This window comes from Granulicatella sp. zg-84 (assembly GCF_010892375.1).
In the GTDB taxonomy this organism is placed as follows: domain Bacteria; phylum Bacillota; class Bacilli; order Lactobacillales; family Aerococcaceae; genus WM01.
Genome location: NZ_WNJX01000017.1, coordinates 1 through 45157, shown reverse-complemented (window position 1 = coordinate 45157; position 45157 = coordinate 1). Strand labels below are relative to the sequence as shown.

The 45157-nt window shown below is 33.7% G+C and carries 46 protein-coding genes; 38 read left to right on the top strand and 8 right to left on the bottom strand.

Annotated features, from left to right (window positions below):
- Positions 1 to 152: 152 nt before the first annotated feature.
- A complete protein-coding gene (locus GMA06_RS05325) occupies positions 153 to 821 on the bottom strand; it encodes an amino acid ABC transporter permease (RefSeq protein WP_163561936.1) in 669 nt (222 codons plus the stop codon).
- 48 nt (positions 822 to 869) lie between these two features.
- Complete coding sequence (locus GMA06_RS05320; protein ID WP_163545451.1) at positions 870 to 1751, bottom strand: transporter substrate-binding domain-containing protein; 882 nt, start codon at positions 1749 to 1751, stop codon at positions 870 to 872.
- Positions 1752 to 1979: 228 nt separating this feature from the next.
- Here GMA06_RS05320 and gorA point away from each other — a divergent pair, with 228 nt between their 5' ends.
- The 18 genes from gorA to GMA06_RS05230 all read left to right on the top strand — a co-directional run bounded on the left by gorA (position 1980) and on the right by GMA06_RS05230 (position 18607).
- Positions 1980 to 3326 carry a glutathione-disulfide reductase gene (gorA, locus tag GMA06_RS05315; RefSeq protein ID WP_163561935.1) on the top strand — a complete coding sequence of 449 codons (1347 nt, stop codon included), beginning with the start codon at positions 1980 to 1982 and terminating at the stop codon, positions 3324 to 3326.
- A gap of 284 nt (positions 3327 to 3610) precedes the next feature.
- Positions 3611 to 3784: a 30S ribosomal protein S21 gene (rpsU, locus tag GMA06_RS05310; RefSeq protein ID WP_135125629.1), complete on the top strand. Its 174-nt coding sequence runs from the start codon at positions 3611 to 3613 to the stop codon at positions 3782 to 3784.
- Between the two features lie 65 nt (positions 3785 to 3849).
- Complete coding sequence (locus GMA06_RS05305; protein ID WP_163561934.1) at positions 3850 to 4293, top strand: GatB/YqeY domain-containing protein; 444 nt, start codon at positions 3850 to 3852, stop codon at positions 4291 to 4293.
- Positions 4294 to 4431: 138 nt separating this feature from the next.
- Positions 4432 to 5364 (top strand): PhoH family protein, encoded by a 933-nt coding sequence (locus GMA06_RS05300; RefSeq protein ID WP_163561940.1) that lies wholly within the window; start codon positions 4432 to 4434, stop codon positions 5362 to 5364.
- Positions 5365 to 5385: 21 nt separating this feature from the next.
- Entirely contained in the window at positions 5386 to 7521 is a 2136-nt protein-coding gene (locus tag GMA06_RS05295; RefSeq protein WP_163545454.1) for an HDIG domain-containing metalloprotein, read from the top strand.
- 13 nt (positions 7522 to 7534) lie between these two features.
- Positions 7535 to 8023, top strand: coding sequence for an rRNA maturation RNase YbeY (ybeY, locus tag GMA06_RS05290; protein ID WP_163561933.1), 489 nt, complete (start codon positions 7535 to 7537; stop codon positions 8021 to 8023).
- Entirely contained in the window at positions 8010 to 8390 is a 381-nt protein-coding gene (locus tag GMA06_RS05285) for a diacylglycerol kinase family protein (protein ID WP_163561932.1), read from the top strand. Before ybeY ends, GMA06_RS05285 begins: the two co-directional genes overlap by 14 nt.
- Before the next feature lie 8 nt (positions 8391 to 8398).
- Positions 8399 to 9307 (top strand): GTPase Era, encoded by a 909-nt coding sequence (era, locus tag GMA06_RS05280; protein ID WP_163561931.1) that lies wholly within the window; start codon positions 8399 to 8401, stop codon positions 9305 to 9307.
- Positions 9308 to 9333: 26 nt separating this feature from the next.
- Positions 9334 to 9747 (top strand): cell division protein ZapA, encoded by a 414-nt coding sequence (locus GMA06_RS05275; RefSeq protein ID WP_163545458.1) that lies wholly within the window; start codon positions 9334 to 9336, stop codon positions 9745 to 9747.
- A gap of 8 nt (positions 9748 to 9755) precedes the next feature.
- Positions 9756 to 10298, top strand: coding sequence for a CvpA family protein (locus GMA06_RS05270; protein ID WP_163545459.1), 543 nt, complete (start codon positions 9756 to 9758; stop codon positions 10296 to 10298).
- Positions 10299 to 10393: 95 nt separating this feature from the next.
- On the top strand, positions 10394 to 12757 hold the full coding sequence (locus tag GMA06_RS05265) for an endonuclease MutS2 (RefSeq protein WP_163561930.1): 2364 nt from the start codon (positions 10394 to 10396) through the stop codon (positions 12755 to 12757).
- Positions 12758 to 12775: 18 nt separating this feature from the next.
- Positions 12776 to 13525, top strand: coding sequence for a cell wall-active antibiotics response protein LiaF (gene liaF, locus GMA06_RS05260; RefSeq protein WP_163561929.1), 750 nt, complete (start codon positions 12776 to 12778; stop codon positions 13523 to 13525).
- The gene (locus tag GMA06_RS05255; protein ID WP_163561928.1) at positions 13522 to 14556 is read left to right on the top strand and encodes a sensor histidine kinase; all 1035 of its coding nucleotides are present in this window, start codon (positions 13522 to 13524) and stop codon (positions 14554 to 14556) included. The genes liaF and GMA06_RS05255 overlap by 4 nt, the downstream gene beginning before the upstream one ends.
- A 56-nt stretch (positions 14557 to 14612) precedes the next feature.
- A complete protein-coding gene (locus tag GMA06_RS05250; RefSeq protein ID WP_163561927.1) occupies positions 14613 to 15239 on the top strand; it encodes a response regulator transcription factor in 627 nt (208 codons plus the stop codon).
- 2 nt (positions 15240 to 15241) lie between these two features.
- Positions 15242 to 15541: an iron-sulfur cluster biosynthesis protein gene (locus GMA06_RS05245; protein ID WP_163561926.1), complete on the top strand. Its 300-nt coding sequence runs from the start codon at positions 15242 to 15244 to the stop codon at positions 15539 to 15541.
- An 11-nt stretch (positions 15542 to 15552) separates the two neighbouring features.
- A complete protein-coding gene (locus GMA06_RS05240) occupies positions 15553 to 16485 on the top strand; it encodes a magnesium transporter CorA family protein (RefSeq protein ID WP_163545465.1) in 933 nt (310 codons plus the stop codon).
- Between the two features lie 16 nt (positions 16486 to 16501).
- Positions 16502 to 17734, top strand: coding sequence for a peptidase T (gene pepT, locus GMA06_RS05235; RefSeq protein ID WP_163545466.1), 1233 nt, complete (start codon positions 16502 to 16504; stop codon positions 17732 to 17734).
- Between the two features lie 126 nt (positions 17735 to 17860).
- Complete coding sequence (locus GMA06_RS05230) at positions 17861 to 18607, top strand: amino acid ABC transporter ATP-binding protein (RefSeq protein WP_163561939.1); 747 nt, start codon at positions 17861 to 17863, stop codon at positions 18605 to 18607.
- 159 nt (positions 18608 to 18766) lie between these two features.
- Here GMA06_RS05230 and GMA06_RS05225 read toward each other — a convergent pair whose 3' ends face one another.
- A complete protein-coding gene (locus GMA06_RS05225; protein ID WP_163545467.1) occupies positions 18767 to 19261 on the bottom strand; it encodes an aromatic acid exporter family protein in 495 nt (164 codons plus the stop codon).
- Between the two features lie 186 nt (positions 19262 to 19447).
- Here GMA06_RS05225 and GMA06_RS05220 point away from each other — a divergent pair, with 186 nt between their 5' ends.
- From GMA06_RS05220 to GMA06_RS05195, 7 genes are all read left to right on the top strand, one after another.
- Positions 19448 to 20614, top strand: coding sequence for an ABC transporter substrate-binding protein (locus GMA06_RS05220; RefSeq protein WP_205422853.1), 1167 nt, complete (start codon positions 19448 to 19450; stop codon positions 20612 to 20614).
- A 64-nt stretch (positions 20615 to 20678) separates the two neighbouring features.
- Complete coding sequence (locus GMA06_RS08420; protein WP_205426244.1) at positions 20679 to 21107, top strand: GNAT family N-acetyltransferase; 429 nt, start codon at positions 20679 to 20681, stop codon at positions 21105 to 21107.
- Positions 21108 to 21119: 12 nt separating this feature from the next.
- Positions 21120 to 21986, top strand: a complete 867-nt coding sequence (locus tag GMA06_RS05215) for a branched-chain amino acid ABC transporter permease (RefSeq protein WP_163545469.1) — start codon at positions 21120 to 21122, stop codon at positions 21984 to 21986.
- A gap of 10 nt (positions 21987 to 21996) precedes the next feature.
- Entirely contained in the window at positions 21997 to 22953 is a 957-nt protein-coding gene (locus tag GMA06_RS05210) for a branched-chain amino acid ABC transporter permease (protein ID WP_163545470.1), read from the top strand.
- On the top strand, positions 22950 to 23723 hold the full coding sequence (locus GMA06_RS05205; protein ID WP_163561925.1) for an ABC transporter ATP-binding protein: 774 nt from the start codon (positions 22950 to 22952) through the stop codon (positions 23721 to 23723). The genes GMA06_RS05210 and GMA06_RS05205 overlap by 4 nt, the downstream gene beginning before the upstream one ends.
- A 1-nt stretch (position 23724) precedes the next feature.
- Positions 23725 to 24429: an ABC transporter ATP-binding protein gene (locus GMA06_RS05200; protein ID WP_163561924.1), complete on the top strand. Its 705-nt coding sequence runs from the start codon at positions 23725 to 23727 to the stop codon at positions 24427 to 24429.
- A gap of 5 nt (positions 24430 to 24434) precedes the next feature.
- Positions 24435 to 25082 (top strand): CBS and ACT domain-containing protein, encoded by a 648-nt coding sequence (locus GMA06_RS05195; protein WP_163545473.1) that lies wholly within the window; start codon positions 24435 to 24437, stop codon positions 25080 to 25082.
- 57 nt (positions 25083 to 25139) lie between these two features.
- Here GMA06_RS05195 and GMA06_RS05190 read toward each other — a convergent pair whose 3' ends face one another.
- Positions 25140 to 25907: an epoxyqueuosine reductase QueH gene (locus tag GMA06_RS05190; RefSeq protein ID WP_163545474.1), complete on the bottom strand. Its 768-nt coding sequence runs from the start codon at positions 25905 to 25907 to the stop codon at positions 25140 to 25142.
- Positions 25908 to 26019: 112 nt separating this feature from the next.
- Positions 26020 to 27477 carry an NCS2 family permease gene (locus GMA06_RS05185; protein ID WP_163545475.1) on the bottom strand — a complete coding sequence of 486 codons (1458 nt, stop codon included), beginning with the start codon at positions 27475 to 27477 and terminating at the stop codon, positions 26020 to 26022.
- A 233-nt stretch (positions 27478 to 27710) separates the two neighbouring features.
- On the opposite strand from GMA06_RS05185, the gene GMA06_RS05180 reads away from it, so the two are divergent.
- The 5 genes from GMA06_RS05180 to GMA06_RS05160 all read left to right on the top strand — a co-directional run bounded on the left by GMA06_RS05180 (position 27711) and on the right by GMA06_RS05160 (position 31815).
- Positions 27711 to 28472, top strand: coding sequence for a TatD family hydrolase (locus GMA06_RS05180; protein ID WP_163561923.1), 762 nt, complete (start codon positions 27711 to 27713; stop codon positions 28470 to 28472).
- Complete coding sequence (rnmV, locus tag GMA06_RS05175; protein ID WP_163561922.1) at positions 28469 to 29035, top strand: ribonuclease M5; 567 nt, start codon at positions 28469 to 28471, stop codon at positions 29033 to 29035. The genes GMA06_RS05180 and rnmV overlap by 4 nt, the downstream gene beginning before the upstream one ends.
- Positions 29028 to 29912, top strand: coding sequence for a 16S rRNA (adenine(1518)-N(6)/adenine(1519)-N(6))-dimethyltransferase RsmA (gene rsmA, locus GMA06_RS05170; RefSeq protein ID WP_163561921.1), 885 nt, complete (start codon positions 29028 to 29030; stop codon positions 29910 to 29912). The genes rnmV and rsmA overlap by 8 nt, the downstream gene beginning before the upstream one ends.
- A gap of 75 nt (positions 29913 to 29987) precedes the next feature.
- Positions 29988 to 30674 carry a response regulator transcription factor gene (locus tag GMA06_RS05165; protein WP_163545479.1) on the top strand — a complete coding sequence of 229 codons (687 nt, stop codon included), beginning with the start codon at positions 29988 to 29990 and terminating at the stop codon, positions 30672 to 30674.
- Positions 30619 to 31815: a HAMP domain-containing sensor histidine kinase gene (locus GMA06_RS05160; protein ID WP_163561920.1), complete on the top strand. Its 1197-nt coding sequence runs from the start codon at positions 30619 to 30621 to the stop codon at positions 31813 to 31815. The genes GMA06_RS05165 and GMA06_RS05160 overlap by 56 nt, the downstream gene beginning before the upstream one ends.
- 399 nt (positions 31816 to 32214) lie before the next feature.
- On the opposite strand, the gene GMA06_RS05155 is transcribed toward GMA06_RS05160, so the two are convergent.
- Both GMA06_RS05155 and yihA read right to left on the bottom strand, forming a co-directional pair.
- A complete protein-coding gene (locus tag GMA06_RS05155; protein WP_163561919.1) occupies positions 32215 to 33471 on the bottom strand; it encodes a trypsin-like peptidase domain-containing protein in 1257 nt (418 codons plus the stop codon).
- A gap of 80 nt (positions 33472 to 33551) precedes the next feature.
- Entirely contained in the window at positions 33552 to 34151 is a 600-nt protein-coding gene (gene yihA, locus GMA06_RS05150; protein ID WP_163561918.1) for a ribosome biogenesis GTP-binding protein YihA/YsxC, read from the bottom strand.
- A 75-nt stretch (positions 34152 to 34226) separates the two neighbouring features.
- Between yihA and GMA06_RS05145 the strand changes: the two genes are divergently transcribed.
- From GMA06_RS05145 to GMA06_RS05135, 3 genes are all read left to right on the top strand, one after another.
- On the top strand, positions 34227 to 35576 hold the full coding sequence (locus GMA06_RS05145; RefSeq protein WP_163561917.1) for an MATE family efflux transporter: 1350 nt from the start codon (positions 34227 to 34229) through the stop codon (positions 35574 to 35576).
- A gap of 50 nt (positions 35577 to 35626) precedes the next feature.
- On the top strand, positions 35627 to 37690 hold the full coding sequence (locus GMA06_RS05140; RefSeq protein WP_163561916.1) for a DNA topoisomerase 3: 2064 nt from the start codon (positions 35627 to 35629) through the stop codon (positions 37688 to 37690).
- Between the two features lie 202 nt (positions 37691 to 37892).
- On the top strand, positions 37893 to 38159 hold the full coding sequence (locus GMA06_RS05135) for a hypothetical protein (RefSeq protein ID WP_163561915.1): 267 nt from the start codon (positions 37893 to 37895) through the stop codon (positions 38157 to 38159).
- A 53-nt stretch (positions 38160 to 38212) separates the two neighbouring features.
- Here the strand turns inward: GMA06_RS05135 and zwf are convergent, their stop codons facing one another.
- Entirely contained in the window at positions 38213 to 39646 is a 1434-nt protein-coding gene (gene zwf, locus GMA06_RS05130; protein WP_205426241.1) for a glucose-6-phosphate dehydrogenase, read from the bottom strand.
- A gap of 165 nt (positions 39647 to 39811) precedes the next feature.
- On the opposite strand from zwf, the gene GMA06_RS05125 reads away from it, so the two are divergent.
- The 5 genes from GMA06_RS05125 to rpmF all read left to right on the top strand — a co-directional run bounded on the left by GMA06_RS05125 (position 39812) and on the right by rpmF (position 44992).
- Positions 39812 to 42184, top strand: coding sequence for an ATP-dependent RecD-like DNA helicase (locus GMA06_RS05125; protein WP_205426239.1), 2373 nt, complete (start codon positions 39812 to 39814; stop codon positions 42182 to 42184).
- Positions 42185 to 42196: 12 nt separating this feature from the next.
- Positions 42197 to 43630, top strand: coding sequence for a cardiolipin synthase (gene cls / locus GMA06_RS05120; protein ID WP_163561914.1), 1434 nt, complete (start codon positions 42197 to 42199; stop codon positions 43628 to 43630).
- A 9-nt stretch (positions 43631 to 43639) separates the two neighbouring features.
- Positions 43640 to 44038: a ribonuclease HI family protein gene (locus GMA06_RS05115; protein ID WP_163561913.1), complete on the top strand. Its 399-nt coding sequence runs from the start codon at positions 43640 to 43642 to the stop codon at positions 44036 to 44038.
- Between the two features lie 155 nt (positions 44039 to 44193).
- Entirely contained in the window at positions 44194 to 44763 is a 570-nt protein-coding gene (locus GMA06_RS05110) for a YceD family protein (RefSeq protein ID WP_163561912.1), read from the top strand.
- Positions 44764 to 44815: 52 nt separating this feature from the next.
- Entirely contained in the window at positions 44816 to 44992 is a 177-nt protein-coding gene (gene rpmF / locus GMA06_RS05105) for a 50S ribosomal protein L32 (protein WP_163545492.1), read from the top strand.
- The last annotated feature ends 165 nt before the right edge of the window (positions 44993 to 45157 follow it).

Sequence of the window (45157 nt, the reverse complement as noted above, 5' to 3'; positions counted from 1 at the left end):
TATTTTAATCATACAACACCATTCTCAGTGGCAGAAAAAGAATGTGAAAAAGGTAGTGAATGGTTAATGCCATTCACTACCAACATACTCACTATTTCTCTCCACCAACACAATTTGACGAAGAGCCTTTAAAGCATCGTTTCAACTCGTTTTTAGTAAATGGAAAATCTTTTTTCTAAATAATTTTGTCCTATGGCGTAACTAGTACAAATTACCCAATAAACTAGTGCTACAACGATATATGCTGTCATATAGTCGGAATTAGCTCCTCCAACAATTTTTGCTTTATTAAAAATATCGGGTACAGTAATCATCGCTGTTAATGACGTACCTTTTACCATATCTAATAAAACATTACTCAAAGACGGCACGCAAATACGTATTGCTTGTGGGACAATGACTTTTTTAAAGATTTGCCATGTATTTAATCCTAATGAATAAGAAGCATCCCATTGTCCTTTATCAATCGACAATAGTGCCGCACGGATAATTTCAGATGTGTAGGCACTCGACATCATTGTAAAAGCAATGATAGAAGCTGTAATGGCATCAAATTGGATTTTCATGAATGGCAAGCCAAAGTAAATGAGAAAAAGTAATACCATCAATGGTGTGCCTCGCATCAATGAAATATGTATGTTTGCGATCCAACGTAAAGGTGTAAAGGTGGACATTTTCATTAAGGCGATTATAAAACCAAAAATATTTGCTAGTAAAAAACTAATAAGCGATAGAGATAAAGTGTAGGGTAGCCCTTCTAAAATGATAGGGAGAGCTTTTTGTGCGAGTTCTACATTAAAAAATGCTTGCCAGTTTATCAATGAAATTCCTCCTGAATAAGTATCCCCACTTAAAAAGTGGGGATATGTTTATTTTGAAACGTCTACTACGGGAAGTGATTTTACATCTTCTGCTTGATGTGTTAAATCTTGACCTGCATAATATTTTTCGGAAATAGCTTTTAAAGAACCGTCTTTTTTCATGGCTTCAATTACTTCGTCTAGTTTTGTTTTTAAAGAAGTATCTTCTTTTGACATAACGATACCTTGCTCTGTTGGATTATATTTTGCATCGCCCATTTTAACTTTAATATCTGGGAATTTTTGTTTTACCCAAGCTACAGCGATTACTTGTGTGTAATAGTCATTTGGAATAAAGTCGGTACGTCCGGTAGACACATCACGTAAGTAAACATCATTTGTTACATTGTCGTAAATAACAGGTTCTGCTCCTAGTTTTTCGGCGATTTTCATATATTGTGTTCCTGCACCACCACCGGCTTTTTTTCCAGTCCAGTCTGTTAAATCAGCTTTTCCGATATTTGATGAGCCGTCTTCTCTAACAATCATGCCACCAACAGAATATTTATAAGGGATTGAAAAATGATATTTTTTTAAACGTTCAGGCGTTGTGTCAAAATTATTGACAGCAATATCCACTTTTTGACTATCAACAGATGTGAAAGCTTCGGCAACACCGATTTCAACAAATTCAATATTGATGTTTAAACGTTTTCCAATTTCTTTTAGCATGTCAATTTCATAACCGACAAGTTCTTTATTGTCATTATAGTAAGAGGTTGGAAAGAGTGTTCCGGGTGTAGCCACTTTTAATACACCGGCTTTTTGGACGCGTTCCCAAACACTTTCTTTGTTAGTTGTTTCTGTTGCTTTTTCATTTGTTTTTTGAGAGCAAGCAGTTAATGTAAAGATAAATAGAAAGCTAAATAATAGCATCAATTTTTTCTTCATAGTTATATCTCCTTTTGATTTGTTGGGGAAATAGTATCATCTTATATAACAGAAGTCAATATAAAAGAAACAGATAAACGTTAATAAATCAACGTTTTCGTGTGTTATAAAACAAAAGAGATTTGTGTTGTATAACAATTTGTCTTATGTTTTTGAGCAAAGTAGTAGGCAATTTATTGTTTTTATGGATAATTAAGGAAGAAGAATAAACAAAGGAGATACATGTTTATGCATAAAGTAGATTATATTGTTATTGGTGGAGGTAGTGGAGGTATCGCTTCTGCAAACCGTGCTGCTATGTATGGTGCAAAAGTTGTTGTGATAGAGCAAAGTCATTTAGGTGGAACATGTGTGAATCTTGGATGTGTACCTAAAAAAATTATGTGGTACGGTGCTCAAGTAGCGGACACATTAAATTTGTATGCTAAAGGATATGGCTTTACAGTTGATAACACATTTCGTTTTGAAACTTTATTAAAAAACAGAGATGCCTACATTGAAAGATCCAGAGCATCTTATACACGCACTTTTGACAAAAATGGGGTCCAAGTTATTGATGGATTAGCAAGTTTTATTGACAATCACACATTAGAAGTGAATGGCGAGTTTTATACAGCACCACATATTTTGATTGCAACGGGAGGTAAACCAAGTGTGCCTGATGTAGAAGGTGTGGAGTTAGGAGAAACATCGGATGATTTCTTTGGTTGGACGACATTGCCTAAGTCGGTTGCTGTTGTGGGTGCGGGGTATATTGCGGTCGAACTAGCAGGTGTGTTAAATAGTTTAGGGGTTAAAGTTGATTTATTAGTTCGAGGAGATAAACCATTACGTTATTTTGATGATATGTTATCGGATACTTTAGTATCTGAAATGGAAAAAAGTGGTGTCGTACTTCATAAACATGCCATTACAAAATCTCTACATAGACGTCTTGACGGTTTATTAACACTAACAACAAGAACAGGGCAAGCGATTGATGTAGAACGTGTGATTTGGGCAACTGGAAGAACGCCAAATACGCATAAATTAGGACTTGAAAATACAGATATTGTTGTAGATGAGTTAGGGTTTATTAAAACAGATGATTATCAAAACACAACTGTTTCTGGTGTGTATTCGGTAGGAGATGTGACAGGTAGACCGGCTTTAACGCCAGTTGCGATTGCTGCAGGTAGACGTTTATCAGAACGATTGTTTAATGGTAAAACAAATGAAAAATTAGATTACCATTTAATTCCAACTGTTATTTTTTCACATCCTGCCATTGGATCGGTTGGTTTAACAGAAAAGCAAGCTATTGATGAATTTGGAAAAGAAGAAATTAAAGTATATACGGCAGAATTTGCTTCTATGTACACGGCTGTGACCGACCATAGACAAGTTGTAAAAATGAAACTTATCACACAAGGTGAACATGAAAAAGTAGTAGGGTTACATGGTATTGGATATGGTGTCGATGAAATGATACAAGGGTTTGCCGTAGCGATGAAAATGGGAGCAACCAAAAAAGATTTTGATAATACCATTGCTATTCATCCTACAGGTTCTGAAGAATTTGTTACAATGAGATAATATGCGTATTAGAATACGAATATGTCGGTTATAGAGCATATAGAAATGAGTATGTAAATATTGATAAATTCTGATAAGATACTCGATGTTTTTGTGGTGGAAATATATTCATAAAAGCAGTCTATTATGGCTTATTGAACAAAAAAATTAGAATTTCTATAAAATAAAACTTGACGTTTTTTAGGAATGTTTAGTATAATATATGGGAACAATTTCTTTACATATTAGATAACTTTATATTTAAAGAATCGTTACACACAGTGTTCGGAGGGAGGGAAGCTATTATGTCAAAAACAGTTGTTCGTAAAAACGAAACGCTTGATGATGCTCTTCGTCGCTTTAAACGTAATGTGTCAAAAACTGGTACTCTACAAGAAGTTCGCAAACGTGAATTCTATGAAAAACCAAGTGTAAGACGTAAGAAAAAATCTGAAGCAGCACGTAAACGTAAGTTCTAATAATAGTGAAAACAGGCTGAGCATCGCTCAGCCTGTTTTGTAAATAAAAGAAAGGGAGTGTGTATATGACACTAATGGAACAATTAAATACAGATATGAAAGAAGCAATGAAAGCCAAAGATAAAGAACGTTTATCTGTCATTCGCATGTTGAAAGCATCTGTACAAAAAGAACAGATTGAAGTAGGTAGAGATTTAACAGATGATGAGGCTTTAACGATATTATCTCGTGAATTAAAACAAAGAAAAGATTCTATTCGTGAATTTGAAAAAGCGGGTCGAACAGACTTGGCAGAAAAAACACAATTTGAAGTTGGCGTTGTGGAACAATATATGCCAGAACAGTTATCAGAAGATGAAGTAAAAGAAGTGTTAAAGGCAATCATTCAAGAAGTTGGTGCAACATCTGCAAGTGATTTTGGAAAAGTCATGGGAAAAGCAATGGCAACATTAAAAGGTCAAGCTGATGGGAATATTGTCAACAAATTAGTGAAAGAGTTATTGCAATAATGATAAAACAGCGGTAAACATCTTGTTTACGGCTGTTTTTATTCATATTTTAAATGATTTATGTTAAAATAAAGAGAAGTATTCTTGAAAGAAGGTATCTTATTGGAACATATTCGTGAAACACTGACAGTGTCAGATATGAATGAGCAAATAGCCTTATTTGGTGTTGAACATAAGTTTGTGGAAATGATTGAAAAGCATTGTGGTGTGGATATTTCTACTAGAGGCGAAGCTATTCATGTTTCAGGAGAACAACAATCTGTTGAACAAGTAATTTCATTACTTGAAAAATTATTATGGCTGATTAGAAAAGGAATGCATTTATCTGAAGCAGATGTTGTGACAGGATTAAAATTATTAGATAGACAAAGATTAGACGCATTTGAACAGTTGTATAGCGATGAAGTCGGAAAAACAACAAAGGGAGATATTATTCGTGCTAAAAATTTTGGGCAAAGACAATATGTTCGTTCGATTAAAAAATACGATATTGTTTTTGGGATTGGACCAGCAGGAACTGGTAAAACATTTTTAGCAGTTGTTTTGGCAATTAACGCTTTAAAAAATGGAGATGTGAAAAAAATTATTTTAACAAGACCTGCCGTAGAAGCTGGAGAAAATCTGGGATTTCTACCTGGAGATTTGAAAGAGAAAGTTGATCCTTATTTAAGACCTGTGTATGATGCGTTATATCAAGTGTTAGGTATGGAGCAAACCACACGTTTAATGGATAGAGGTGTAATTGAAATAGCGCCTTTGGCTTATATGAGAGGACGAACACTAGAAGATTCATTTGTTATTTTAGATGAAGCGCAAAATACAACGATTGCGCAAATGAAGATGTTCTTAACTCGTTTAGGTTTTGGATCAAAAATGATTGTAAATGGAGATATTAGCCAAATAGATTTGGGCAAAGGTGTTAAAAGTGGATTGATTGATGCACAAGAAAAATTAGCGAGTGTGAAAGATATACGCTTTGTGACATTTGATCAACATGATGTGGTGCGTCATCCTTTAGTAGCAAGTATTATTCAAGCGTATGGCACTCAAAATCAAAAGAAAGAAGAGTAGTGTATGAGGAGGGATAATTCGGTGTTCAAAAAATTTATTCGACAATTTGATGAAAAATTAGGTAGTTTTTATGTGCCCTTTGTGTTATTAGTGACGACAGCTATTTTGCTTTTGATGAGTTATCCAATCGTTAAACCTACAGAAACAGCCATTACATTAAATTCGGTTGCGACACAAACTATTCGGGCAAACAAAACCATTGAAGATATAGAAGCAACTGATAAAGCAAAAGCAGCCGTTGCGAAAAATGTGCAAGATATTTATGAAAATGATGAAACGATTGCTGTTAAAAAATTAGGAGAAGTGACTAAGTTTTTTGAAATTATTACAAATTTCAGAAAAGAATTAGCACAATCAGCAGATGCAACCATTCCGATTGCACAAAAAACAGCAGATATTATTTCGCGATTTTTTACAAGTTTAAATGATGAAAACAAAATCATTCATAATTACGCATACGGTTTTTCAGAGGCACTAATCAAAAAATTATTAGTAGCTTCAGAAACAGATTATAAAACGTATGAAACATTGACAAAAAAAGTCGTTGAACAGATTTTAAAAGAAGATATTTATCCGACGGATATTGCCAAATCACAATCTCAAGCAAATGCGCAAATATTGACATTAACGTATTTTGACGATGTACGTGAAACAGTGACAGAATTAGTAAGACCAGCGATTGTCGCAACAATGGTTGTGAATAAGGAAGCAACAATTTTAGAAGGTGAACGTGCTAAAGCAGGGGTTTTACCTGTTATGATTACACAAGGTGAAGTAATTGTACGTGAAGGCGAAGCCATTGGAGCAACAGCTTATCGAAAACTAACACTATTGGGCATGACAAATAATACTTATAACAATCAATTATTGATTGGTTGTTCGATTGTATTAGTGATGCAGTTTTCTTTAGTGTGGTACTTCATTTGTAAACAAGCAAAAACAAATACGAAAAGACATCTATATGTGAATATGTACGCGACACTTATGGTAATGCTAACTGGACTTGTGCTAGTAGCCAATTTAGTGCAAAAATCTGGATTAGAATATTTTTCACTTATTGTTCCAATTGGTGTGATTCCATTGTTTTTAATTCCTAAGGCAAAACGTCGTTTGGCAATTTTGTGTGTAAGCTTCCTAGTGACACTGTGTTTCTTCTTAGGAGATGGAGGCAATACCATTCAAACACAGCTTGTTTGGAAATTTTATGCACTCATTGCAATGTTTTCAACGGTTGTCGTTTCTGGCAAACGTAAAAAACCATTATTACAACACTTTATTGTGTTACTTATTTTGAATGTTGGTTTTATTATTGCATTAGCATTCTTCCATGATATTGCGATTACATCAAATACATTCATTCAAATGATGCTATACAGTATTTTAAATGCGATTTTAACAATTGGTATTTTGCGTATTGGGCAGCCGTATTTTGATATTTTATTTGAAGATAAAGCTGTGTTACGCATGTTGGAATTATCCAATCCGAATCAGCCGATGTTAAAAGAATTGATTGCTAAAGCACCGGGAACATATCATCATAGTATTATGGTGGCGAACTTAAGTGCCAATGCTGTTGAGTTGATTGGTGGAGATTCCTTATTTACAAGGGTGGCATGTTATTATCATGATGTTGGTAAATTGAAAAAGCCAATGTTTTTCGTGGAAAACTTGCCAAGTGGTATGGAAAATCCGCATAAATTATTAACACCTCAAGAAAGCCGTGATATTATTTTTGAACATGTTACAGCCGGTGTAGAGATGTTGAAAGAAGCTGGTATGCCACAAAGTATCATTGATATTTGTGCACAACATCATGGTACAACAATCATGAAATATTTTTATGTGACTGCTAAAGAAGATGATGATACTGTTGATGAAAAAGATTTTCGTTATCCAGGGCCAAGACCGACAACAAAAGAAGCTGCGGTGATTAGTATTGCTGATACAGTTGAAGCAGCGGCAAGATCAATGAAAAATCCTAGCTTTGAAGCAATTCGTGATTTGGTCAAAGGAACGATACAATCAAGAATAACAGATGGACAATTTGATGATTGCCCAATTACAATGAAAGAATTAAAAATTGTAGAAGATTCACTTATTACTGGGTTATCAAGCAGCTATCATACAAGAGTTGAATACCCAAAATTAAAAAAATAGAGAGGATAATATAATGAACATTGATTTGATTGATGAAACCAATCAGGTTTCTTCGGAGCATGCAGATTTAGTTGAGGAGATTATCGTTTTTACAAGTGAGTATTTATCTTTACCTGAACAAGTAGAATGCTCAGTGACATTTGTGGATAATAAACGTATTCAAGAAATAAATAAAGAGTATAGAGGTAAAGACATGCCTACGGATGTCATTAGCTTTGCGTTAGATGATGAGGTAGATGGAGAAGTAGCCATTGATTTAGAAAAAATTGATAGTATGTTTCCACATCACATTGGAGATATTATTATTTCCATTGATAGAGCTAGAGAACAAGCGCAAGAATTAGGACATTCCTTTGAAAGAGAATTAGGCTTTTTGGCATTACACGGCTTTTTACACTTGAATGGTTATGATCACATGACACCAGAAGAAGAAGTTGAAATGTTCAGTTTACAAAAGGAAATTTTGAAAACGTACGGATTAGGTCGTGATGGGCGTGCATAAGCAAACGACAAAAAATAAACATTTTTTACAGTCATTATATCATGCTTTACACGGTGTTAAAACGGCGTTTAAAGAAGAAAAAAATATGCAAAAGCACGTCATTACAGCGTGCTTTGTTATTACTTTAGGATTTTTATTACAATGTAATATATCAGAGTGGTTATGGTTAATACATTGTATTGTACTCGTATTGATTTTAGAACTTTTAAATACAGTAGCTGAAACATTAGTAGATGTTTTAACAGAAGGTAAGTATTATGAATGGGCAAAAAAAGTAAAAGATGTTGCGGCAGGAGCAGTGCTTATTGCATCTGTTTATGCGGCAATTGTAGGTATTATGATTTTTTTACCTAAATTATTAACATAGGAGAGTATATGAAAGAAAAGCAGTTTAAATCAGGATTTGTGGCGATTGTTGGTAGACCAAATGTCGGGAAATCGACACTATTAAATCGTATTATTGGTCAAAAAATTGCCATTATGAGTGATAAAGCACAAACAACACGAAATAAAATTCAAGGTGTTTATACAGATAAAGAAAGTCAAATTATTTTTATGGATACGCCGGGTATTCATAAACCTAAACATGCTTTAGGTGAATTTATGATTGATGCTGCATATAGTGCTTTAAAAGAAGTTGAAGTTGTTCTTTTTTTAGTTAATGCAAGTGAACCCATTGGACGAGGTGATAAATATATTATTGAGCGTCTAAAACAAGTAAAAGCACCTGTTTATTTGTTAATCAATAAAATTGATTTAGTACATCCAGACGCTTTACTTGATATTATTGATACCTATAAATCGGAAATGGATTTTGCACAAATTATTCCAATTTCTGCATTGCAAGGTAATAACGTGCCTGAAATGATAGAGATTTTGAAAAATCACTTGCCAGAGGGACCGCAATATTATCCAGCTGATCAAGTAACGGATCACCCAGAATATTTTGTAGTTGCTGAATTTATTCGAGAAAAAGTGTTACAATTAACAAAAGAAGAAATACCACATTCTGTTGCTGTTGTGGTAGATCAAATGCAACGGAATGAACAAGGTAAAATTCATGTTTATGCAACTATCATTGTAGAACGCTCTAGTCAAAAAGGAATTATTATTGGAAAAGGCGGACGATTATTAAAAGAAATTGGAACACGAGCAAGACGAGATATTGAAGCTTTACTAAATGATAAAATTTACTTAGAATTATGGGTAAAAGTACAAAAAGACTGGCGTGACAAACAAAGTTATTTGAATGATTACGGTTATAAACAAAAAGATTATAAATAACAGACGTTATGGAAGGTGGCGAAAAAATGGACACAGGCAAAAGACGTTATAAAGCTGTGATAAATGGTGAAACATACATTATTGTTGGAAATAAATCTGATGAGCATTTAAAAGTAGCCACACAGCTTGTAGATGAACAGCTAACCTTATTAAAACAAAAATCCCCTAAATTATCTAAAGTGGATTGTGCTGTTTTATTAGCACTGAATACTGTATCGAAGCAATTATCTCAAGAACAAGAGATTATTCGTTTACAACGAAAAATTGCTCAATTAGAATCAAAAATTAAAACATTAGAAGATCCAGAACAGCTGCTTATCAGAGGGGTACACACATTCGACCAAGATGTGAATGTATCTGTTGAAAAAAAAGAGCATATGTTAGTGGAACAGTCACTTTTTTCTGATGATGACTATGTTCCAGCAATTAGAAAGAAATGAGGAATGATATGGTAAATATTGTAATTTTACTAGTATTGGCAATTGGTGTTTATTCAGGAGCAAGACGGGGACTTATTTTACAAGCTGTTCATATGGCAGGATATGTTGTCACATTGCTCATTGCAAGTACATTTTATAGTAGTTTGTCGAAAACATTAGAAATGATTGTACCATACCCTTCAGATACTACAGCAAGTGCATTTTCATTATATAATTTATTGAAAAATGTTCAATTTGACAAAACATTTTATAATGCACTAGCTTATGTTGTTATTTTATTTATAGGGTGGGTTATTACACGTATTGTTGCTGCTACTTTAAATAAATTAAGTCGAATTATTGTGATTAAACAGTTGAATACTTTAGGCGGTGCCATTCTAGGTTTTGTATGTAACTGGATAGGTTTATATTTTCTGTTTACTTTATTATCTGTTGTGCCGATTCAAAGCATTCAAGATGTCTTTAGCGGAACATCATTTGCGACATTTATTGTACAACACACACCAATCATTTCAGATATTATTATGAAAACGTGGTTAGCGTATGTATAAGGAGGTTTTTATAACCTCCTTTTTGAGTAAATATAGGATTTATGATAAAATACTCTTGATATTTTTTTATTGTAAAAGTAGGTGAGATAGATAAAATGGATACAAAAACATTAAAAAAGCTAGAATTTGATAAAGTATTACAACAATTAGCTAGTTTTACATCAAGTGAATTAGGGAAACAAAAAGTATTTGCTCTACACCCCTTTTCAAATAGAGAGCAAGTTATGAAACATTTAGAAGATACTGATGATGCTGTGTTATTATTGCGCTTAAAAGGAGGTATTCCTTCTCCAATCTTAAAAGATATTACGCCACATGTGAAACGATTGGAAATAGGTGCTACATTAAATGCCAAAGAAATAGCAGACATTGGACGTGTTTTAACAACAGCAAAAGAAGTCGAACGATTTTTTGTTCAAGTAGAAGAAGCAGACATCGTTTTAAAAAGAGTACATCATTTAGCAAAAGAATTAGTAGTCTTACCTCATGTTGTTTCTCGTATTAAAGAAGCTGTTTCAGATGACGGAGAAGTATTGGATACTGCAAGCCCAGAACTAAGACGTATTCGTACATCACAAAAACGAGCAGAACAACAAGTGAAGGAAGCTCTTGAAAATATTTTAAGACAAAAACAAAGCCAATTAACAGATGCTGTTATTACTATACGTAACGACCGGTATGTTTTACCCGTAAAACAAGAATTTAAACATACATTTGGTGGGTCGATTCAAGATCAAAGTGCATCGGGGCAAACAGTATTTATTGAGCCAACACAAGTACAAGATTTAAATAATAAAAGACATGCTCTACAAGTAGAAGAAAGACAAGAAATTGAAAGAATTTTATGGGAAATTGTTTCTTTATTAGTCCCACATATTTCGGATATTTATATCAATCATCAAATTTTAGCAGAATTAGATTTTATTAACGCAAAAGCCTTATATGCGAAACAACTTCGTGCTATGAATGTAGATGTTAGTGATGAAAATGAAGTTGCATTGTATGGGGCAAGACATCCATTAATTGATGCAAAATTGGTGGTTAAAAATGATGTTTTACTTGGTGGAGAGTATCAATGTATTGTGATTACTGGACCAAATACGGGCGGTAAAACAATTTTGTTAAAAACGGTGGGTTTATTACAAGTAATGGCACAATCTGGATTACACATCCCAGTGGATGAAGGTAGTCAAATTGCTGTTTTTGAAAATGTTTTTGCCGATATTGGTGATGAGCAGTCTATCGAACAAAGCTTGAGTACATTTTCATCTCATATGACAAATATTATTTCTATTTTACAAGGAATTACTCATAAAAGTTTGGTACTATTTGATGAATTAGGTGCGGGGACAGACCCTCAAGAAGGGGCAAGTTTAGCCATTGCTATATTGGATCATATTGGTACAGTTGGTTCTTATGTTATTGCAACAACACATTATCCAGAGTTGAAAATGTATGGATACAATCGTTCGGGGACCATCAATGCTAGTATGGAATTTGATACGGAAACATTAGCACCAACATATAAATTTCTATTAGGTATTCCGGGACGTAGTAATGCATTTGATATTTCAAAACGTCTAGGGCTAAATGAACATATTATACAAGAAGCACGAGGGTTGATTGATGAAGAAACACAATCCTTAAATGAAATGATTAGTGCTTTAGAAACGATGCGACAAGATATTGCTAAAGAAAAAGAGCAAGTTGAAAAAGACTTGAAACAAGCAAAAGCAATGCTAGCAGAAGTAGAAGAACAAAAACGTCAATTCGAAGAAGAAAAAGATACTTTAGAAGAACGTGCGAAAAAAGAAGCAAATGCGATTGTTGAATCAGCATCTCAAGAAGCAGAAAGTATCATTTCAGATATTCGTCGTATGCAACTCGAACAAGGGAAAGCGGTTATTAAAGAACATGAATTTATTGCTAAGAAAACGGCTTTATCACAACTGAAGCATGAAGAGAGTTTGAAGAAAAATAAAGTTTTACAAAAAGCAAAACGACAAAAAAACTTGAAAGTTGGCGATTCCGTAGAAGTAATGTCTTATGGACAAAGAGGTATCTTGAACCAAAAAGTCAATGAAACAGAATGGGTCGTTCAAATGGGTATGCTTAAAATGAAAGTACCTGTTCATGATATTCGCTTGATTGATTCAGAAAATCCAAAACAGAAAAAATATATTCCAACCTTGAAAGGTGGGCGTGCAACTAAAGTAACGAGTCAACTTGATTTGAGAGGACAACGTTATGACAATGCGCTTGTTGAATTAGACAGATATTTAGACGCAGCAATATTATCTGGATATCCACAAGTGACAATTATTCATGGTAGAGGAACAGGAGCCATTCGAGAAGGCGTGACAAAACATTTGAAACAGCATAGAGGCGTTTTAAGTTTTGAATTTGCGCCGATTAACCAAGGTGGAAATGGTGCGACGATTGTGAAATTTAAAAATTGATGGAGTGTGAAACATAATATGAAGCACAAAACAGCAAAACAATCTTTAATCATAGCAGGTATTCTATTATTTGTAGTTATCGTTTTGAGTGTGATGCTCCTATTTACGATTGTAAAAACAGTCGATATTCTGACAGTGACATTGATTTTAATTACAACAGGTTTAGGTATTGCTTTTTTTAAATACATTATTGGCAAATTGACACTAGGTGTTTCATTAGCATTGTTTTTTGTGTTTTTTTTATTGAATCCGATATTTTTTGCTATTTTAATACTCATTGTGGCTATTTCCTTTTTTGTGTGGAAAGGCATTGTTGATATTATTGTGACAAGATTTCATCAATTCGATAGAAAAATGGTATTGCACGTAAAAGATAAAGACATTCAAAAATATGGACGTGTCCAAAAACGAAATTGGTGGACAAACGAAAATCGTTTAACACAAACGTATGAATGGGATGATATACATTTGGTGACATGGTTTGGAGATACGATGATTGATTTGGGTAACACCTATTTATTAGAAAATAATGCAAATATTATTGTCATTCATAAAGGAGCGGGTGATGTTTGTATTGTTGTTCCTGTTGAGATAGGGGTTGTTTTGAATCATAGTACCTTAAAAGGAAATGTATTGTTTGAGAATGAAGAGTATTATTTAACAAATGAGCAATTAACGGTGTATTCTGAAAATTATACCTCTGCTTTAAGAACAGTTAAAATTGTGACAACTGTTTATTTAGGAAATCTTGAGGTGATTCGTGTATGATGAAACAGTTCCGATGGTTAAATATTTTCCTCATTATTTTAAGTATTATGACATTAACATGTGCATTAACCATTTTTGCTTTAAAACAATATGTTCGTTTTTTAGAGCTATTGACATATCGTGTGTATAAAGTACCTTTTTATATTTATTTAGGTGGTATTTTACTTTTTTTGAGTATGATTTTAGCAAGTTTTTTATACTATGGATTAAAATATAGTCAAAGAGGATTGGTTCAAAAATTACATTGGCTAGTGGTAGGTAACTATCACCACGCTATTTTTTCAGAAAGTCATCAAAAAAGAGGGATGATTGCGACGTATTCGAATGTGTTAGATGAACAAATAAATACATTGGCACATAAAATGCAAATGTTATCTGAAAATATGAAAATTTGGACAGATACACATACACCTATTAGTGAAGAAGAACGTTCAACAATATTAGAAGAAGAAAGACATCGTATTGCAAGAGAATTACACGATTCAGTAAGTCAGCAACTATTTGCAGCGATGATGATGCTATCTGCTGTTAACCAATTAACAAAGGATCAATCAGATGCTTTGAAAAATCAATTAAATATGATTGAATATACCATAAATGAGGCACAAAAAGAAATGCGTGCACTTTTATTACATCTACGGCCAGTGAAATTAGGAGATAAGTCACTTTCACAAGGGGTTATGTATTTATTAGAAGAATTAGATTCAAAAATGAATATTACTATTGTCTCAGATATTCAATCTGTTCACGTGTCTACTTTAGTCGAGGATCACCTGTTTCGTATTGTTCAAGAATTATTATCGAATGTATTAAGACATGCCAAAGCAACAACTTTGGAAGTGTATTTATACGAAAACAAACAGCATATACATTTGCGTGTTGTTGATAATGGTGTGGGGTTTGATACGAATACATTGAAAATGAGTAGCTATGGTTTATCGAATATTAAAGAGCGTATTGCAGGCTTGGGTGGAACGGTTAAAATTGTAAGTGTGAAAAATCAAGGGACGGTTATTGATATAAAAATATAATTGATAAAATAGAGTAATCAGTGTATGATAAATTTTATAAGATGAGGGGTGTTTCGATGATTAGCGTATTATTAGTAGACGATCATGAAATGGTTCGATTAGGTGTGTCGGCATATTTGTCTATACAGGAGGATATTTCTGTTATTGGTCAAGCAAGTAATGGAAAAGAGGGCGTAGAAAAAGCATTGGCACTAAAACCGGACGTGATTTTAATGGATTTGGTGATGGAAGAAATGGATGGCATTGAAGCTACTCAGTGTATTTTATCACAGTGGCCAGAAGCTAAAATTATTATCGTCACAAGTTTTTTGGATGATGAAAAAGTATTTCCAGCTTTAAAATCAGGAGCTAGAGGCTATTTATTGAAAACATCAATGGCACAAGATATTTCTGATGCGATTTACAAAGTATATGCCGGTGAACAAGTTTTAGGAAAACAAATTATTGAGAAAATTCAACAACAAGCACCGCATGAAAAAGAATTACATGAAGATTTAACATTAAGAGAAAACGAAGTGTTATTGTTGATTGCTCAAGGTTATTCAAATCAAGAGATTGCAGAGAAATTATTTATTACATTAAAAACGGTAAAAACACATGTGTCTAATGTTTTATCAAAATTGGAAGTAGAAGATAGAACACAAGCAACCATTTATGCGTTTAAGAAAGGATTGGTAAAATAGTGATGAATATTATTGTAAAACCAAAAGCTCAACAGTGGTATGAACGTGAAATGGGCATTTCAAAAGGGAGAGGCGTTCGTTTTTTTGGACAAGTATATGGATGTAGTCCAATACATGAAAGTTTTTCTTTGGCACTTGAAGTGAATGAACCAAGTAGGCCTTATGCTGTCACTATTTTAAATGATATTCCATATTTTATTGAATCTGGAGATGAATGGTTCTTTGATGGCTATGATTTTATTGTCGATTATGATGATAGATTAGATGAACCAAAATATATTTATGAAAAACGAGCTATGTAGGAGTGAATCATGTGATTACTAGAACATTATTGGAGACAAAAGCAGAAACAGTTGAATGGATTAACATAAAAAGTTTATCTATTGAAGATAAGCAAATTTTAAACGAGCAGGACGATTTATCGAATGAGTTTTTAGAGTATGCAACCGATATTGATGAAAGTGCTCGTGTGGAGGAAGACGATGAAAACCATGCTCGACTGTTAAGTTTTGACGTGCCATTTTTTGATTCTGATTCTAAAAGCTATACAACAAGACCACTTATTTTTATTATGAAAGACAATAAAGTGTATACGTTCATGAATGAAGATAAAGATTATTCACAAATCAATCATTTGTTAAAACGTTCGTTTGAGTTAGTGGAATACGACAGTTTATACCATATGATTTTTTCGGTTGTGTATAATTTTTCACTTCTATACCATGAAAAATTACGTATTTTACATAAAGAATGGGACAATATTGAAAAATCATTTAGAAAAAATGCAAGTAATAGTGAAATCTACCGCTTGCTAAATGTCGAAAAAGGACTTGTGTATTTATCAACCTCTTTAAAAGCAAATAAAATTGCTTTAAACACATTGCGTCGTCGATGGGGCTATGGTCCTGTTCAATTTTCAGATAGAGAATCTGAAAAATTAGAGGATGTTCTCGTTGAGATTATGCAGGCGATTGAAGTGTCTGAAATTAATATTATTTTAGTAGAAAAAGAAAAACAATCTTATTCAACCATTATCGACAATAATATGAATACAACAATGAAAGCATTGACGATTTGGACGGTTTTACTAACCGTACCAGAAATTGTTTTTGGGTTTTATGGTATGAATACAAAAACATTACCTCTAGCAGATTCATCACTTAGTTGGCTCATCACGATTTTAATTTCTATTGGGTTCTGTTTTGTTTTATGGCATGTGTTTAAAAAAATGAAAATGTTAAAATAAATAAGAGGTGATTGAAATGTATCCTAATTTACTAGAGCGTTTTATTCGCTATTGTCGTATAAACACACGTTCTGATGCGAAAAGTACGAGTGTCCCAACAACACAAGTGCAAGTTGATTTTTTAATGCTATTAAAAAAAGATTTAGAAGATATGGGTTTAGACGATATTTTTTATAATGAAAAAAATGGTTTTTTAACAGCTACTTATAAAGGGAATGTTCCTCATGCTAAAACGATTGGGTTTATTGCCCATGTGGATACAGCGGATTTTAATTCAGAAAATGTACAACCACGTATTCATGAACATTATACAGGTTCAGATATTGTATTAGATGAAGAAGGTCAATATATTTTATCTGTGGAAGAATTTCCAAACTTAAAAAATTATATTGGTGAAACATTGATTACGACAAGTGGGGATACACTTCTTGGTGCAGATGATAAAGCAGGTATCGTTGAAATTTTATCAGCAATCGAATTTTTACAAAAAAATCCACATATTCAACATGGGGATGTGCGCATTGCTTTTGGTCCTGATGAAGAAATTGGTAGAGGGGCCGACTTATTTGATGTGGAGCAATTCCATGCGGACTTTGCTTACACAATGGATAGTGGCACAGTTGGGCGTATGGAATATGAAACGTTTAATGCGGCACAAGCAACTATTCGCATTAAAGGAACTAGTGTACATCCTGGAACAGCAAAAGATAGAATGGTAAATGCTATGAAAGTAGCAATGGAGATTGATGGAAAATTACCACAAAAAGAAGTGCCTGAGAAAACAAGTGGCTATGAGGGATTTTATTTACTGCACAATATGACAGGGACGATTGACGAAGCAGAAATGGTGTATATCATTCGAGATCATGATAAAGAATTGTTTGAGCAACGTAAACAAAACATCATTGATATTGTGAAAGAAGTCAATGCGTCTTATGACCAAGAACGTGTGTTCATAGAAGTTTTTGATCAATATTACAACATGAAAGACATTATTGAAAAAGATATGTCGATTGTTGAGTTAGCAAAACAAGCAATGTTAGACTTAGGCATTGAACCGATTATTGAACCATTTAGAGGTGGAACAGACGGTTCAAAAATTTCTTATTTAGGATTACCAACACCAAATCTATTTGTTGGTGGTGAAAATTTCCATGGACGTTATGAATTTATTACATTAGAAAGTATGGAAAAAGCGACGTCACTCATTGTAAAAATATTAAACTTAAACACGCAAATCACTGAGTAGCGATTTGCGTGTTATATTTTATAACATGTAAAGAGATGTTCTTTTTGAGTTATCCGATAAATCAAGTATAATAGAAACAGTGATACTAGATTTCTAGTAAAAACTTACCGGAGGATGTTAAAAATGATGACAAAAAGAAGTGATTTAGTAAAAGTTTCTGTTCAAAATTTAAAAAAGAATTATGGGAAATTAGAAGTATTAAAAGATGTAAATATGACGGTTACTGAAGGGGAAGTTGTATGTATCATTGGTCCATCTGGTTCTGGAAAAAGTACATTTTTACGTTGTTTAAATAAATTAGAAGATATTACAGATGGACATGTTATTGTGAATAATCAAGATTTAGTTGACCCTAAAGTAAATATCAATAAAGTTCGTGAAAATATTGGTATGGTGTTCCAACATTTTAATTTATTTCCACATTTAACTGTTATGGAAAATATTACTATGGCACCAGTTGAGTTGAAAAAAGAGGATAAAGAAACGGCAGAAAAAGAAGCTATTAAATTACTAGATATGGTTGGACTAGCAGACAAAGCAAATGTATATCCAAAATCATTATCGGGCGGACAAAAACAACGTGTTGCCATTGCTCGAGCTTTAGCGATGAAACCAGAAATTTTATTGTTTGATGAACCGACATCGGCACTTGATCCAGAAATGGTTGGAGATGTTCTAGAAGCGATGAAACAATTAGCCAAAGATGGTATGACGATGATTATTGTGACACATGAAATGGGATTTGCACGTGAAGTGTCGGATAGAGTAATATTTATGGATGGTGGCTATATTGTTGAAGAGGGAACGCCAGAAGAAGTATTTGGTAATCCTCAACATAATCGTACAAAAGATTTTTTAAATAAAGTATTGTAAAGAGTGAAAAATCTCTATAATAAATTGTGTTGGTAGATTTTTCTACCAACACAATTTTTATATAAACGTAAAAGAGAAAAGGCGTATAAAGCCAATGTTTTAAATAATAAAAATTTGTCACTAATATTGGAAAATGTTAGTGACAAATTTGTTTATATATCATTTTGTATGAGAGGTATATACTTTTTTTGAAGGAAGTAGCCAGTCAATCACAACAGCGACGGTTGCCCCCATTGTGACGTCTAATAATCGAAACATCGCATAACCAATACTTTCTGTATAAGGTGTGTTAAAACAAATGATTAAGAATGTAGACATGGCTGTAATAATACCTTCGGGGTGTTTTGCTAGATTACAAATAACAATGACTAAAATAGCTCCTGAAAAAGCAACAAAAGCATCAACGAATACAGAACGTATAAATATTTGTTGGATAACAATAGAAAGCATCGAAACGATAACGCCCACAAAAGTACCAAATAGACGATGTTTGCTAAAATGTAGGCTAGATGTTGGGTCTGTACGTAAACAATATACTGCTGCAAGACAAGCAAGAACAGGGTTATCTCTTTTGACAAGCCAACAAATAATGACACAAAGTGCTACTGAAATAGCCGTTTTAAGTGTTCTTAATCCGATTTTAAAATGATGCATAGTCTGAAAAACTCCCTTATAATCAAACAAATTTATGTTTACTATATATGATTTAAATGTATAAATCAACCAGATGAAAAGAATATGAGAAAAACTTGTTCTTTTTTAACAAAAAGTATTGACAGAATTGTCAGAATATTCTATAATCTCTACCTATAATAACTATTTTTATTAAAGGAGAAATTTATGAATAAGAAATTATTAAGCATGTTAACTGTTGCAACATTAGCATTAGGTGCGTGTTCGACAGCTTCAAATAAAGCAACAACAAATACAGCAAATACAGAAACAGTTAAATTAGGTGCCAACTTTGAATTATCTGGAGCAGTAGCAGCTTATGGGACACCAATGTTAGATGCAATGAACTTAGCTGTTGAAGAAACAAATGCAAGTGGTGGTGTTTTAGGTAAAAAAATTGAAGTCGTTAAATTAGACAATAAATCAGATTCAACAGAATCTGCAAGTGTCGCAACAAAATTAGCGACGGAAGAACAAGTTGTAGGAATTGTAGGACCTGCAACAACTGGAGATGCGAATGCACAAACGCCAGTTATTACAAAAGCAAAAACACCAGTTGTATTACCGGCAGCAACAGGAGATAATGTAACAGTAGATCACTCAGGAAAAGTATTAGATTACGTTTATCGTGTTGCTTATAGTGATTCATTCCAAGGAAAAGCATTGGCACAATTTGCAAATGACACATTAAACTCTAAAAAAGTTGTCTTATTAAAAGACTCATCTTCTGACTATGCAAAAGGTTTGTCAGAATCATTCCAATCTGCATACACAGGAGAAGTAGTTGCAACAGAAAGTTTTGCCTCAAAAGAAACAGACTTTAACGCTGTTTTAACAAAAATAAAAGATACAGGATTAGATACTTTAGTTATTGCTGGATATTATGAAGAAGCTGGTTTAATTATTAAACAAGCTCGTGAAATGGGTATTACAGCGACAATCTTAGGTGGAGATGGATTTGCAAGTAGTAAATTAACAGAATTAGCAGGAAAAGAAAATGTTAATAAAGTATACTATACAAACCATTTCACAACATTATCAACAGACGAAAAAGTTCAAAAATTCTTAAAAGCATATAAAGAAAAATATGGTAAAGAAGCAGATGCGTTTGCAGCGTTAGCGTATGATGCAGCAGGTGTTTTATTAAAAGCTATTGAAAAAGCAGGCTCAACAGATCGTGCCAAAGTAACAGAAGCATTAGGTCAAACAAAAGACTATGAAGGTGTTACTGGTAAATTTAGTATTGATGATAAACATAATACAGTAAAATCAACGTATGTCATTGAATTAGAAAACGGTCAAGAGAAAGGTTATACAGTTGTAGAACCTAAATAATGTAAAGGTGTATAGGATAGTATCGCTAGGTACTATCCTATGCTTGATTATTGGAGGAGATAGTATGTTTTATTGGACACAAGATATAAATAGCCTGATATACCAACATGGCTTAACGATTCGACAAGATGTGTTTATTAAAGAACAACAAGTACCCGAAGAATTAGAGATTGATGAATATGAATCACTTTGTCACTACGTTGTTTTGTATAAAGATGATCAACCAGTTGCAACGGCACGTTTACTTCCAAAAACGGATGTATTGGCAAAAGTTCAACGTGTTGCGGTTGTTAAAACGGCAAGAGGTGCACATCTAGGAGAAAAGCTAATGCTTGAAGTAGAACGCTATGCAAAAATATTAGGTTTTCGTACATTAACACTTGGTGCACAAGTACATGCCATTCCATTTTATGAAAAATTAGGTTATGTCATTGATAGTGATGAATATGATGATGCAGGTATTATGCATAAAGATATGAAGAAAATACTATAAGAGGAGGATTTTATGGAACAATTAGTAAATGCTATTTCGTTAGGTAGTATTTATGCGCTCGTTGCATTAGGATATACCATGGTATATGGTATCATTCGTTTAATCAATTTTGCACATGGCGATATTTTAATGTTAGGAGCGTATATTGGTTTTGCATTAATTTCTATTTTGAAACTTGATTTTTTCAGTGCTCTAATTTTATCCATGTTAGCATGTGCAATTATTGGTGCTGTTATTGAAAGGATTGCGTATAAACCATTACGTAAATCAGCTAAAATTGCAGCATTAATTACAGCCATAGGAGTATCTTACTTTATTGAGAATATCATGATTGTACAAGTTGGAGCAGAAACAAAAGTGTTTCCAGATGTATTAGGAAAACAATCATTTCAATTATTTGGTGTAGATATTACATTGAAACAAGTACTTATTTTTCTAATTACGATTTCCTTAATGGTTGTATTGACATTGGTTATTCAACGTACAAAAATGGGGAAGGCGATGCGTGCAGTTAGTACAGACGAAGAAGCAGCACAGTTGATGGGAATAAATGTAGATAATGTGATTACATTTACATTCTTATTAGGGTCAGCATTAGCTGGAGCAGCAGGTGTGTTGGTAGGTGTCTACTATGGAGCAATGACACCTTTAATGGGTGTTACGCCAGGATTAAAAGCATTTATTGCTGCTGTTTTAGGTGGTATTGGTAGTGTGCCAGGAGCGATGTTAGGTGGCTATTTAATTGGTCTTTTGGAAACTATTGTGAATGCTTTAGGCTTCTCATTATATAAAGATGCTTTTGTATATGCTATTTTAGTTGTGATTTTAATTGTTAGACCGGCAGGTTTACTTGGTAAAAATGTAAAAGAGAAAGTGTAGGTGAATGCGCATGAAGAAACATTTAAAATTACATATTATTTGGATTGCTTTGATTGTGCTAGTTGCCCTTTTAATTGATTTTCTCATTGCACAAGGTATTATTACACAAGTATATGAACGAACATTGGTAACGATTTTTATCAATATTATTTTAGCTGTAGGATTAAATTTAGTGATTGGTATCGCAGGACAGTTTTCTTTAGGGCATGCAGGATTTATGGCGATTGGTGCTTATGCAGGTGCTATTTTAATGATGCAAGTAGACGGTATTTTAGGATTGCTTTTAGGTATGCTCGTTGGGGCTATACTTGCAGGTGGTGTTGCTGTGATAATCGGTATTCCAACACTTCGTTTAACAGGAGATTATTTAGCTATTGCTACACTTGGTGCATCAGAAATTATACGTATTATTATTTTAACATCAGATAATATTACGAATGGTGCTATTGGTATCAGCGGTATTCCAGATACAGCAACATGGTCTATTGTTTATGTGTTTGTCATTATAACAACTGTTCTTGTTTTAAATTATATTCGTAGTAGTGCAGGGCGTGCGACATTGGCTATTCGTGAAAATGAAATTGCTGCTGAAGCTATGGGCGTTCACTCACTTAAATATAAAGTTACAGCTTTTGTTATAGGTGCTATGACAGCAAGTGTTGCTGGTACTTTATATGCAAGTTATTTAGGTGTTGTTGCACCAAAAGATTTTACATTCCAAAAATCAATTGATGTGTTAATTATTGTTGTATTTGGTGGTATCGGTAGTGTTACAGGGTCTATTATTGCGGCTATTTCATTAGGTATATTAAATACGCTATTACAACCAGTAGGAGAATGGCGTACGATTATTTATGCGATTGCCCTTATTTTAGTGATGATTTTTAGACCGAGTGGTCTACTAGGACGTAGAGAATTGATGATTTCTCCGTTTTTAAATCGTCAGAAAGGAGCTAGTCAAAAATGAGTTTGTTAGAAGTAAAACAATTAACAAAAAATTTTGGTGGTTTATCTGCTGTATCATTAGTTGATATGACATTTGAGCAAAATGAATTGATTGGCTTAATCGGTCCAAATGGAGCAGGTAAAACAACTTTATTCAATTTATTAACGGGTGTATATGTACCAACAGAAGGAACAATCACGTTAAAAACAGATAAAGGTGTTGTACTATTAAATGGTAAAAAACCTTATGAAATCAGTGATTTGGGATTGACAAGAACATTCCAAAACATTCGCTTGTTTAGTGATTTGACTGTATTAGAAAATGTTGAAATAGCCATGCATAGTAAAAAAGGTGTAGGGTTATTTGATAGCTTTTTTAGAACACCTAAATTTTATAAAAATGAAACCGATATGCAAGAAAAAGCACTGTCTTTATTGAGTATTTTTCATTTAGATGAAAAAAGCAACGTCGTTGCTAAAAATTTATCTTATGGGGAGCAACGTCGATTAGAGATTGTACGTGCTTTAGCAACAAACCCGAGAATTTTGTTTTTAGATGAACCTGCTGCGGGAATGAATCCTCAAGAAACGGCAGAGTTGACAGAGTTGATTTATCAAATTCAAAGAGATTTTAATATTACGGTTGTTTTAATTGAACACGATATGTCTTTAGTAATGTCGATTTGTCAGCGTATTTATGTTTTAGAATATGGGCGTTTAATTGCGCATGGAACGCCAGAGGAAATCAAACAAAATCCTGATGTTATTCGTGCGTATTTAGGAGGTGAATAGTATGTTAAAAGTAGAAAATTTAAGCGTCCATTACGGAATGATTCAAGCGATAAATAATGTGTCTTTTGAAGTGAATGAAGGCGAGATTGTCAGTTTAATCGGAGCAAATGGTGCAGGAAAATCGACCACTTTACGTACTATTTCAGGGTTAGAACGTGCTTCTAGTGGACAAATTACATATTTAAGTGAACCAATTCATACGATTTCTGCTAAAAAAATTGTTGAAAAGGGTATTGCTCATGTGCCAGAGGGACGTCATGTCTTTAAAGGAATGAGTGTTCAAGAGAATTTGGATTTAGGTGCCTTTTTAAGAAAAGATAAAGACGGTATTCAAAAAGATTTAAAAATGGTTTTTGAGCGTTTTCCAATTTTAGAGCAACGTAAAAATCAAGATGCATCAACTTTATCAGGTGGTGAACAACAAATGCTAGCCATGGGACGTGCGTTAATGACTCGTCCAAAATTGTTGTTATTAGATGAACCGTCAATGGGACTTGCTCCTATTTTCATTCGTGAAATTTTCAATATTATTCAAGATATTCAGCGCTTAGGTACAACTGTCTTATTGATTGAACAAAATGCAAATGTCGCTTTGTCCATTTCTGATAGAGGCTATGTACTTGAAAGTGGAAAAGTGGTATTATCAGGTACAGGGCAAGAATTATTGGCAAGTGAAGAAGTACAAAAAGCGTATTTAGGAGGTTAATAAAAATGGATGTTAGAACCTATATGACCGATAAAGTTGTGACAGCTACTGGAGATGTACGTATTTTAGAGGCACTAGATTTAATGAAAAAGCATAATGTGACACGTTTGCCCATTGTGCAAGGCAAACATGTAGTGGGTCTATTAACAGAAAAATTGATTGCGAAAAGTACACCGTCAACGGCAACAAGTTTAAGTATGCATGAAATCAACTATTTGTTAACAAAAACAACTGTTCAAGATATTATGGAAAAACATGTGATTACCATTCATCCAGATGCTTTATTAGAAGAAGCAGCTGAAACAATGCGTCAGCATCAAATTAGTGTCTTACCAGTTGTTGAAAATGATGCTTTAGTAGGTATTATCACACATTCTGATGTGTTAGAAGCCTTTGTTGATTTATTAGGATATTATAAAAAAGGCACACGTTTGACGATTGCGTTAGATGATAGAGTGGGTGAGTTTGAAAAAGTATTAGCTTTACTACGTCAAGAAAATGTTAATATTAACCAAATTGCTGTTTATCACGGTGGCGAAAAAGTGCAAGTTGTCTTACACTTAGCAAGTCAAAATGCAGATAAAGTATCTACTGTTTTAAAAGATGCAGGTTATCCAGTTTTATCAGCTATTGTCAAAGAAGGTAAAGAATAACAAACAGGAACGACTGGGGGTCGTTCCTGTTTGTTTGTATAAAAAGCCAAATCAGAGTTAATCATTATCATTTTGTTTAATAAAATAAAAAGGAATGTTTTGTCTATGTTTTTCAAGTTGTTCTCTTGCGTGTTGATTTACTGCTTTTAAATCAACCCCTTGTTGTTTAGCAGCAAAGACACAACCGCAATAACATTGACGATAAATGTCATATTCTTTACACATGTCAACAGAACGGCGATAACCATTATTTTTTTTGAAATCAGATGGTAAATAATGAACGGTTAAAAATGTTTCAATATTAAAGCCAACGTCATTGATGATTTGGCTATTTTTATGTGGTGATAATGTTAAAGCACTTGCGAAATAGTCAAAATCTAATTCTTTTGCTTTTTCAGCAGCACGGCTTAAGCGCATGTCATAGCAGGCATGACATCTTTTGCCACCTTCTACTTCATCTTCCATACCTTTTGCCATTTCTAAAAAACGTTTTGGATTATATTCATCCGCTAAAAATTGAACGGTATGATTGGTTCTTTGATTGAATTGGATAATAAAATCTTCTTGCACTTGTTTACGGTAGTCATATTCTGATTTAGGATGAATATTGGAATTTGAAAAATAAATAGTGACATCTGCCACATCGGCTAAATACTCTAACACAACTGTACTACATGGTGCACAACAACTATGTATCATGATTTTAGGTCTAAAACCATGTTCTTGCCATGACTTTACCATATTTTGTAAAATGCGGTCGTAATTGATATTACAATTTTTATGTTTGGCGTTGATAAAGTTTTTCGCATTGAAAAGTTCGTCCATAATTGCTCCTTTGATATGATAACGATATGTTTGTATTTTAGTAGATAAAACCTAGTGGTGTCAATCAAATACATAAAAAAGAGAACCAACCTCATGAGGTCGGTTCTCTTTTTTAAGCAATTAAAGCTAAAATGATAAAGTTGGCAATGAATAATGCGGTAGATAACCAAACGATAGGGTGTATCTCTTTGATTTTACCACTGACACATTTCACAATAACATAGAAGATAAACCCAGCTGCGATACCATAAGAAATGCTATATGCAAATCCCATGAAAACAGATGCGAAGAATGCGGGAACGGCTTCTTCAAAGTTTGTCCAGTTAATATCTGCAAAAGAGGACATCATTAAAATACCAACGATAATTAACGCGGGTGCTGTTGCAGCTGCTGGGACGATACTTACAAGCGGAGCAGCAAGTGTGGATACAACAAATAATAATGCTGTGACAACACTTGTCAAACCTGTACGACCCCCTGCACCAATACCTGCTGCAGATTCAACATAAGTCGTTGTATTTGATGTACCAAAAACAGCACCGATAGATGTTCCAATGGCATCAGCGAACAAAGCTTTATCCATTTTAGAACTGAAACCAGAACTATTTTCTAAAGCACGTTCATCTTCTTCAGAGAAGATACCAGTACGACGACCTGTCCCGATAAATGTACCGATTGTGTCAAAGACATCAGATAAACTAAAGGCGAAAATGGTTAGTAGAACAGTTGGTAATTTTGATGTATCTGAGAACAATGATAACAATCCTTCTGAACCAAAAGCCGCACCAAAGGTTGTACCTAATTCAGAAAAGGCTGTACCGATACCTGCAGCAAAATCAATGTGACCAACAGTAACAATACCTGTTAAAATACCGATAATGGTTGTTGTAATAATACTTACTAAAATAGCACCACGTACTTGTTTTACCATTAAAATAATTGTAAAAATAAGACCAAATAGGGCTAATAATGATGTTGGATTGGTGAATTTTACTAATTCGGGAACAATGCCACCGCCGGATACAACAGATTGAACCCCATTTACTGTTGCTGTTGCTTGATAAGGTGCGTTGTTGACAGACAAGATAGAGCCACTGTCTGATAAAAAGGCTAAAAAGTTTGCATTTTTAACACCAATATAAGCAACGAATACCCCAATTCCTGCTCCGATAGCATGTTGTAAACTTTCAGGAATAGATTTAATCATCAGTTTACGAATTTTTGTCACTGTAATCAAAATATTAAACATACCACATAAAAAGACCATAGCTAATGCTTGCTGCCAAGAAAAGCCTAAACTAAAGACAACCGTAAATGTGAAGAATGCATTTAATCCCATTCCAGGAGCTAAAGCGTAAGGAACGTTGGCAAAAAGTCCCATAATCAGCGTACTGATTGCTGAAGCAATAATTGTTGATAAGAAGACGGCTTGAGAGGGCATACCTGTTAATGATAAAATAGCTGGATTAACGAATAAAATATAAGACATAGCAAAAAATGTTGTAAACCCTGCAATAATTTCTGTTGCAACCGTCGTGTTATGTTGCGATAATTTGAAAAATTTTTCCATAATAACTCCTTTTTTATTTTAAAAAACGAATAAACAGCGAGAAAACAATAATTCTCCTGTTTAATGTTCGTGTTTTTATTTGTTTTTTAACTTTATGAATAAAGTGTACAATAAAAATGACAAAAAATCAATACAAAAATGAAAAAGTGATAAAAAATGTACGGATTTTAAATTGGTAGTGTTTTAGACATAATTTATGTATAATGAAAGACAAGAATAAATGAGGTGACAATATGTTTTTTGATACACATACACATGTGAATGTAGAGGCATTTGAGTTAGATTTAGAAGAAACACTGCAAAGAGCGAACGAAAATGGCGTTACGCACTTTGCTGTTGTTGGGTTTGATACGCCAACTATTCAAAAATCTTTAGAATTGAGTGCTTTACATGATAATATATATAGCATTATTGGCTGGCATCCAACAGAGGCGGGTGTTTACACAAAAGCCATTGAGGAAAAGCTGCAACAACAGTTAATTGATAAAAAAGTTGTGGCTTTAGGAGAAATTGGATTAGATTATCATTGGATGACAAGTCCAAAAGATGTCCAAGAGAAAGTATTTAGACGCCAAATTGCTATATCTAGAGAGCATCGTTTACCGATTAGTATTCATACAAGAGAGGCAATGGAGGATACGTATCGTATTTTGAAGAGCGAAATGTTTTATGGTGGTATTATGCACAGTTTTAGTGGGACGGTTGAGGATATGTACCGTTTTTTAGATTTGGGAATGCATATTTCACTAAGTGGTGTTGTGACATTTAAAAAAGCGGTTGATTTACATGACGTTGCAAAAAAAGTACCTTTAGATAGATTGTTGATTGAAACAGATGCTCCCTATTTAGCACCTGTTCCATTTCGTGGGAAAAGAAATGAACCAAGTTATGTACGTTTTGTGGCAGAAAAAATTGCTGAGTTACGAGAGTGTAGCATACAAGAAATTGCAGAGGCAACGATGAAAAATGCAAAGGAATTATTTGAATTAAGATGAAAGAGATAATTGTTGTTGAAGGTAGAGATGATACAAGACGATTGACCGAAGTTTTTGGGAAAATAGATACCATTGAAACGAATGGTTCCGCTATTGATGAAGAAACATTATTGTTAATTGAAAAGGCGCATCAGCTACGTGGGGTCATTGTATTAACTGATCCCGATTTTCCGGGTGAAAAAATTCGGAAAATCATCACTCAAAGAGTGCCAAACGTTAAACATGCTTTTCTTCATGTACAAGAGGCGTTGCCAAAAGGAAAAGGTAGTCTTGGTGTTGAGCATGCTAGTGATGTAGCTTTAAAAAGAGCATTACATGACGTGAAAGTAATTGTTGATGATTTTTCACATGATAATATTACAAAATCCTTTTTAATGAGATGTTCACTGATTGGGAGTGAGCAATCGGCTTATTTACGACAAGCGTTAAGTAAGCAATTAGGGATTGGGCATGTTAATGGTAAACAGTTAGAAAAAAGATTGAATATGTTTGGTATATCAAAAGAAGATGTATTAAATGTTTTAACGAAGATAGTAGAGGAAGAGAATATCAAAAATGGATAAAAAGAAAGATATAGCGACACCGACTAGAACAGCCGATATTTTAAAAAAATATGGTTTGTTTATGAAAAAGAGTTTAGGTCAGAATTTTTTGATTGAACCAAATATTTTAACGCGTATTGTTGATGTAGCAGAGATTGATGAGGACACAAATGTCATTGAAGTAGGTCCGGGAATTGGTGCGTTAACAGAACGTTTGGCACGAGTAGCCAATCATGTACTGGCTTTTGAAATAGATGATAGACTCATTCCTATTTTATCAGACACATTAAGTGAGTATCATAATGTGACTGTCTTACATCAAGATATTTTAAAAGCCGATTTAAATACCTCTGTTATAGAGCATTTAAATATGTCTAAAAAATTAAGTGTTGTTGCTAATTTGCCTTATTACATTACAACACCGATTATTATGCGTTTTTTAGAGGCTGATTTACAAATTGATACATTTGTTATGATGATGCAAAAAGAAGTGGCTGAACGTATGACAGCTAAAGTTGGAACAAAAGCATATGGCTCATTAACGATTGCTATTCAATATTGTATGATGTCTGAAATTGCGTTCATTGTTCCTAAAACAGTATTTTCTCCACAACCAAATGTCGATTCGGCTATTCTTAAATTAACAAGACGACAACAACCATTGGTCAATGTTACTGATGAGGCATTTTTCTTTGATTTAATTAAATCAGCATTTGTACAACGTCGTAAAACATTGTGGAATAATTTACAGCACAGATTTGGTAAAACGGAAACGATTAAAGAATGGCTTATGACGAGTTTGAGTCAAGCCAATATAGAACCGAGTGTACGTGCCGAAGCATTAAGCATTGAACAATTTGCTACCTTGGCAAATATCATGGTATTACATAAACCTTAAAAAAAGATAAAGATAAATAAAAAACTACTTATTTCATGTTATGATATAAGTAGTTTTTTAATAAGGAGTGACACGATGCGTATTTTAGTTGTAGATGATGAAAGAGAAATTGTTGATTTATTAACCATTTATTTGCGAAAAGAAAATTATCAAGTGTCAAAAGCTTATGACGGTATGAGTGCTTTAAAAAAACTTGAAGAACATGCCGATATTAAATTGATTATTTTAGATATTATGATGCCTAAAAAAGATGGGATTTCTGTTTTAAGAGCGCTTCGAGAAGCGAATAATCATGTGCCTGTATTATTATTGAGTGCTAAAGGAAGCGACATGGATAAAATTAAAGGTTTCAATCTTGGTGCTGATGACTATGTGTCAAAACCGTTCCATCCTCTTGAAATTATGGCACGTGTAAAATTATTGTTACGTCGATATGATACACAATTACCAACGCAAGAAGATGATATACAGGTTGGGCCGTTGATTATAAAAAAAGAATCTCACGAAGTGTTATTTTCAGGAGAAAATATTCCATTAACAGCACTAGAATTTGGTATTTTACACTTATTGGCAAGTTATCCTAATAAAGTGTTTAGTGCTGAAGAAATTTTTGAAAAAGTGTGGAAGCAAGAAAGTATTGTTTCTGCAAAAACGGTCATGGTACACGTTAGTCATTTAAGGGATAAATTAGAGGAAGCAACAGGTGGTGAAAAAATTGTTGAAACCGTTTGGGGTGTTGGATACAAAATATCAAAAAATTAAACATAAATGGAAACGACTAAAGGCACTTGATAAAAAGCAATTAAATCATTTAGTTGTAGAGGGTTTAATCACATTAACAGCGATTCTTTTTATTTATTTTGGATGCTTATTTTTATTTAATAAATTATTATTTCCACTACCTAATGAACCGTTTTATGCGTTACATCTTCGACAAGTATTTGGTATTACACATCAAATGATTGGGGTATATCGTCAGATTTTTACAGTGGTTATGATTTTAGGTGCTATTTGGTTTACATACTGGCGATTGAGTAGACGATATAGACAATATGAATTAAGTCATATTTTAGAAGAGTTAGATTATATTGCTTCGGGTAATTATCATCATCGTATATCAGAAGACTTATTGGGACGTATGAGAAAAGTAGCAATTAGTATCAATAAACTCGTCGATAGTACCGTATCGGCAATGGAAGAAGAACGACATATTGAACAAACAAAAAATGAACTCATAACGAATGTGAGTCATGATATTAGAACACCTCTCACATCTATTATTGGGTATTTAAGTTTGATTGAAGAATCGGATGAGATTGATGAAGAAGAATTGAAACAATACGTGCATGTTGCTTATATGAAATCTTTGCAAATGAAGCGTTTGGCAGATAATTTATTTGATTATATAAAAATGCAAGACTACAAAGAAGAATGGCAATATCAACATATTCCTATAAAAAATTTTTTGACACAAATTGTTGTGGAGAATGAATTAGAAGCATTGGAAAAAGATATGACGATTGATATTGATGTGACACCGTCCAATTTACTCGTTCAAATGAATGGAGAACAAATGGTAAGAGTGTACGATAATCTCATTTCTAATGCATTAAAATATAGTCAAGCCAAACGATTACAGCTCACGGCAAGACAAGAAAATAATGGTGTTATTTTAGAAGTTAAAAATGACGGACAAATGATTGACTCAGATGTGATGAATAAACTTTTTGTTCGTTTTTATCGAGGGGATCAATCACGTTCAAGTCAAATTAGTGGTTCGGGTTTAGGGCTAGCAATTGTAGAAAGTATCATTTTACATCATCAAGGACATATTGATGTTTATTCAACACCCTCGGAAACTGTCTTTCGTATTTGGTTACCACAAACAGTCGTTACTAAATAAAAAGTTTTTAATATAATGTTAGAACAAAAAAGATAAGCCTGACTATTATGTTGGGCTTTTTGAATATAATGGCTCTTCGTCAAATTGTGTTGGTGGATTATTTCCACCAACACGATTGATTATAGAGCAAAAAACAAAGGACAGCATCCAAATCTTGCTGTCCTTTGTTTTTGCCTATATAAGTCATGAAGTATCTATTTTTATACAATGTTTTTGTAACTATTTTACCAATTTTATATTATTTGGATGAATAAAACATTGCATATAAATAAATACATATCGAATGCTTACGCCCATACTTTACCACGTTCGTCTTATAATTTCAACTTATTTTCATTTTTTATCATGAAAACGTTAAATCCCACATGATATGCGAACGATTCATGTGGGATTTTAGGTTTAATTCATGTTTTGGTTTGTTGTCAGTGTGACAGTGACTTTTTCGAGTTTTCCATTTCTGTAAACATCTAGTGTGACTTTTTCGCCAATTGCGTGACTATATAAATGTTTTCTAAGTGATACAGCATTTTTAATGTCTTCGCCATTCCATTTTATGATGACATCGTATTGTTTTAGACCTGCATTATCAGCAGAAGAATTTTCTTGGACTTGGCTAATTACGACACCTTCTGTTACGTTTTCTGGTAATGATAATAAACGTTTGCGTTGTGTTGTAGAAACATCAGTCATATCAACTAAACCAACACCTAAATAAGGTCTTGAAATTTTTCCTTTGTTTTCAAGTTCTTCAATAATTTTCACAACTTGATTACTTGGAATGGCAAACCCGATACCTTCTACGGATGTGTCGGAGATTTTCATGGAGTTAATACCGATGACATTCCCATTTTCATCCACTAAAGCACCACCAGAATTCCCCGGATTGATAGCTGCATCTGTTTGAATGGTTTCCATTGTCCAGTCAGGTTGTTTATCGCCATTTGTATCAATATCTACGCTGCGATTGACAGCAGATATAATTCCTTTTGTGACAGTAGATGCTAATTTAGAACCTAGAGGAGAGCCAATCGCAAGGGCTGTTTCTCCAACTTTTAGTTCATCAGAATTGGCAAAACTAGCTGTTGTAGACACATCGCTACTTTGAATTTTTAATACAGCTAAATCTGTTAGTTTATCCGTACCAACAAGTTCAGCTTGTACCGTTTTTCCGTTTTTTAATAATACTTCTAATTCTTGTGCGTTTTCAATAACGTGGTTATTCGTAACAATATAAGCTGTATCGCCAGATACTTTATAAATAACACCACTTCCTTCACCGGCTTTTTGTAAACCATTTGAAGCACCAGATAGACCAAATAAATTATTTTCGGTATTAGACTGATATTTTGCGATAGAAACAATAGCACCTTGTACTTTTTCAATGGCACTTGTTATAGATGTTTCTGCCTTTGGAGATGATACGGTTTTTGTAACAGATGTAATATTTGCTGGTTGCTGTGTAGGGCGAGTTGTGGCTTGCTGTATATATAATCCACCCATGATAAGAGATGCCCCTAATAAACTACCAGCTATACCAGAAATCAGCCCTATTTTAATAGGAGAAGCGGTCTTTTTGTGTGGTTTTTCAACGAGTATAGGTTGTTCTTCATTTTCTATTAGTTGTTCTTCTACTGTTTGTTCGTTATATTCACTCATGTGTTTACCTCCTAAAATAAGCATATTGTTTTGTATGTCTATAAAATAGCGTGTAAACCTTAAAAGATTCTGAAACGTCTTTAGGCGTTATGTTCTTCTTGAATGGCTTGTGTAATACTTTCCCAAGCAGCATCTTTTCCTTCGCCAGTTTCAGCAGAAAATAAAATAATCTTATCATCATGAGAAAGCTGTAATTTTTTTCTAAAAGTGGACTCGTGTTTGTTCCATTTTCCACGAGGAACTTTATCAATTTTTGTCGCAATAATTTGGAAAGGGATATTGTAATAGTCGACAAATTCTTTCATTTGAACATCTTCAGCTGTTGGGTCATGTCTAAAATCCATGAGTAAATAGACTTTTTTTAATGTGTTTCGTTGTGTGAAATATTCTTCTAACATATGTCCCCATTTTTCACGTTCGGTTTTTGATACACGAGCATAACCGTATCCGGGAACATCTACAAAATAAAAAGAATGTTCAATATCATAAAAGTTAAGTGTTTGTGTTTTTCCTGGTTTGCTAGATGTTCTTGCTAAATTTTTACGATTGACTAATTTATTGATAAAAGATGATTTACCAACATTGGAACGTCCTGCCAAAGCAACCTCAGGATATTGTGTTGTTGGATATTGTTTTTGAGATACAGCACTAATGACAATATCTGCATAATTGACTTTCATAAGTAGCCTCCTATATTGAACTATGATACAATACATCATAGCACATAATTGCTAAAAACGCATATTGGAGGAAAGATGACGACAAAAGAATTTTATAGAGAATATATTAAAATTGTCATTCCGTTGATGTTTCAAGGTTTGGTCACGACATTGGTGGCTATGGTGGATAATTTAATGGTTGGGCAACTAGGAGATTTAGCTATTGCAGCAGTTGCCATGAGTAACCGAATTTTAGGAATAGTCCTGTTTACCTTATTTGGCATTGCGGCAGCGTCTAGTGTGTTTATTGCACAGTTTTATGGTGCACGAGATAAAGAAATGCAAAAAGAAGCCTTTAGAACATCGCTTATTTTATCATCGGGATTAGTGTTCGTATCTTTTCTTGTTTTATTATTGATACCTGAAACAGTTGTGCATTTTTTTGTACAAGATATTGAAATTGAACGCCTCGCCGTAGCGTATATTCGCATTATGATTTTAGGATTTGTACCCTATTTATTAACAATCAATTATGGAACAGCGCTAAAAGTAGTTGGACAAGTACGCTTACCGCTTGTTGCCAGTTTAAGCGGTGTTGTCTTGAATACATGTTTGAACTATGTTCTTATTTTTGGGAATTTTGGTTTTTCGGCAATGGGCGTAGAAGGTGCGGCTATCGCAACAGTTTTTGCAAGACTATTGGAATTTGGTATTATTTATTATGTTGTCTATACAACAGGTTTTGATTTTAATACGAAGTTTAAAGATATTTTTAAAGTAGATAGAGCGTTATTTAAAGACGTTTGTTACAAAGCTGTTCCACTAGCTGTCAATGAAATTATTTGGGCATTTGGACAAGCGACTATTTTGAAATTATATGGAGTAAGAGGAAGTAATGTTATTGCAGCCTTATCTATTTCGGATACGACTACTTCTATTTTTTATTCTATTACACAAGGTATTTCAGCGGCGACACCAGTATTGGTGTCACAGCGTTTGGGTGCTGGTAAATTAGATGAGGCTTATCAGAATGGAAAAATGTTGTTAAAAACTATTGGATTTGTTGCAGCATGTTTAGGATTGATAATGTTTGGTATGAGTCATATTGTACCGAACTTGTATCAAGTATCCAAAGCATCACATGATTTAGCGGTACAAATGATACAACTAACCGGTATGTTTTTTTGGATTTATTTAACAGGTGCACAAAATTATTTTATTATGCGTGCCGGTGGCGATATGAAATCTACATTATTAATGGACGGTGGGTTTAAATGGGGAGTTACCATTCCTGTTATGGCAATATTAGCCTATTTCACACAGTTTTCAGCTATTGCTATTTTTATGTGTACACAAGTTTGTGAATTTATTCAAATGTGTGTTGGATTACGCTTTTTCTTTAAGAAACGATGGTTGAAAAATTTAACAGTAAAAGGCAATCGGTAGTCATAATATGTGATGACTACTGATTGTTTTAGCAATATAAAGGAGTATCTATGAGTAAGACATTAGTATTGGCAGAAAAGCCGAGTGTTGCAAAAGACTTAGCACGTGTTTTAGGAGCAACACAAAAACAAAAAGCCTATTTTGAAGGAAAAAATTATATTGTCACATGGGCTTTGGGGCATTTGATGACATTGAAATTACCCGAAGATATTGACAAAGATTGGCAAAAATGGGATATGGCAACATTACCTATGATTCCTAAAGAAATTGGTATAAAACCATTGCCTAAAACAACACATCAATTAAAAGCCATTAAAGAATTGGTACAACGAAAAGATGTGAAAGATATTGTGATTGCGACCGATGCCGGACGTGAAGGAGAGTTAGTCGCAAGGTGGATACTAGCATTTGCTAAGTGTCAAAAGCCGATGTATCGTCTGTGGATTTCATCTCAAACAGATAAGGCAATTAAGCAAGGATTTGCGGCATTAAAACCGGCAAACGAGTATGATGCTTTATACCAATCAGCCATCGCTCGAGCAAAAGCTGATTGGTTGGTAGGGTTGAATGTAACACGTGCATTGACGGTGAAATATGAAGATAATCTTTCTGCCGGACGTGTGCAAACACCAACATTAGCATTGGTACGTGAACAAGAGAAAAAAATAGAAACGTTTGTACCTAAGACGTATTTTGTTGTGAATGTTCAATATAAACAGTTAAAAGCAATGTTTCAAAAGCAATTCGACACTAGAGAGGAAGCAGAACGCTTTATGGAAACAGTGAAAAAAGGTGTTGTTTTAGAGGTAAAAGAAAAAACACATGTGGAAAAAGCACCGTTACCGTACGACTTGACAGAATTGCAAAAGGAAGCGAATCAACGGTATCAATTCTCGGCTAAAAAAACATTGTCAATTGTACAAAGTTTATATGAAACACATAAAATTGTGACGTATCCTAGAACGGACAGTAAGTATTTGACAACAGATATGCAAGCAACCATGAAAGAAAGACTTCAAGCTATTGCCAAGTATGACGAACGAGCAAAAGAGTATATCAACTTGGGCGGGAAAGTGATACAAACCGCTGTATTCCAAAACGACAAAGTTAGTGATCATCATGCACTTATTCCAACAGAACAAATGCCAAACTTGTCTAAATTATCATCTGATGAAAACAAAATTTATCGCTTTATTGTTGAGCGTTTTTTAGGTTTATTTGCACCACATCATCAAGTGAAAAGTGTGTCTATTAAAGTCCAATTTAATGACAAACAAGAATGTATCTTTAAAGAAAACAGTGTCCTTGTTCAAGGTTGGAAACAGCAAGAAGTCAGTCGTGTGTCTGTGGACGTAAAACAAGGCGATATACTATATGTTCAAACGAGCTGCGAGAAAAAAGTCACTACCCCTCCGAGTGCTTTGTCAGAGGGAACATTATTGGGTGCCATGGAAAAACACAGTTTAGGTACACCAGCAACACGAGCAGAAATTATTGAAAAATTGATTAAATCTGACTTAATGGAAAGACAAGCCGTGACATTGAGAGTAACACCTAAAGGAAAACAGTTGTTACAACTTGTTAATCCTTCTCTTGTGACACCGACTTTAACAGAGCAGTGGGAAAAATCTCTTGAAAAAATTGCCCATGGCAAAGAGCGTTCAGACAGCTTTTTAAAAGATATTGAAAAAAGTACACGACATCTAGTAGAGGAAATTAAGGGGAGTGAGGTTGCTTACAAAGACTTCACGATTACGTCCAAAAAATGCCCAGAATGCCAATCTTTATTGCGTGAACGTAATGGAAAAGATGGCAAGCGTTATGTATGTACGAATGCTGAATGTTCATACCAACGACGTAAAGACCCTAAAGTATCGAATCATCGTTGCCCGCAATGCCATAAAAAAATGGAAATCATTGACGGTAAAAATGGAGCATTTTTCAAATGTAAATTCTGTTCCATTACAGAAAAACTAGAAAGCAAATCACAACGTCAACAAAAATTAAGCAAACACGAAGAAAAAAGATTGTTACAAAAAATCAATGCTAAACAAGAAACTGTTGAAAGTCCATTTGCTGTGTTAAAACAATTAGCGAATGATAAGGTAGAGTAATCGAAAAAGAGCGAACCCATAGATAGTGGTTCGTTCTTTTTTATTCAAAAAACTCTTTTTGCATATAGAGGGAGGTTGTTGAATCCAAAGGATTTTGAGGATATAATATTATTTTTAGATTTTTTGATATGTAAAAAAGTTAATAATTTTAAAAAGAAACTATACTTTTGATATAAAGTCTTTCGCTTAATTTATTTGTCTGATGAAAGAGGTAGTCAGTATAGATAGCCATGAAATGATATGTTTTTTACCGATGTGTTTAAGCATTCTTTTATCTAGTATCATTACATTTGGATTAGTATTATTTTTGACTGCCGGTCCAGTAGTGTGGTGGACTGTTAAAATGATGTTAGAATTTGTATGGAATGTCGGAATACCTTATCTTATGATTATCGTTATTTTATGGATTATCACATGGATTCAAACCAAACGTTTTATGAAACAAGTACATACATATTATTCAGAATAATATTAAAACGATAATAAAAAGACGACAGTATCATCATGCTGTCGTCTTTTTCGTTATTGATTTATCCAATGAAATCCGTCTTTTTCTAGTAGTTGGATGCTTTCAATAGGTCCCATGCTACCAGCGGTATATGTTGGTATGTTTGATTGTGTGTCATTGTCCCATGCGTGACGAATGCGGTCAATAAAAGCCCACGATAATTCAATTTCTTCACGGTGTGCAAAGTTTGTCATATCACCATGTAAGCATTCTAAAATCAAACGTTCATACGCTTCGGGAGCATTTTGTTGCGTATAGGTTTTTGTTAAGTCAATCATTTGGATATGATGTGATAATCCTTGTTCTTTTGTATTGATAAATAGACGTATTTGTTCTTCGGGTTGTATATGAATACTTAATAGATTACCTGCAACTTCTGGGCTTGTTGGTTTAAATTGGATATGTACACTCGTGTCTTTATGTGACAGACGTTTCCCAGTACGAATGTAAAAAGGAATGTTTTTCCAACGTGCGTTATCAATGAAAATTTTTCCTGCTACGAATGTTTCCGTACGTGTGTATGCATCAATATCTGGTTCTTCTTTGTATCCGATAATATCATCATTGCCAATGTATTGTGCACGAACAAAATGTTCTTTAATGGCATTTTCATCATACATACGAAGATGACGCAAAACAGAAGCTTTTTCTTCTCGAATATTTTCCCCATTTAATGTTTCGGGTAGTTCCATGCTTAATAACGATAAAATTTGGAAAATATGATTTTGTACCATATCTCGTAAAGCACCACTTTTATCGTAATAGCCAGCACGGTCTTCAAAGCCAACGGATTCAGCTAAGGTAATTTGAATATTGTCGATGTATTCAGCATGCCAACAAGCTTTTAATAGTGCATTATGGCAGCGTAAAGCGGTAATGTTTTGTACCATTTCTTTGCCGAGATAATGGTCGATACGGAATATTTGATTTTCATCAAATGTTTGAGTGAGTTGATTGTTTAACTCAATAGCCGTTTGTAAATTATGTCCAAATGGTTTTTCAATAATTAAACGATTAAACCCATTTGATGTTAACAAATGTTGCGTTTTAATATGTTGAGCAATCGTACCAAAAAAGTTTGGAGCAACAGATAAATAGAACACACGATTACCCAATGTGTGATATGTCGCATCTAGTGTATCTGCCAAATGTTTTAGTTGATCATAATGTTGTGTATGTTCGACGTTATGTGATAAATAGTAGAAATGGCTTGCAAATGCTTTTTTTTCTGCATCATCATTCGATAATTGTTGAATGGATTCTAAAACAACTTCTTGATAGTAATCATTACTCCATTCACGACGTGCTGTTCCTATAACGGCAAACGAGTTTTTTAAATGTCCTTTTTTAAAAAGGCGGAACAAGGCTGGATATAGTTTGCGTTTTGCCAAATCACCCGTTCCACCAAAGATAGTGATTAAAACAGGTATTTCTTGAATAATGGTCATAGTGTTCCTCCATAAATAATGTACGCTTTATTATACTAATGCGACGTATTTGTTGCAATGAAAAAGCAAGGCTTTTATAAAATATAAATTGGAATATTGCTTTTAGATGAAATAATGAAATTGACTGTGATATAATACCCATAACTATCATCATAGGAGGGAATCATGACGCAATTATTTATTAAAGGTACCGTTGAAACGATTTATTTTCAAAATGCATCCAATTTTTATAAAGTCATGCTCGTTTCCGTAGAAGATACAAATACTTCTTATGATGATACGACGATTGTGGTAACGGGGACATTTGGTGATATTCATTTAGATATCCAATATATTTTTTATGGTGATTTAGTGGAGCATGCCAAATACGGTCTGCAATTCCAAGTAACAACCTATCAGCAATCGTCTACCCTCTCTGAAAAAGGGCTTATTCAGTATCTATCAAGTGATAAGTTTCCAGGGATTGGCACAGTGTTAGCAACACGTATTGTCGATATGTTTGGTGTAGAGTCGATTGAAATGATTTTGAATCATCACCCCAATTTAAAAACAATCCCAGGATTAACCACACAAAAAAGAGAAGTATTACATGATACCTTGTTGAGTATACAAGGAGAAAATCACATCGTATTATCCTTGTTAAAATATGGATTTAATGACACATTAGCGTATCGTATTTTTCAAACCTTTAAAGAAAAATCTTTGGAGGTTATTGAAACCAATCCATATTTATTGATTGAAAAAATAGACGGTATCGGTTTTTCAAAAGCAGATCAAATTGCTGAAAGTTTAGGCTTTCCAGCAAATGCAGTGGAAAGATTAAGAGGTGCTCTGTTTTTTACACTAAAAGAAAGATGTTACACAACGGGGAATACGTATGAAAAAGCTGAAGATGTACTCGTGCATAGTTTACAGCTACTTGAAAAAAGTCGAGCAGTTTTAATTGATGAAGAAACATTGGCAAATGAACTAATTGCCATGGGGCAAGTGGGGACAATTATTGAAGATAATGGACGATTTTCAATTCCTAGTATTTATTATGCTGAAAATGGGATTGTATTGTCGTTAAAAGGATTGACGCATCAAGAAAAAATCTCTTATTTACAAGTTGATATTGATAAAGAAATACAGAACATTGAAAAACGTCTACATATTACATATAGTCTTACGCAAAAAATAGCTATTAAAAAAGCACTAGAATGTCCAGTTTCTATTTTAACTGGAGGCCCAGGTACAGGGAAAACCACGGTTATCAATGGCATTGTTACATTATTTGCGAAACTTAATGATATTGATTTATATAGTCATACTTATGTTGATGATTTTCCTATTTTGTTAGCGGCACCGACAGGGCGTGCGGCAAAACGGATGAAAGAATTGACAGGATTACCTGCTTCTACATTACATCGTTTGTTAGGTATTGGATTAACTGGTCAGTTGATTGAAGACGATATACTCGATACTAAAACATTGGAGGGACGCTTGTTAATTATTGATGAAATGTCCATGGTGGATACATGGTTAATGAACTGGGTGTTAAAAGCTATTCCTATGGGTATGCAAGTTATTTTAGTTGGTGATAGACACCAGCTACCTTCGGTTGGACCTGGGCAAATTTTACATGATTTATTGATGTCGAAAAGTATTCCCTATACAGAATTGACTGATGTGTACCGACAAGATGAGCAATCGACGATTGTGGAATTGGCACATTCTGTTAAAGACGGTATTTTACCAGATAATTTTTCTCAAAATTTTAAAGATAGATCTTATTTTTCTTGTTCTGCCAATCAGGTGGCACTCGTTGTTGAAAAAATTGTTGAAAAAGCAGCTTTAAAAGGTTATACAATGTCAGATATCCAAGTATTAGCACCAATGTATAAAGGTGCAGCAGGTATCAATCAGTTAAATCAGTTAATTCAAAATATTTTAAATCCAGCTAAATCAACAAATCGACAAGTCGAACATTTTGATAGAGTATTTCGTGTTGGCGATAAAGTATTACAATTAGTCAATCAGCCAGAGCAAAATGTGTTTAATGGTGATATAGGTGAAATTATTTCTATTTTTTATGCAGAAGAAACAGAAAGTAAAATAGATGAATTGGTTGTTTCTTTTGATGGGAATGAAGTTAGCTATCAAAGAAATGAATGGCATCAATTAACATTAGCATATTGTTGTTCAGTACATAAAGCTCAAGGAAGTGAGTTTCCTTTAGTGATATTACCAATGGTAAAACAATATGGACGTATGTTACGTAGAGATATTTTTTATACAGCTTTGACACGAAGTAAAAAAAGTTTAGTGTTATGCGGCGAGTTAGATGCTTTTATATACGCTACAGAACAGGAAGTAACGTATCGACAAACATTGCTTGTGGAAAAATTGCAAGGAGAAGGTTTGGCGGTAAAAGAGATATCGGTTGAACAAAACGAAACGATACAGACAAAATCACTTATTTTAACAGAAGAAACACTATATGAGATTGATGCCATGATTGGCATGGACGGTATAACACCGTATGATTTTATGACATAATAGAGGTAGAGAATGTTTACAATAATTTTAATCATTATCTTTTTGAATACATTAGCAGCCTTAATTACTGTTTTTAGAGAAAGTAGGGGGATTTCTTCGACGTGGACATGGTTATTGGTGTTAGTGTTATTACCTATTATTGGGTTTATTTTATATTTATTTATTGGAAAGAAAATTTCTAAAGAAAATATTTTTGATTTACAAAAACAAGAACGCTTAGGATTACGTGTGTCTGCGAGTGAGCAAAAAGAATTGTTGGAAAAAAGACAACTAGCACAAAGGCATTCTCGTGCTGAAAAAGAAATGATTTCTCTTTTTTTGAATACGGAGGAGGCTTTGTATACAAAAGGGAATGTTGTTGACATTATAGATAATGGCAATGTTAAGTTCGAACAGCTATTAGAAGATATAAACAATGCAACACATCATATCCATTTGCAATATTACATTTTTAATAATGATGATTTAGGGAAAAAAATCATGAGAGCATTGTATAAAAAAGCGTCACAGGGCGTTGAAGTGTTAGTGTTGTATGATGCTTTAGGTAGTCGAACATTAAACCCTCAATTTTTTAGACGGTTAACAAAAGCAGGAGGAAAAGCTCTGTCTTTCTTTGGGTCGTCTATTCCGATTGTTAACTTACGGTTTAATTATCGCAATCATAGAAAAATTGTTGTTATTGACGGGAAAATTGGTTATGTTGGTGGGTTTAATATTGGCGATGAATATTTAGGAAAAGGTAAACTAGGGTATTGGAGAGATACGCATTTACGCATTTCTGGAGAAGCTGTACATTCGCTACAAACACGCTTTTTCGTTGATTGGAATGCTGTTGCCAAACTAGAAGATGAAAAAGGATATAAAGAAGAATATTTTCCACCATTTGAAGAAATAGGGCATACAGCAATGCAAATTGTGTGCAGTGGCCCAGAGTCTGATTGGGATCAAATTAAATTGGGCTATGTCAAAATGATTTCTCTTGCGAAAAAAAGTATTTGGATACAAACACCTTATTTTATTCCCGATGAAAGTGTTATGGATGCGTTACGTATTGCTATTATGTCGGGGATTGAAGTGAATATTATGATACCGTGTAAACCGGATCATCCTCTTGTTTACCGTGCAACAGAATATTATGCAAAAATTTGTGGGAGTTTAGGTGCAAATATTTATGTGTACCAAAAGGGATTTATGCATTCTAAAGTTTTGTCGATTGATGGGAGAATGGCAAGTGTTGGTACAGCTAATTTTGATATTCGCAGTTTTGAATTGAATTTTGAAGTGTGTGCATTTATGTATGATGCTTATATTGCTAAAACATTAGAAGAACAATTCAAGCGTGATATTGAATTTTGTGAACAAGCAACTCCAGAGTATTTCAGTCAACAATCTTTATGGCGAAAACTAAAACAACTTTTTTCAAGATTGTTTTCTCCTGTTCTATAGGAGGTTACGATGATAAAAATGTATATAGATGCAGCATGCTCTATACCACCTCAAAGAATCGGTATAGGCATTGTCATATATAAGGATAAACAGCAACAACAATTATCTATACCTTTAAATAAAGCCTTGAATAATCATGAAGCAGAATATGAAGCGATTTATCAAAGTTTGTGTTATTTAATTGAAAAAGAACTTCATCATGATATTGTATTGATATATTCGGATAGTAAAGTTGTTGTGACGGCATTGAACCGAAAAAGTGCTAAAAATAGTTGGCAGCAGCCGTATTTAGACAAAATTTTACCTTTATTAAATCAGCTACATCACTATTATGTTGAGTGGTTTTCAGATAAAGAAAATAAAATGCCTGACATACTCGCTAAAAGAGCACTTACTTTACGTGAATAAGAAGTAAGTTAATGTTAGATGCTATGTAAACAAAATATCAAAAAAGAAAATATAGGTTGATAATTAACTCGATTTAAGCCATAATAAGAAAAGATAAATTTGACAAACCGATATATTCCTTGTATAATTCGGTATGTTGCTTTAGGAGTGATAAGATGAAATGGTCAATGAAACAAATTGAAGAACATGGTGTTGAACCGTTAAAATTTTTGCAAGAAGTGGATTTGAAACAATCACTGATAAAGCGTGAATCTGACATTATAGATGTATCACCTGTGAAGTTGAATGGGTCACTTTTGTATGACAATCATAGCGTTATTGCGACGTTTGTTGTAGAAGTTACTGTTACTCTACCTTCTTCACGAACATTGGAGCCAGTCCAAGTTCCTTTAATGATTGATGTATCTGAAAGATATGTTGAACAAGGCTACTTATCTCAGTATGTAGAAGTAGCTAAAGAGGAAGTTGTTACTGTTATTGAGGAAAATTATGTTGATTTAACAGAAACGATTATTGATAGTATTTTGTTAAGTTTACCACTAAAAGTTTTATCTCAAACAGAACAAGAGGACGACAATTTACCAAGTGGTAATGGATGGGTTCTTTTGACTGAAGATGCATACAATATGCAGAAACAAAAAGAAGCAGAAGACAATATTGATCCTAGACTTGCAGGGTTAAAAACTCTCCTTTTAAATGAGGAAGACGAAGATCAAAGTCTGTAACAACTTTGGTGAATACCAATATAAGATAGACAGTAATCAGGAGGTGTAGAACATGGCAGTACCTAAAAGAAGAACATCAAAAGCTAGAAAAGCAAAACGTCGTACACACTTTAAATTAGAAGTACCAGGTATGACAGCATGTGCAGATTGTGGCGAATTGAAAAAAAGTCATCACGTTTGCCCATCTTGTGGTAAATACGACGGTAAAGAAGTTGTATCAGTTGGCTAATTATAATGAAACAGTCTTTGTATAAAGGCTGTTTTTTGTGGCTCTTCGTCAAATTGTGTTGGTGGAGAGAAATAGTGAGTATGTTGGTAGTGAATGGCATTAACCATTCACTACCTTTTTCACATTCTTTTTCTGCCACTGAGAATGGTGTTGTATGATTAAAAT

Bases quoted from the DNA above. Each gene is read 5' to 3' on its own strand.
- GMA06_RS05320 (WP_163545451.1), bottom strand. From the start codon at position 1,751: ATGAAGAAAAAATTGATGCTATTATTTAGCTTTCTATTTATCTTTACA.
- gorA (WP_163561935.1), top strand. From the start codon at position 1,980: ATGCATAAAGTAGATTATATTGTTATTGGTGGAGGTAGTGGAGGTATC.
- rpsU (WP_135125629.1), top strand. From the start codon at position 3,611: ATGTCAAAAACAGTTGTTCGTAAAAACGAAACGCTTGATGATGCTCTT.
- GMA06_RS05305 (WP_163561934.1), top strand. From the start codon at position 3,850: ATGACACTAATGGAACAATTAAATACAGATATGAAAGAAGCAATGAAA.
- GMA06_RS05300 (WP_163561940.1), top strand. From the start codon at position 4,432: ATGAATGAGCAAATAGCCTTATTTGGTGTTGAACATAAGTTTGTGGAA.
- ybeY (WP_163561933.1), top strand. From the start codon at position 7,535: ATGAACATTGATTTGATTGATGAAACCAATCAGGTTTCTTCGGAGCAT.
- GMA06_RS05285 (WP_163561932.1), top strand. From the start codon at position 8,010: ATGGGCGTGCATAAGCAAACGACAAAAAATAAACATTTTTTACAGTCA.
- era (WP_163561931.1), top strand. From the start codon at position 8,399: ATGAAAGAAAAGCAGTTTAAATCAGGATTTGTGGCGATTGTTGGTAGA.
- GMA06_RS05275 (WP_163545458.1), top strand. From the start codon at position 9,334: ATGGACACAGGCAAAAGACGTTATAAAGCTGTGATAAATGGTGAAACA.
- GMA06_RS05270 (WP_163545459.1), top strand. From the start codon at position 9,756: ATGGTAAATATTGTAATTTTACTAGTATTGGCAATTGGTGTTTATTCA.
- GMA06_RS05265 (WP_163561930.1), top strand. From the start codon at position 10,394: ATGGATACAAAAACATTAAAAAAGCTAGAATTTGATAAAGTATTACAA.
- liaF (WP_163561929.1), top strand. From the start codon at position 12,776: ATGAAGCACAAAACAGCAAAACAATCTTTAATCATAGCAGGTATTCTA.
- GMA06_RS05255 (WP_163561928.1), top strand. From the start codon at position 13,522: ATGATGAAACAGTTCCGATGGTTAAATATTTTCCTCATTATTTTAAGT.
- GMA06_RS05250 (WP_163561927.1), top strand. From the start codon at position 14,613: ATGATTAGCGTATTATTAGTAGACGATCATGAAATGGTTCGATTAGGT.
- GMA06_RS05245 (WP_163561926.1), top strand. From the start codon at position 15,242: ATGAATATTATTGTAAAACCAAAAGCTCAACAGTGGTATGAACGTGAA.
- pepT (WP_163545466.1), top strand. From the start codon at position 16,502: ATGTATCCTAATTTACTAGAGCGTTTTATTCGCTATTGTCGTATAAAC.
- GMA06_RS05230 (WP_163561939.1), top strand. From the start codon at position 17,861: ATGACAAAAAGAAGTGATTTAGTAAAAGTTTCTGTTCAAAATTTAAAA.
- GMA06_RS05225 (WP_163545467.1), bottom strand. From the start codon at position 19,261: ATGCATCATTTTAAAATCGGATTAAGAACACTTAAAACGGCTATTTCA.
- GMA06_RS05220 (WP_205422853.1), top strand. From the start codon at position 19,448: ATGAATAAGAAATTATTAAGCATGTTAACTGTTGCAACATTAGCATTA.
- GMA06_RS08420 (WP_205426244.1), top strand. From the start codon at position 20,679: ATGTTTTATTGGACACAAGATATAAATAGCCTGATATACCAACATGGC.
- GMA06_RS05215 (WP_163545469.1), top strand. From the start codon at position 21,120: ATGGAACAATTAGTAAATGCTATTTCGTTAGGTAGTATTTATGCGCTC.
- GMA06_RS05210 (WP_163545470.1), top strand. From the start codon at position 21,997: ATGAAGAAACATTTAAAATTACATATTATTTGGATTGCTTTGATTGTG.
- GMA06_RS05205 (WP_163561925.1), top strand. From the start codon at position 22,950: ATGAGTTTGTTAGAAGTAAAACAATTAACAAAAAATTTTGGTGGTTTA.
- GMA06_RS05200 (WP_163561924.1), top strand. From the start codon at position 23,725: ATGTTAAAAGTAGAAAATTTAAGCGTCCATTACGGAATGATTCAAGCG.
- GMA06_RS05195 (WP_163545473.1), top strand. From the start codon at position 24,435: ATGGATGTTAGAACCTATATGACCGATAAAGTTGTGACAGCTACTGGA.
- GMA06_RS05190 (WP_163545474.1), bottom strand. From the start codon at position 25,907: ATGGACGAACTTTTCAATGCGAAAAACTTTATCAACGCCAAACATAAA.
- GMA06_RS05185 (WP_163545475.1), bottom strand. From the start codon at position 27,477: ATGGAAAAATTTTTCAAATTATCGCAACATAACACGACGGTTGCAACA.
- GMA06_RS05180 (WP_163561923.1), top strand. From the start codon at position 27,711: ATGTTTTTTGATACACATACACATGTGAATGTAGAGGCATTTGAGTTA.
- rnmV (WP_163561922.1), top strand. From the start codon at position 28,469: ATGAAAGAGATAATTGTTGTTGAAGGTAGAGATGATACAAGACGATTG.
- rsmA (WP_163561921.1), top strand. From the start codon at position 29,028: ATGGATAAAAAGAAAGATATAGCGACACCGACTAGAACAGCCGATATT.
- GMA06_RS05165 (WP_163545479.1), top strand. From the start codon at position 29,988: ATGCGTATTTTAGTTGTAGATGATGAAAGAGAAATTGTTGATTTATTA.
- GMA06_RS05155 (WP_163561919.1), bottom strand. From the start codon at position 33,471: ATGAGTGAATATAACGAACAAACAGTAGAAGAACAACTAATAGAAAAT.
- yihA (WP_163561918.1), bottom strand. From the start codon at position 34,151: ATGAAAGTCAATTATGCAGATATTGTCATTAGTGCTGTATCTCAAAAA.
- GMA06_RS05145 (WP_163561917.1), top strand. From the start codon at position 34,227: ATGACGACAAAAGAATTTTATAGAGAATATATTAAAATTGTCATTCCG.
- GMA06_RS05140 (WP_163561916.1), top strand. From the start codon at position 35,627: ATGAGTAAGACATTAGTATTGGCAGAAAAGCCGAGTGTTGCAAAAGAC.
- GMA06_RS05135 (WP_163561915.1), top strand. From the start codon at position 37,893: ATGAAAGAGGTAGTCAGTATAGATAGCCATGAAATGATATGTTTTTTA.
- zwf (WP_205426241.1), bottom strand. From the start codon at position 39,646: ATGACCATTATTCAAGAAATACCTGTTTTAATCACTATCTTTGGTGGA.
- GMA06_RS05125 (WP_205426239.1), top strand. From the start codon at position 39,812: ATGACGCAATTATTTATTAAAGGTACCGTTGAAACGATTTATTTTCAA.
- cls (WP_163561914.1), top strand. From the start codon at position 42,197: ATGTTTACAATAATTTTAATCATTATCTTTTTGAATACATTAGCAGCC.
- GMA06_RS05115 (WP_163561913.1), top strand. From the start codon at position 43,640: ATGATAAAAATGTATATAGATGCAGCATGCTCTATACCACCTCAAAGA.
- GMA06_RS05110 (WP_163561912.1), top strand. From the start codon at position 44,194: ATGAAATGGTCAATGAAACAAATTGAAGAACATGGTGTTGAACCGTTA.
- rpmF (WP_163545492.1), top strand. From the start codon at position 44,816: ATGGCAGTACCTAAAAGAAGAACATCAAAAGCTAGAAAAGCAAAACGT.